We start from the raw sequence: 50,047 nt of genomic DNA, 5'->3' as shown, positions 1-50,047 counted from the left end.
CATGGCGACCAAGCAGGCCGGCTGCCCAGCGAGAAACGCAAGCACCTTGTCGCGTCGCAGTTGCTTGCGGAAAACAATGGCGCCCTCCGCATCGGCTCCATGCGCCTGAAACACATTCTTCGCTAGGTCTAACCCGATCGTGTTAACTTCCATTGTGGACGCTCCCTCTCTTACGGTGGCTGTCAAACACCACCATTCTGGCACATCGATGCCGTCGAGGGGGCGTCCACCCCATCACTATCGCGACAGTGCCCCCGAGATCCGCATCGAGGGTGTCCGCGATCAAGCCTGCGGCGGCACCTGCGCCGCAGTGGTAGAAACACGAAACTATATGGTCAGGTTTCGAATATACAGGAGGTAAAATAGAAAAACTGTTAGCAATATCGAAATAACCGTCCAAATAGTAAACCAAATTATTCTCGCAATACAACTCTTTCGACGCTGTATCCATCGAGCGAACTTTACCATCAAGTAATCTAGGATGACGTCCAAATGTCGCCTCCAACGGCCATTCGCTTCGGATTTTGGCCTTCGCCCCACTAATTCTAATAAGTCAGTTGGGGCCAAGCCCATTCACTCAACAATATTCCTATCTCTATATCGTGGCGGGACAGCACCCCCTCTGGCGGAGCAACGGAGCAGTCTCACTGCCTTGCAACGGTCAACGCTATTCTCCCCCTCCCGCATCGACCACGAATCCGCCTATAGTGCCCCATGCCGATCCGCCAGCTTTCCGAAACGATGATCAACCAGATCGCCGCCGGCGAAGTCATCGAACGTCCGGCAAGCGTGGTCAAGGAACTGGTCGAGAACGCGCTGGATGCAGGCGCTACCAGAGTCGAGATCGTCACCGCCGGCGGCGGGCTGAACCTGATCCGCGTCAGTGACGACGGCTCGGGCATTCCGGAAAAGGAACTGGCGCTGGCGATTGCGCGCCATTGCACCTCCAAGCTCGCCGACAACATTCACGACATCCGCTCGCTCGGCTTTCGCGGCGAGGCCTTGCCCTCGATCGGCTCGGTGGCACGGCTGTCGATCCGCTCGCGCACCGCGTCCAGTGAAAACGCCGCCGAGATCGGCATCGAGGGCGGCCGCGTCTCCGCGGTCAGGCCGGCGGCGGCCAATCGCGGAACCACGGTCGAGGTGCGCGACCTGTTCTTCGCCACGCCCGCAAGGCTCAAATTCATGAAGGGCGAGCGCGCCGAAAGCTCGGCCATCGGCGACGTGGTCAAGCGCATCGCCATCGCCTTTCCCGCCGTGCGCTTCACCCTGGCCGGCCCGGACCGCTCGACGCTGGAACTGCCGGCGACCGACGACAGCCCGGAAGGCCGGCTGCGCCGGGTGGCGCAGGTGATGGGCGCCGACTTTCCGGACAATGCGATCGCCATCGACGCGACGCGGGACGGCGTGCATCTCGCCGGCCATGTCTCGGTCCCCTCCTTCACCCGCGCCAACGCGCTGCAGCAATACGCTTATGTCAACGGCCGCCCGGTGCGTGACAAACTGATCGCCGGCGCCATTCGCGGCGCCTTCGCCGACGTGCTGCCGCGCGACCGCCATGCCGTCACCGTGCTGTTCCTGGCGCTCGATCCGGCGATCGTCGACGTCAACGTCCATCCGGCCAAGGCAGACGTGCGCTTCCGCGACCCGGGGCTGGTGCGCGGGCTGATCGTCGGCGCCATTCGCGAAGCGCTGGCCAATGCCGGCATCCGCCCCGCCACCACAGGGGCCGCCGGCATGATGGCGGCGTTCCGGCCAGGCGCCGCATCCTATGCGCATGGTGGCCCGGCCAACGGTCACCGCAGCTACGAGGCCGCCTATCGGGCATCGGGCTTTGCCGGGTTCGATCCTGCCCGTTCGCCGCAGCGGCCGCTCAATATGGGCGACGGGTTCGGCGAGGACGAGCAGGCGGCCTTCGACGCCGGGCCGCTGCACAGCGCCGATGCGCGCGCCGGGCAAAACGAAGCGGCGGAAACGCTGCTCGGCACGGCGCTGGGCGCGGCGCGCGCGCAAGTGCACGAGAATTATATCGTCGCCCAGACCAGGGATTCGCTGGTCATCGTCGACCAGCACGCGGCACATGAGCGGCTGGTCTACGAGGCCTTGAAGAACGCCCTCCACTCACGCTCGGTGCCGTCGCAGATGCTGCTGTTGCCCGAGATTGTCGATCTGTCGGAAGAGGATGCCGAGCGGCTTGCCAGGCATTCCGAGACGCTGGCCCGCTTCGGCCTCGGCATCGAGCGCTTCGGCCCCGGTGCCGTCGCGGTGCGCGAGACGCCGTCGATGCTCGGCGAGACCAACGTCCAGCAGCTGGTGCGCGATCTCGCCGACGAGATCGCCGACAACGACACGGTCGACACGCTGAAGGAGCGGCTGGACAGAATAGCCGCGACCATGGCCTGCCACGGCTCGGTACGTTCCGGCCGCCTGCTCAAACCGGAAGAGATGAACGCGCTGCTGCGGCAGATGGAGGCGACGCCGGGCTCCGGCACCTGCAACCATGGCCGCCCGACCTACATCGAGCTCAAGCTGGCGGATATCGAGAGGCTGTTTGGGAGGCGGTGAGAAGGTCGCTCGCGCTGGCGCTGTCTATAACTCGCTAGCAAGGCTGGTTCCACAGGCGGCTTTAATCATCATCTGGGGGTTCGAACTTCTGACGGACAAACTTCCCCTCGATTCTCAAAAACGCACTTCCACAAGGCGCCTCTAAACAAGAGGTAATGAGCGGGTCGTAATTCGCAATTGTATTGACATCGTACAACCCGGAATTGTTGGGGTCGTTGATGTATTCGTCAGATTCATCGCCTGCAAAAAAGCACCATCCGCTATCAACCGGATGATCTGGCGTTTCGCGGTAAAGATAGCCTACTTGCGCGCCATCCACGGTGATGCGGTCGGTCGCAATACAGCTGCCGTAACCAACTGCTATTGGGCGAAACGTCGAACCATCCCTGAAAAACGTCTTAGGCATTCAAAGCTCACTGGTGGCAACCGTACTTCTAGTTAAATCAGCCGCGTACGCCACCAGCAGTCAAGCACTAAAGCTCTCATCTCTTCAAATTCACCACAATGACGCCGCCCAGCGCCAGCGCCCCGCCGATTATGCCGAGCAGCGTCGGCACCTCGCCCAGCCAGAAGAAGCCGATCAGCGTCGCCATCGGCGACACCAGATAGAGGAAGGTCGAGGCACGCGCCGCGGGCAGTCGGGAAAGTGCTGTCGCCCACGCGGCATAGGCGATCAGGCTGGGCACGATGCCGAGAAAGATGACGGCGCCGAGCCCGGCGGTGTCGGCGACCGCCGCCTGTGCCAGACCGCTCGACAGGAACGGCGACAGGCAGAGCGCGCCAAGCACCATATTCGAGGCCGAGATCGTCAGCGGGTGGTGGCTACCAAACAGCGGCTTCTGGACGATGGTGTTGACCGCCGAGCACAGCGCCGAGCCGAGGACAAGCAGCGCACCGCTGTTGAAATGCAGCCCTTGCCCCTCGCCCATGGCGATGATCCCGATACCGGCGAAGGACAGGAATGTGCCGGCCCAGGCCAGGCCCGAGAAGCGTTCGCCGAGCAGCGCCATGGCCATGATGGCGGTGAAGATCGGGCTGACATTGATGATGAAGCCGGCCGCACCGGCCGAAACGGTCAGCTCGCCGAAATTGAGCATCACCGTGTAGAGCGCGACGAAGACGGCACCACCGAAGACAAAGCGCCAGAGTTCATCGAGCCTGGGCAGCGCCGGCCGCTTGACCGCGAGGAAGATCGCCGCCGGAACCGCGGCGATGGCAAAGCGCAGCGCGCCAAGTTCCAGCGGCCCGAAAGCGGCAAGGCCGGCGCGGATCGCCGGAAAGGCGGAGGCCCAGCCGACCACCGTCAGCGCCACCGCGATGGCAGCCGTGGCATCCATGCGCTGTGTCGTATTCAACGTGCCGGTGTAAGCGCTCATCTGGGTGTCCTCGCGATCCAATGCCATGAAGTAGAGAAACGCTATTGCGGGTCGGTTGACAAACGAACAAATCGAGGATCACCTGTGACTATGGATCACAGCTTAGACCCGATGCTGCCGCTCGAAACGCTGCGCGCCTTCGACGCCGCGGCTCGGACCGGCAGCTTTTCGGCGGCGGCCGAGAAGCTCAACATCACTCACGGCGCCGTCAGCCGGCAGATCGCCAAGCTCGAGGGTTGGCTCGGGCTGAAAGTCTTCGATCGCGGCGCCCGCGGCGTCTCGCTGACGGTCGAGGGCAATCGCCTGCATCTGCGCACCACCGAAGCCTTTGCCCTGATCGCCAGCAATTCGGATCGCTGGGTCGAGCCGCGCGGCACGGCGGTGGTGCGGCTGACCTCGATCCCCTCGGTCAGCGGGCTGTGGCTGATGCCGCGCATGGCGGCGCTGGAGAACCACCCGTCCAAGCTGCGTATCGTGCTCGACGTCGACATCCGCCAAGGCGATCTTGCCGACGAGGGCATCGACCTGTCGATCCGCTGCGGGCGCGGTCGCATTCCGGGCCGGATCTCGGTGCAGCTTTTCGAAGAATATGTGTTCCCGGTCGCCTCGCCGGGACTGGCCAGGGAGATCGGTCGCGGAGATCCCGCCCGACTGCTCGAATTTCCGGTGATCAATGATTCCGACGCTTCAGCCTGGCGCGCCTGGTTTGCGGCGCAGGAGATGGACTATCGGCCGCGGCCGCACGACCGCCGTTTCGAGGACTACAACCTCGTGCTCGACGCCGCCGCGCACGGGCTCGGTATTGCGCTGGCACGTCCGCCGTTGACGGTGGACCAATTGAAATCGGGCCGCATCGTCGCCGTAGACGAGCGCAGTGCGCTAAGCCCGATATCTTACTGGCTCGACCGGCCGCTGGGGCGCCCGCGCGCCGCCGCCGCCGAACTCGCCCGGCGCATCGCGGTCCAGGCCGGGCTGCCAGCGGAGAAGATCGAAGAGTTCCTTGAGGTAGAGAGCTAGGAGCGACGGACAAGCGCTGATCTCCCCCCTTGTGGGCCCTTGTGGGGGAGATGCCCGGCAGGGCAGAGAGGGGCGCGAAGGATCGCTAGCTCGCTAACTTTGAGACCAGCCGAGAACAAGCTGAGGACGCAATCGCAATCGATTGAGAGGTCCGCGGGACAGCGCCCCCCTCTGTCCTGCCGGACATCTCCCCCACAAGGGGGGAGATCGGCCGTCATCAACGTCAAGCTTGACCTCGCCGCAATTTGTGGCGATGACATCGTCATGAATTTCGGCACCACCCCATGATGAACCGTTTCGAAGGACCCGGCGGCAAGGAAGCCCGCATCCGCTATCTCGACGGCGACTTCCAGGTGACCAGCCCCGGCGCCTTCGTACGCTGCGCGGTGACCGGCGAGAGCATCCCGCTCGACGAGCTTAAATACTGGAGTGTCGCCAGGCAGGAACCCTATGTGAACGCCGCTGCCTCGCTGCGCCGCGAGATCGAAGCGCATCCGGAACTGCGCCGCCGACGCTAGTCCAGCGCAAATGGAAGCAGCCCCGTTGCGATCCTGCGCCCTCTGCCGCGGCGTCAGGCCGGCAACACCGAAACCTTAGAGGCCATGAAATAAAAAACCCGCCTCACGTTCGAGGGCGGGTCACCGGCGAATCATCACCATAGTTAAATTACTAGCATAGCTGCCGGCACAAAGCAAGAACAAAATACGTTCGACCGGCGGAAAGCTGCAAATTCCAGTCCCGCATTGCCTCGGTGCTCAAGCTTCTGGTCAGCCTTTAAGCCGGCGCTGCCGCCAGGCATCCAGCGTCTCGTCGATGATCCGTTGCGGCACATGGTCGAGCTCGAAGACGGTGTCGATCTCAAGCACATCGAGCCCGTCGAGGAATTCCGGCGGTGCCGCGCCGTGACGCAGGCGGGCAGCGTCCTTGGCGGTGGTAATGAGGCCAAGCCCGGCTTTACGCGCCGTCGCCGCCAATTCGGCAAGTTCGTCCTCCCCATAGAAATGATGGTCAGGAAACGATTTGGTCAGCGCAAGCTCGCCGCCGGCCTCGCTTACCGTGTCGAAAAACCTGTCGGGATGGCCAATGCCGGCGAACGCCAGGAAACGCCTGTCGGCCAGCGTCACCTTGCTGCTCGGGGCAGTGTGCGCCTCGAAGATCGGCCTGCCGGCGCGCGCTGCCTGGCGCACGACCGTGTCGGCCGCGGTGCCCTCGCCCATCTTCAGCAAGGCGCTGGTGAAGACCAATTGGTCGACGATCTTTGCCCGCAGCGGCCCGCCGGGGATGACGCGGCCATTGCCGATGCCATGTCGCGCGTCGACGACGACGAGCGCATAGTCGATGTGGATGCGCGCGCTCTGAAAACCGTCATCCATGATCAGGAAATCGCAGCCGAGCTTCTCCAGCAGAAGCCTGGCGCCGGCGGCCCGGTTCGGCGTCACCGCGACCGGGGCGTGTTCGGCCAGAAGCAGCGGCTCGTCGCCGACATGCTTGGCGGCATCGTGGTGCGGATCGACGATATGCGGCTGCGCGAAGGAGCCGCCATGGCCGCGCGACAGGAAACCCGGATTGAGCTGCATGCGCCTGGCCTGCTCGGCCAGCGCGATCGCCACCGGCGTCTTGCCGGTGCCGCCGACGGTGAAGTTGCCGACGCAGAGCACCGGCGCCTCGACCTTTTCGCGCGGCGCGTGCCGCATGCGGCGACCGGCGACAAGCGCATAGACGGCGGAGAGCGGCGACAGCGCCGTGACCCGCCAGTCCGGCTCTTCCCACCAGAAGGGCGGCGCTTCCGAGGTCACGTCAGCGCCCGTTCGCGCCCTTCAGGCGCGACTTGACGACCAGCGGCTGAATATAGGGCTCGAGCGACCTGAGCGTATGCGCCAGCGCACCGCGCATCTCGTCGACCGTCGCCGCACCCGCCGCCATCATCTCATGGCGGGCCGCCTCGTTGGTCAAAAGGAAATTAACGGCGCCGGCCAGCATATCGCGGTCGCGCACCAGCTTGGCGCCGCCGCTATCGAGCAGGCGCTGATAGGCCTCGCGAAAATTCTGGACGTTGCGGCCGGCAAGCACCGCGGTCTCCAGCATGGCTGGTTCCAGCGGGTTCTGGCCGCCCTCGGAAGTCAGCGAACGGCCGACAAAGGCAATTTCCGTCAGCCTCAGATAAAGCCCCATCTCGCCGATCGTGTCGCCGAGCAGAATATCGGTGTCGGCGGTGATCCTGTCGCCCTTGCTGCGCTGCGCCAGCTTCAGGCCCATGCCGGAAATCTGGGCGGCCAGCTGCCCGGCGCGATCGGGATGGCGCGGCACGATGATCGTTAAAAGCCCGTGGTGGCGCTTGTGCAGCATGGCGTGAACTTCGGCGGCGACCGCCTCTTCGCCGTCATGGGTCGAGATCGCCGCCCAGGTCGGGCGGCCGCCGATCTGGCGTTTCAGCGCCGCCAACGCCCGCTCGTCGGCCGGCGGCGGCGCGGTGTCGACCTTGAGATTGCCGGATACAGTGACCGGCCGGGCGCCGAGCGAAAGGAAGCGCTCGCCATCGAGATCCGACTGGGCGACGACATGGGCGAGATTTTCGAACAATGCTTCGGCAATGTTGGCGCGCTTCTTCCAGGACTTGAAAGAGCGGTCGGACAGCCTGCCGTTGACCAGAACCTGCGGCACGCGGCGGGCGCCGAGTTCCAGGATGGTCATCGGCCAGATCTCCGATTCGGCGATGATCGCTAGGTCCGGCTGCCAATGGTCGAGGAAGCGACTGACCGCCGGCTTGAGGTCGAGCGGCACATATTGGTGGATGATGCGGTCGCCCAGCCGTTCTTTGGCGACCTGCGCCGAGGTGACCGTGCCCGTCGTCAGCACGATGTTGACGCCGTAATCGAGAATGCTCTCGACCAGCGGCACGACGGCGATGGTCTCGCCGACGCTGGCTGCATGGATCCAGATCACCGGGCCTTCGGGGCGCTCGCGTCCAGCGACGCCGTAGCGTTCGCGCCGGCGAATGCGATCCTCCTTGCCTCTGGAAGTGCGCCAGGCGACATAAGGCCCGGCCAACGGGTAGGCGGCGGCCCCCGCGAAACGGTATGCGGTCAGGAAGGCGCGCGCCCAGCGCACACTCATTTCGAACCGTCCACAAGGCGATAGGCCTCGGCGGTCGCGGCATTAAGCGAGGCCGTGACCTCCTGGCGCTTGCGTTCCATTTCGGCGGCGTCGGCGTTGGCCGGCACGAAGACAGGCGTGCCGACGACGATCGAGGAGCGGCCGAAGGGCAGGTTGATCGTCGTCTTGTCCCAGCTGCCCTCGATCACCTTGCGGCGGCTGGTGGCTATCGCGGCAGGCAGGATCGGCCGGCCGGACAGCCGCGCCAGAAGGACGACGCCGAGCCCCGCATCGCGCGGCGTGCCGTGGGGAATATCAGCAATCATGGCGACATTCTTGCCGGTGGCGAGCGACTTTTTGAGGGCGATGAGCGCCTTGGCCCCGCCCTTGTCGAGATGCCTTGCGCTTTCGCGCCCGCCAGAGCCGCGCACCGCCTCGATGCCGAATTTCTCGACCATCAGCGCGTTGAGCTCGGCATCGGCGCTGCGCGATACCATGGCAACCAGCGGCCGTCCCTTGGGATAGTAGGCCGGGGTCAGCAGGTGCTGGCCGTGCCAGAGCGCGATGATGCCAGGCTCGAGCTGCGCATAGGCGCCGCCGGAAAACTTGGCCGATCCGTCGACCATGCGGTTGGTCAAGCGGACAAGGCGGACGAAATACGCAAACAGCGCGGCAAGCGCATTCTTGACGAACCGCGACTGCGCCAGCGGTTCGCGGATCTTGCGCCAGAACGTCTTCGGCTTGCGACGTCTGACCGCCGACCGCGGGGCTGATCGCTTGACCGCTTCATGGTTCATCGATGTCAACCGACAGCCTTGTTTTCGGGGTCGAGGAGGCGGTGCAGGTGAACGACGAAATAGCGCATATGGGCGTTGTCGACGCTAGCTTGCGCCTTGGCCTTCCAGACGGCGTGCGCCGATTGGTAGTCCGGATAGATGCCGACAATATCGAGCGCGTCGAGATCGCGGAATTCGGTGCCGCCCAGCTTCTTGAGTTCGCCGCCGAACACCAGGTGCAAAAGCTGCTTCTTTCCGTCTTCAGCGGCCATGTCGATCCTTCACATATCGTGAGTTTGGGACAGGTCTAGACCAAAGCCGCCGACTTTGGAACTATTGATAGTGGTCAATTGTCAGCCCGGCGATGACGCCGGCGAGCACGGCGAGGAGTTCGCCGCTGCCGGCGGCGAGCGGTCCGTGACGGATCACTTCGCCGGCATAGAGCGGCGCGCGGCCATGCCGATCGAGCAAGGCGCCGCCTGCCTCGCGCAGGATGAGATCGGCCGCGGCGATGTCCCAGTCATGTGCGTTGGCCTTGACGAAGGTGGCATCGAGCTGGCCGCCGGCGATCATCGCCAGCCGGTAGGCGAGCGAAGGAATATAGGGCACGCGCTTCAGCCGTTTGTGCCATTTCGCCGGCATCAGGTCGATCATCGCCTTCGGTCCGGCGATTTCGGCCGTTTCCGCCGGCGGACGCACGCTGATGCGCCTGCCGTTCAGGAATGCGCCCTCGCCCGGCAGCGCCCAATAGATTTCGCCCTTCGCCGGGCAGTCGAGTACGCCGGCAAGCGTTCGGCCGTTCTCGACCACAGCGACGCTGACGCACCATGTGGGCAGGCCCTCGAGGAAGCCGCGCGTGCCGTCGATCGGATCGACGACGAAGGTGCGGCGCGCGACAAGCCTTACCGGGTCGTCGACGGTTTCCTCCGACAGCCAGCCATAATCCGGCCGGGCCGCCAGCAAGGTCTCGCGCAGATATTTGTCGGCGGCGTGATCGGCTTCGCTGACCGGCGAGGTGCCGCCCTTCATCCACACTTGCGGATTGTTGTTGAAGTATTGCATGGCGATGAGCCCCGCCTCGCGGGCGGCATCGCGCAACAGCTGCAGGTCTTCAGTAGCGCCGGCTGAGACGGCCGGGTCAAGCTCCGGCAAGGGTCATTCCTTCGATCAAAAGCGTGGGCGCGGCGGTGCCGAAATTGCGGTCGAGATCGCTCGCCGGAACCATGTTGAGGAACATCGTCTTCAGATTGGAGGCGATGGTCACCTCGGCGACGGGATAGGCCAGCTCGCCATTTTCGATCCAGAAGCCGGAAGCGCCGCGGCTATATTCGCCGGTCACCATGTCGACGCCCTGGCCGAACACTTCGGTGACGTAGAAGCCGGTCTTGAGCGACTTGATCAGCTCTTCCGGCGTATTTTCCCCGGGCTCGATGGCGAGATTGGTCGACGACGGCGAGACCGACGAGCCGCTGCGCGAGCCGCGCCCATTGGTGACGAGGCCGAGTTCCCGAGCCGCCGAAGTCGACAGGAACCAGTGGTTGAGCACGCCCTTGTCAACCATGAACAGTTTTTCGCCCTCGACGCCTTCGCCGTCGAACGGGCGCGAGGCCTGTCCACGGCGCCGGAGCGGCTCGTCGGTGACGGTGATTGCGGCCGAAGCCACCTTCTTGCCCATCATGTCGCGGAGAAAGCTGGTCTTGCGCGCCACCGCGGCGCCATTGATGGCACCGGCAAGGTGGCCGGCAATGCCGCGCGCCACACGCGGATCGAACACCACGTCGACAGGCCCGGTCGCCGCCTTGCGCGCGCCAATGCGGCGTACAGCGCGCTCACCGGCCTTGCGGCCGATGTCTTCCGGCGCGTCGAGATCGGAAAAATGCTGGCGCGAGGAGAATTCGTAGTCGCGCTCCATGCCGGTGCCCTCGCCGGCGATCACGCTGGTCGAGCGAGAAAAACGCGAGGCGACGTAGTGGCCGACGAAGCCGTGCGAGGTGGCGAGCACCAGGCCGCCAAGCCCGGCATTGGCGCCACTGCCGGCCGAATTGGTGACGCCCTTGACGGCAAGCGCCGCCGCTTCGGCGGCAAGCGCTGCTTCCTTCAACTGGTCCGCCGACACCTCGGTGGCGTCGAACAGATCGAGGTCGCGCGGTTTCTTGACCAGCAAGGCCGGGTCGGCGAGGCCCTGATAGGGATCCTCGGGGGACACCTTGGCCATGGCGACCGCGCGCTCGGCCAGCATATTGGGGTCGGATGCCGCTGTTGCCGAAACGCTGGCTACCCGCTTGCCGACGAAGACGCGCAGCGAGACGTCCTCGCTCTCGGACGCCTCTGTGCCTTCGACCTTGCCAAGCCGCACCGACACGCCGGTCGAGCGGCCGCGTACCGCAACGGCATCGGCGGCATCGGCGCCGGCCCGTTTGGCAGCCTCGACCAGGGCCGCGACGCGATCGGTCAGTTTCGCTGCGTCGAGCGTATCGGTCATGCGCATGATCCTGTTATTTCCGGCCGGCTGAAGGGCAGCCGCTGCTGCACCATCTATTGTCCCGATGCCGCTTCTGCAATGGGAGAAGCGGACAATCAGGAGGCATCTAGCCCCAGGTCAGCGCGACCGATCCAGAGATGGTGCGTCCTTCCAGACGCACAAAGGACGGCTTAGATCCGAGGTGGCCGTGACCGAAAGCCGCGACGGCGGCACCGCTGCCGGCGACGAGTCGAAGATGCGGCGTGTGCGAACGTCAGCCTGTAGAGTTGGGATCGGCTGGATCCACCCACGGGCGGCCCAACCGTGTCACCATCGCCGCGTACCCGACGGCACCTGCCGCCCAAAGGAAGATGCCAAGCTCTTTGACAGCGTCTTCGGCGATGTCGACCGCCGAACCCGGGCTAGGAAACAGCTCTCCCAGCTGGTCGATCGCTGCTGACATCGCGAGTAGGAAGCCTGCGGCCACAAATACGATCGAGCCGTCGAATGTCTTCCGTCGCAGCCGAAAGAACCAGAACAATCCGGCGACGGCGTAGGCAATCATCGTAACAATCTCTGGTATCGCGACAAACGGCAGCACGTCCTCATGGATCAACAACAGGTCATCGAGGCCCATGACCAAGGTAAGGCCGCCGAGAAACGTGCAATCCCATCGGTGCGTGAGCAGACCGGCAAACAGGGTCGCCGCGCCGGTGCCGATCCACAGTGAAGCACCTAGGGACGAAATCCACCCCGTATAGAAGCCGACATCCGCGGCTGCAGATGGATCTCGATAGAAGATTGTAGCGTCCAGACCAAGAGTTTGCGCGACGAACAGCGCGGCCAAGAGCATCACAACATTAATCGCCACGGCCGCAAGTATGACCAGGCGCCAGGACATTGTCCATTCGCTGCTATGTTTTGCGTTCAGCGCGTTTTTGTCTGGCATTGTGCCGAAGGCCATTCTGAGTACGACGGCCGATAGCTCCGCGGCGCCGAGAACCCCGCCAGCACTATGCCGGCCCACCATGATCGTGGCAACACACGGAACGGTTGCAGCGTCTCGCACATGACGAGGTCGTCGCGGTGCAGTTCCTGGCCAGCGCCAACCAACGCACCATGCCGCTCGAAATGTTCATCGGCTTGCGCGAAAAGCTCTCCCCGGCAATAGCGCCGCCGCCACGCTGATGATGGGGCTGTCGATAATCCTCCTGGTCGTCGCCAATCTTCTGGCTCGACGGAGCCGGCGGCGGCCTGGACCGACCATCTAATGCTGGCTTTCAAGCCCGGCGAGATCGGCTTGTCCAACCTTCCTCAGGGACCAGCCACCGGCGTCCAGATCACGTCGTCGATCCTGAGCGCGCCGGTGGCGAGCATCACCAGCCGGTCGAAGCCTAGCGCCGCGCCGCTCGCCTGCGGCATGATGGCGAGCGCGGCGAGGAAATCCTCGTCGATCGGGTAGCGTTCGCCATAGACGCGCTGCTTCTCATCCATTTCGGCGGCAAAGCGCCGGCGCTGCTCGGCCGGATCGGTCAATTCGCCAAAGGCGTTGGCGAGCTCGACGCCGCAGCAATAGAGCTCGAAGCGCTCGGCGGTGCGTGGATCGTCGGCGCTCGGCCGGGCCAATGCCGCCTCCGAGATCGGATATCCGAAAAGAATGGTAGCGCGCCCCTGCCCCAGCGCTGGCTCGATTTTTTCGACCATCACCCGGCTAAACAGGTCGGCCCAATTGTCGTCGGGCGCGGTCCGCAATCCGGCCTGGACCAGGGCGGCATGCAACCCCGCGCGGTCGGTGCTGCCATCGGCTGCAACCGTCGCCAGCAGATCGATGCCGGCATGGCGCATGAAGGCTTCGGCGACGCTCAACCGTTCCGGCCCGGCGAACGGATCGGCCTCGCGGCCGCGGAAGCTAAAACGCTTCGCTCCGGCCCGTTCGGCCGCCAGCGCTACGAGCTCGGCGCAATCGCGCATCAGGCTCTCATAGGTCTCGCCGACACGGTACCATTCGAGCATGGTGAACTCAGGATGGTGCAAGGGGCCGCGCTCGCGGTTGCGCCAGACAGCCCCGAGGCTGAAGATGCGCTCCTCGCCGGCGGCAAGCAGCTTCTTGCAGGCGAATTCCGGCGACGTGTGGAGGTAGAGCGGCTGGCGCTGCCCGTCCGGCCCGATCGCCTCGGTGGCAAAGGCCGACAGGTGCGCTTCATTGCCGGGCGAGACCTGCAGGGCCGATGTATCCACCTCGACGAAGTCGCGGCGGGCGAACCAGTCGCGCATCCCGGCGGCAATGGCATTGCGCAGGATTAGCCGCGGCCGGCGGTCGGCGTGGACATGCGGCGTCCACCACGGCGAGGCGGCGGTCATCGGCTTCAGGGGAATTGCACAGAGGGCTGGCGATTGCGGCCAAGATGCGCTAGGCCGCACGCAACGGCCTCTCCAGCCGATTTGCGCCAACAAATTTTATCAGGATGGAAACCCGTGAAGGTCATCGCCAGCTCCTTACGCAAAGGCAACGTCGTCGAAAAGGACGGCAAGCTTTATGTGATCCTCTTTGCCGAAAACATTCATCCTGGCAAGGGTACGCCGGTCACCCAGCTCGACATGCGGCGTATCTCCGACGGGGTAAAGGTTTCCGAGCGTTACCGCACCACCGAGCAGGTCGAGCGCGCCTATGTCGAGGAGCGCGAGCACACGTTCCTCTACCGTGACGGCGAAGGCTTTCACTTCATGAATCCGGAGACTTACGACCAGGTCGCGGTGCCGGAAAGCGTGGTCGGCGACATGGCGCCCTATCTGGTGGAAGGCATGCCGGTGCAGATCTCGCAATACAACAACATCGCCATCTCGCTGGTACTGCCGCAGCGCGCCACTTTCGAGGTGGTCGAGACCGAGCCGGTGACCAAGGGCCAGACGGCGTCCTCGTCCTACAAGCCGGCAACGCTGTCCAACGGCGTGCGTACCCTGGTGCCGCCACACATCAGCGCCGGCACCCGCGTGGTGGTGATGACCGCCGATGGCGCCTATGTCGAGCGCGCGAAAGATTAAGGCGCGAAGTCTGACACGCCTCGCCGAAGGCGTCGCGGCGGCCGGTCATCGTCTACCCGCTTTGTGCCAGGGGCTTTCGAGCATTGGGACGCTGCACGCGGACCGAAGCGTCAACGCCCCTGCCAGTTCCTTCCTATTGCACGACGCCAGCGGGCAATCTCTGAGCCTCGAGCAACGCCGACCGTCCCTTTCGCCAGGTGCCAGGTGGAATGCCGACGAACTTTTTGAAGGCGCGATTGAAGGCGGCTTCCGACTCGTAGCCGACCTCGGCACCCGCTTGCGCGATGCTCATTTCGGGGCGTTCGAGCAAGCGTCCTGCCAGTTGTAGACGCCAGCGAGCAAGATAGTGCATGGGCGAGACCTCGACATAGTGGGTAAAGCGGCTCGCAAACGCCGTGCGCGAGAGCCCTACTTCGCGGGCGAGCCGGTCCAATGTCCATTCCTCCCTGGGGCGAGCGTGGATGAGCCGGAGCGCCTCGCCGACATGTGGATCCCGTAGGCCTGACAGCCAGCCGCGCGAATCGTCGGGGAGGGTCTCGAGATGGCGGCGGATGATCTCGACAAACATCAGCTCGCTCAGCTTGGCGAGGATCGTTTCACAGCCCGCTCGCCCACTGCCACCTTCTGCCAGCGCCAGCCGAAAAAGGTCGATAACCCAGCTGCTTCCATCGGCGGGCTTGCGGGCGCACAGGATGGCCGGCAATGCGGCCAGGAGAGGATTGAAGGGACGTGCATCGCAGCCAAGATACCCGCAAATGAACCGGGTCCGCTCGACTCCGCCGCCACCATGGATCACCGCGAACGGCAGGCTCTCGTCAATCGGCCGATAATACATCGCCATATTGGGCTCGCCCCGTGCCCCGGGCGAGGAGCTCAAGACGTTCGGAACACCACCGGGGAAGACAACGACATCACCGGCGTTCACGAGCACCGGGGGCACCGAATCGTCTCCCAGCGCGGCCCAGCACGAGCCCGACATCACGGCATGAAAAGAAATGATGTGCTCTGCCTCCGGCATGATGGCGGCGGCAATGTCGGCCGTGCCCGGCGACTCGCCGACCCAGGGAGAGCTGGCGTCAACGTCGAAATAGATCGCACCGGTGAGGCGAACGGCTCGGAGCACATCGGAAAGGACATCCATCGCTACACCTCCGGAAACGATCGGCTACTCCCTTTGACAACGAGTTTTTCCGCCAGGCATCTCGAACTATCCGGCAATATGGCCGCCCGAGCAACTATCCATCCGGTCTAATCCTACTCTGAACGATCGGGCAACAGAAATGGACGATGTGACATTTGCGGGAACAGCGGACGGGATTAGCGTTTCATCGGCCGGCCGACAGGTCCAATAACAGGGAGGAATGTCATGAACGATGAAGACATCACCAAATTCGCAGCAAGCCTGCGAGGCGAAGTCATCCGCGCCGGCGACGCCCGCTATGACGAGGCCCGCAAGCTCTACAACGGCATGATCGACAAGCGGCCGCTGATCATCGCCCGCTGTGTCGACGTCGCCGACGTAATCACAGCGGTGAATTTCGGCCGCGACAACAATTTGCTGGTTGCGGTACGTGGCGGCGGCCATAATGGACCAGGATTGGGGAGCTGCGACGACGGTCTGGTGATCGACCTGTCGGCGATGAACGGCGTGCGCGTCGATCCGGATGCCCGCACGGCGCGGGTAGGCCCGGGCTGCACTCAGGGCGACCTCGACCATGCCACCCATGCCTTTGGCCTGGCCGTACCGGCGGGCATCATCTCGACCACCGGGGTCGCCGGACTGACGCTGAGCGGCGGCCATGGCTATCTGACGCGCAAATATGGCCTGACGATCGATAATCTGGTCGAGGCCGATGTCGTGCTTGCCGACGGAAGCTTCGTCACCGCCAGCAAGGAGCGGAACCCCAACCTGTTCTGGGCGCTTCGCGGCGGCGGCGGCAATTTCGGCATCGTCACCAGCTTTGTGTTCAGGCTCCACCGGGTCAGCATGGTCTTTGCGGGGCCGATCGCATGGGATCAGCGCCACGCCCGCACCATCATGCAGCATTATCGCGAGTTCCTGCCGAACGCGCCCGAAGAACTCGGGATCTTTCTCGGGCTCAAGACCGTCCTCTCGAGCGCACCCTTCCCGGAAGAGTTTTGGGGAAAGCGGATGTGTCTGCTGATGTGCTGCTACAACGGCCCGGAGGAAAAGGGCAGAGAGGCGCTGGCCCCGCTGCTCGATGCGCTGCCCGCGCCCTGGTTCAACTGGATGGGAACGATGCCCTATCCCGCGGTGCAGAGCATGTTCGATGGGCTCTACCCGAAGGGAATGCAGTGGTACTGGCGGGGCGATTTCGTCAAGACGCTGTCCGACGAGGCGATCGACGCCCATCTCGAGCAGGCGGCGAAGACGCCGAGCGAGCTATCGCTCATGCATCTCTACCCGATCGATGGTGCGGTCCATCGCGTCGGCAAAGACGAGACACCCTGGAATTACCGTGATGCGACCTGGTCGATGGTCATCGCCGGGATCGATCCGGACCCACAGAAAGCGGGGCCGGTGACGCGCTGGACCAAGGCCTACTGGGAGGCCGTGCATCCGTTCGATCTGGGTGGCGCCTACCTGAACTTCATGATGGATGACGAGGGCGATGCAAGGCTCAAGGCGGCTTATGGTGACAACTATGAGCGCCTGGCTACGCTGAAGAAGAAATACGACCCGAACAACCTCTTCCGGGTGAACCAAAACATTCGACCGGCTGCTTGACGGCGGCCCTCGTCAGACCGGCAAGCGTTCCGGCCGGCCCAGCTAAGGCTCGGCCGGTACGATAGCTTGCCGGTCAGGACGCTCTGATCCAGACCAGCATCTCGCCGGAATCGTGGTGTCCCGGGCGAAATACGGCACGGGTGACTTTTGCTGCCTCGACCGCCGGTGATTTTTCAAACGCCTCTTTCCTGTCAACAGCCGACAGCGTGACGACGCCGCGGGGCACGTTCGAGAGCTGACTACATTTTAAACCAGGCCAGACGACCGCCGAATGGCGTCCAATGAGCCATGCCGGGCTGCCTTTCAGGCTACCCCGCGTTTCTGATCGTGGTGGGCCGCGTACTGTCCATGCACAAGTCCGGACCTGTTTGGCGACACCCCATCATTGACTGGATCGTTCGCACATGATCGACAAAATGACCCGGAAATGACCGAGATACAAAGCTTTCCTTCAGTTGTGCATCAATAAGCCGCGACAATTTTTTAGCAATCTTTAGGCAAATTCTCAGGTTTATCGACAAACAGCAGACAATTCGGCAGCAGACAATTCGGCACAACGGTCTTTACTGGATTTATGTGGATGGCAATGCATCCCTACTTGACACCGGGACAAGCTGAAGAGCTATGCTGAACATCGGTCGCAAGTTTGCGCGGAGGGAATCTGTTCATGGATTTCATCGAGAGTTGGTTTGGTATTTCCCCTGACGGCGGCGACGGATCGACCGAAGCTCTCTACATACTTGCCGTTGTCGCAATATTGGCGCTCGCATTCCACAAGCACATCGTGCAGTTCGCGCGCGGTTTCTTCGCGCGGAAATAGCCCGCGTACCGTTCGAGCCCAGCTTTATTCGTCTGACCAGAGTACAAACGGCACCAGTCGTCTGACACGCCAATTCACTGTTGCCGCGCGAATCCCGTTGTTATCAGAGCGTTGCCCTGCGTTAGCTTCAGAGGGGAAGTCGATGCGAGGAATAGCGGCAATCCTGCGAGCACTGTTCTCCGCCTGGATTCCGGCACTGATCGAGATGGCTCGCCGTTTCTGTCGCCGGTGGCGGCTAGGGGGTGACCGCCGGGTCGACCAGAAAGGGTCCCGGGCGCATTGCGTACCGATCGATCACCCTGCTTTCTGCCGGCCTGACCCGCTGATCTACGATCAGTATTACCTGATCGGCTTTGGTCTCGCGGTCACCTGGGATAATCCCGATATCGAGCTACGCCAGGGGGGTGTGCCCGTTCCCGCCGGCAGGTTGCAGGCGGACACCGACTACGAGGTGCGGGTTCGCGTCTGGAACGCCTCCCCGGATGCCGTCGTCGTCAAGATGCCGGTCCATCTGTCCTATCTGTCGTTTGGCATCGGAACCGTGTCGAATCCGATAGCCACCAGGCCGGTCTCGGTCGGGGTGATCGGATCCGCCAGCCAGCCTGGGTTCGTCTCCTTCGACTGGCATACGCCGCGGCAAGCAGGTCACTATTGCCTGCAAGCTTTGCTCGACCCCGCCGATGACGCCAACTTCGCCAACAATCTCGGGCAAGAAAATACCGATGTCGGACTGGCGCAGTCGCCAGCAACATTTCAATTCGAGTTGCGCAACGCTACCCGTCGGCCGCATCGGTACCGGTTCACCGTCGATGCCTACACCATTCCGCCGCTCGGCCCCTGTCGCGACGACCGGCAGCCAACGGAAGAGACCGCCAAGGCGGAGCAAAAGCGCCGGCTGGCGGCACACTTGCCGTCGGCTCATCCCCTGCCGCCGGGCTGGAAGGTCGAGATTTCGCCTGACCTGCCGTCGCTGGCGCCGGGCGAACAGGTGACGATCACGGCGGTCGCTACGCCGCCGGACGGCTTGACCGGCCGGCAGGCCCTCAATCTGAATGCGTTTGACGAGGGTGACCGCGCCAGCGGCGGCGTCACCTTGACCGTCCTCAGCAGCTTGGAGCCGTGATGGCCACCGACGACAAATCCTGGACCAAGTGCACGACCGCCGACGAGGTGATTTCGGTCAACCAGTACATCAGCGCGGCGATTACCAGCGGCATATTCGCAGCCGTGATGGTCGTGGTGGTGGTCGCGATGGGCGAGCCGTGGTGCATACCGATCGCGCTGGTGGTGACTGAGATTGTGTGGATTCTCGCTTATTGCGACTGGTGGCTCAACAAACGGCTGGTTTGCCTGGGCGAGCCGGTGAGTATCGTCGGCATGGTCATCAGCATCGAGCCGCCGTCGGAAAAGACCTGGCCAGGAAGCCTGGACTCCGACTACAGCCTCAATTTGCTGCTGCCGAACAACCCGGTGGGCGTCTCCCAGGCCGTTGCCGCCGCCAGTGCCCCGTTCGGCTATCTGATGGCCGAAAACGCAATCACCTCCTCGCACGGCTTTCTGTTCACGGGGAACCCGGCGGAGGACAAGGTGACCGGAGTAAAGTCAGAGGCGCTGCATGTGGAGTTCGAAGGGGCATCGATCCATGACCTGCAGACCGTCAACATCCTCGCCCTAGCCGCGGCATTGATTGCGCTGGCGGTATGCATGTCGGGCGTCGGCGCGGTCGTCGCCTACGTATTGGCGCTTCTCGCCTTGCTCGCTTCGCTGCTCGGCGCGGCCTTCAGCAGTTCGGACACCGCCAGTCCGAGCGATGCCGGCCTGCCGAGCATCGAGACCAACAAGGGCGACGGAACCGGAGCGACAATCCTGGGGGTGACCGGCCGGTGGGTCTATGATGCCGGACACATCCACGACAGCTTTCATGAAGGCCACAACGAACTGCATCCGGTCCAGCAGGCCCAGATTCTGGGACGGCCATGGGACGGCGACTGGCCCGACGATATCGACGAAATCGTTCGGGGCTACCAGGACGGCTACGCGCAGTCTCAGGATCCGCTCACCAAGGCGCAACAGGCCCGGCCCGGCTCCCGGTGGTCGGTCCATCCCTATGTTGACGGCTGCAACGACACCGTCCGGCCAGATCAGCCTCCGCACTAAGCCAGTCAGGCTGTTGGACACGATAGTTCGAATCCCGATACCGCGCTGGTGTACTCGGCCCTTGAGAATCCTTCAGCCTTCGGCAACATGGCGGCAAGGCTGAGAGCATGAGGATGAGCAAGGTCATTTCCGCCGCATCACGGCGTTCGCCGCGCAAGACATCGATGGCGCTGACCGAGGCGCTGGTCGCCCGCACCTTGCGTGCGGTCGAGGATGCCGGGCCGACGCCGGGCATGGTCTACATGACCGATGCCGATTACGCGCGCATTCGCGACGAGGTGCTAGCCGGCGCGCCGGGCGGGCCGGTGAAGCTGTTCGCCTATGGCTCGCTTCTGTGGAAGCCGGCCGGCGAGGTCAGGGGTGGCGAACGGGCCGTGGCGACGGGCTGGCACCGTTCGTTCTGTTTTACAGTGCAGCGCTTCAGGGGCACGATCGAGCAGCCCGGCCTGATGATGGCGCTCGACCGCGGCGGCCAATGCCAGGGCATGGTGTTCGAGATCGCCGAGCCGGTGGCGGCCAATCTCGAAACGCTGCTGCGCCGCGAGATGACCATCCTGCCGGCCGTCAACGTGCCGCGCTGGCTGCAGGTCAGGACAGGCGACGGCATGTGCCAAGCGCTTGGTTTCGTTGTCGATCCCGCCAATCCACGCTACGCGGGCAAGCTCGAAAAGCGAGCGATAGCGGCGACCCTGGCCACGGCCGTCGGCCATTGGGGTTCGGGCGCCGAATATCTGTTCGAGACCATTCGCCATCTCGACACCTGCGGCATCCGCGACCGCAATCTCTGGCAGTTGCAGGAACTTGTGGCCGAGGAGATCGGTCGGGCGCTGCGGTCGGGCTTCATTCGTCCCTGAGCCAGACCAGCATCTCGCCGGAATCGCGGTGTCCCAGGCGAAATCGATGTTGTGCAGGTCGACGAGATGTCCCGCGCGCTCGCCGATGGCAGTATCGGGCATCGTGTGTCCTTCCTTCGGTTCTATGCCAGTGTGTTCGCCCATGCGCCGACAAAGGGCGGCAGCATGATGCACGTCTGCTGCTCGACAGCCTCGTTGCGCAGCCGCTCGGCGAGGGTATCGACTTCCACCTCGGCGGCGGTTGCGGTACCGACTGCCTCGGCCATCGGCAACAGGCTGCGCAACGTGCCGGCAATGTAGTCGTAGATCGGCGAGTCGGGTCCGCTGCCGGCGAGGCCGGCGGAGTTCATCCGCGGCGCCGGCAGCCCTGCGCCGGCGAACACCATGGGCAGCCTGCCACCCATGTCGACCTCGAAACCCGCGCGCTCGATCGTGTCGATGATCCAGCCGCGGCATTTGCCGAACAGCGGCGCCTCTGGAAAACTGCGGGTGAGCGGCATCGCCATTTCCTGGACGGCGACGATGCCGCCAGGCCGCAGGAAACCGGCAAGCCTGCGCAGGGTTGCGGCCGGGTCGGGCAGATACATCAGGACAAGCCTGCCGATCACCGCATCGAAGCTCCCGTCGGGCGAGAATGTATCAAGCTCGGCCGTCGTGAAACGTGTCCAGTAACACTGGCCGGATTCAGTGGCGCGCCGCTCGGCAATGTCCACAGCCTCTGCCAAGCGATCGACACCAAGCACGCTTCCCGCCGGTCCGACCAGCCTTCCGGCCAGCAAGGAGACATCGCCTACGCCGCAGCCAATGTCGAGCACGCGCATGCCGGGTCCTATGCCCGCACTGCGCAGGACATGCTCGGTAAGGTCGTGAATGAGCGCTCCCTGCAGCTCCAGGCGCTTGAATTCGCTTTGCGTGTAACCCAACGCATAGGGACGCGGATCCATGGGGCTCTGATCACGGCCGGTCTTCGGCGCATGTTCGGCAAGCAGATTGTACATGTTTGACTCCATGATCGATTTATCCGGGATTTGTGACCGCTGGGCAGCCTGATGACCGCCCGGGGCCCGACCGTCACCATCGGAGATCGGTGCTACAACGTGATTTCCGGAATCGGGAATTGCGTTACGAATGAAACAGGCGCCCGTGCCTGGCGTACCACGCAAGCGGAGAACCACCCTGCGCCCGGCGTTCGGACGCCACTATGATTTCGGCGCCCGCGGAACGAACACGATATGCGGCGTCTTCGGCGGACGACCGGGCGGCACATAGTCCGGAACCGGCGTATCGTCTGCCGGGAGCGAAAGCACATATCGGTGGATGGCGCGCAGGTCGGGCTCGCTCATGGCGCGCAGGTTGAACCATGGCATGGGCGGGCGCGTCTCGATCGTGCGCGCGAACTGTACCCAGTCGTCCTCGTCCATGGTCCGCAAAAATTGGCGAAGATTGGTCGGGTAAGTCGTACCCCAGGGCCCGTTGAAGCCGAGCGAATCGCCGATCAGCCATCGATCCTGCGGAACGTTGCCGGCCTTCTCCAGGTACCCTGGCGTGTGGCAGTCATTGCAGCCGCCGATTTTCACCAGGTATCGACCGTGCTCGATCGAAGCGGTCGCGGACGCCGCGCCGACCTCACCCTGGTTGAGCGTTGCGGCGGTGAATGCTGCGGCCAGGCCAAGGGCGGCAATTGCGATTAGAGCTCTTCGTGTCATCAGCTTCTCCGCTGCTATTTGACGCCGACGATCATCGAGTGAGGCCCGGCGAGATGCTCGCAGCGGACCTCCGCAAAGCCCGCCTCCCGCATCCAGCCCATGCCGTCGGCGCGCGTGTAGTCGAACCCGCCATTGGTGTTGACCAGCATGTTGAGGCTCATCAGCAGACCCGCAGCGTTCTCCCGTCGCTCGTCATCGATGATCTGGTCGTAGACGATGAGCACGCCTTGCTTCGGCAGCGCGGAATGGGCCTTTGCCAGCAGCGCGCGCTTCACCTCCAGGTTCCAGTCGTGCAGGATATGACCCATCACCAGCACGTCGGCGGAAGGCAGCGGCTCGGCAAGGAAGTCGCCGGGATAAAACCGAAGCCGGTCTGCAAGTGCGTGCCGCTCCACATAGGCCTCGAACACCGGCCGCATCGGCGGCAGGTCGAAACCGCCGCCGGTGAGATGCGGATGGGCGCGGCCGATCTCGACCGGAAGCCTGCCTTCGGCTGTGCCGATATCGATGAAGGTACAATAGTCCGCCCAGGGAAAATGCCGGGCGAGCGCCTCCGCCACCTGGAGGCTGCCGCCGGTCATCGCCTGCGCGAACATCTTTACCTTGTCCGGGTCCGAAAACAGCATGTCGAACAGATCTTCGCCGTCCTGGGTGCCGTTTTGCGGTTTGCCCGTCCTGAGCGCGTCGGTGAGCGAGCCCCAGTTCGCGTAAAGCAGCTGACCGGCCCTGGCGAGCATCCCGCCGACATAGGTCGACTTGTTGCGGTCAAGGTAGCGGTCAGTCACGGGCGTGTTGCAGTAGACGTTGCCCTCGCGCTCAAGCATGCGCAGCGCAACCAGCGCGTCGAAGAAATCCTGCGCTGCCCGCTCATGCAGTCCGAGCCGGTTTCTCAGTGTTTCCCCTTCGAGGGGTCCGGCCGCCAACTCCGTGAAAAGGTCAAGTTCGACGGCGCTCAGCAACGTCTTCGATGCCCAGAAGCCGAGGCCGAGTTGCATAAGGCTTTCGGGCGACAGTTCTGCGACGTCATTCGCCTGTTTCGTTACCTCGGTGATGGTTGCGTCCATAAGATTTCTCCTTCCTCAAGAGACCATGACCTTTCCAAAAAGCCGGTTCCCGGTTTTTCGGGATCATGGTCTGGGCGCGGGAGGACCATCGACTGGCCCGGCTACGGGTCGATTTCAGCCAGGTGGGATTTTGGTTACGGTTGTAACGAAGAAATCCGGCCGGCCGTGATCAGCCTGAATGCAGATGGCGGGCAAGACATTGTGCGACGGCGGCCGACAGCAGCGGCTTCTTGATGACTTCGCTTATGCCGGCCGCCGTCAGTTGGCGCGACCGCAGCTGACGGCCGTAACCGGTCATCAGCACGACCGGAAGGTCGGGCCGGATCTTGTGCAACCGGCCGGAGAATTCGATCCCTGTGATGTCGGGCATGACCTCGTCCGTCAGCACCAGGTCGAAGCGTTCCGGATCGGTGCGAAATGCGCTGAGAGCCGCGGGGCTGCGGTCGAACCCGACCGGCTCGTAGCCGAGCGCGGCGAGCATTTCCTCCGCAAGTTGCATCAGCGGCGTGTCGTCGTCGACGACGAGGATCGTCTCGCCGTTGCCATGCTTGACCGGCACCTCGGCGGCGTCGCTCTCGTCCTCGTTCTGGGTTGCTTCGGCGGCCTCGATCTGCGGAAAATAGATCTCGAAGGTCGTGCCTTCGCCGGGCTTGCTGTTCACGTCGACCGCGCCTCTGTGCGCTATGACGATGCCGTGCACCGTCGACAGGCCGAGCCCGGTGCCTTGCCCTGCCGGCTTGGTCGTGAAGAACGGCTCGAAGATACGCTCGAGCGTCGCCTGATCCATGCCGCTGCCGGTGTCCCTGACGGCAAGGCGGAGGTAGCGCCCGGCAGGCAGGTTGCCGTGCGACAGCATCCGCGCCTCGACGAATTCCGTCGTGTCGAGACCGATTTCCAATGCGCCGCGGTTGTTCATCGCCTGCGCCGCGTTGGTGCCGAGGTTCATCACCACCTGCTGAAGCTCGGTCGGATCGCCCATCATCGCCGCATCCGCGGCTGCAAGACGCGTCTGCACTGAAAGCGTGGCGGGGAACGAGGCGCGCAGCAGGTCGATCGCTTCGGCAACCACGGCTTCCGCCCGCAGCGCGTGATGCTGCCGCTCGTGACGACGGCCGAAGGCGAGGATCTGCTCGGTGACGTCCTGCGCCCGCCTGCCGGCCTGCATGATCTGCTGGACGTAGCGCCGCGCGCGCGACTCCTTCAGCAGCACCGCCAGCGCCATCTCGCTGTAACCAAGGACGGCACCGAGGATGTTGTTGAACTCGTGCGCTATGCCGCCGGCGAGCGTCCCGATCGCTTCCAGCCGTTGCGACTGATTGAGCCGCGCCTGCAGTGCCTCACGCTCGCGTTCGTTGTGCTCGCGCACGATGGCATTGGCGAAAATCTCGGCCGCGGTGCGCAGCAGTGCAATGTCGTCGTCGGCCCAATGCTTTTCGTGCGTGACGGTATCGAGAGCCAGAAAACCCAACCGCTCGCCGGCATGCCACATCGGTATGCACAGCCACGATCGAAACTGGTGCGCCTGCAGGGATGCCTTCTCCCGCCCCTCGGGAAGCTCGCCGACGCGGGGAACGTCGATGCAGCCCTGCCGCTCGTGGTCGGCCAGCGTCCAGCGTGAAGCCAGCTCGATCATGTCCTTCGACAGGCGGGCCGGCCTGCTCCCGCCCGGACGGCGATAGAAGTAGCCGCCGGAAGGATCGGCGATGTGGCTGACGAAAATCTGGGCGCCGTCGAGCCCGGCATGTTCGACCAGGCGCGCGAGGCCCTTGCTGATGCCGGCGCGGATGCGGTCACGCGGCAGATTGATGAACTGCGTGGAGATCGAGGCGATCAGGTCCTCGAATTCCAGCCGCTCGCGCAGGATCCGCGCGTTGCGGCGCAGGCGGGCGAACAGGTAGGCGACATAGCCGACGAGGCCCAACGCGGCGACATAAAGCAGCGTCTGGAACAGTTCGGCCCGCGCCGCGGCCCGCCCATGCGCACCGAGATAGACGTCCTGCAGCGCGCGAGCCCGCTCGCTCGTCGGCGCGGTCTGCAGGCGGGCGACGAGATCGTCGACCGCCGGAAGCCTGGTGACGATAAGCCGGCCGTGGGAGACGAGCGAGAGCACATCGCTTGCAGGCACGGCATCGACGGAGGGCCTTGCCAGCCGGTCGAGTGCGGCGGTTACTGCTTTTGCCGCATCCGGCTGGGGATCGCTGATAAACCGCGACATTGCGACCATCAGGGCTCCTATCTCGACCGCTCGAAGGCCGTCACCCTCGCCCGTGAGACGACCGCTCATATAGTTGAAAAAGTTCAGCGAGTTCTGCAGCAGCGCGTTATCGGACTTGAACCTCTCGACGAGCGCTTCCTCGTCGCGGATCGCGGCGATGACTTGGGCGATCAGCTTGTCGATATCCGCCCGTGTTTCGCCGCTTGCTACGTCGCGGGCAGCCGGCAGCGTCTGCGTCGCCTCATCCAGGTTCTCGATCGACCGCACAAGCGGATCGTAGCTGCGCAGCAGTCCCGCGCGTGCCCTTAAAACATCGCGTTGGAGTGCGGCGTTATAGAGGATGACGGTCCTGAGCGCATCGAGCGTGTGTTCGTGACGCGCCGCATCGGGAGCCGTGCCCTGCACCAGGAGGTAGGTCAGGGCGATGAGCAGGCAGGCAACGATCGGCGCCAGGATGCGTAGCGACTTCATTGCTGCAGACGATCGGCTGCGCTGGTCAACGGCCGGCCGCGATACTCGCCCGTCAGTGTCCCGAGGAATTCGACGATGAGATCGGCATCGCGCTGGTCAAGCTCCCGGCCGAGTTGGTTGCGCGCCATGATCTTCACCGCGTCTGCGAGCGATGCCGTGCGGCCATCGTGAAAATACGGCGCCGTCACCGCGACGTTGCGCAGGCTGGGAACGCGGAACACATGGCGGTCGCTCTCGGCGCCGGTAACGGCGAAGCGGCCGAGATCCGCCTTGGTCAGGGTCTTCTGGCGAGCGAAGGGATCCTGGAAGATGCCGAATTTCTGAAACAGATTGCCGCCTACGTTGGCGCCCTGGTGGCAGGCGACGCAGCCATAGGCTTTGAACAGTTGATAGCCGTGCTCTTCGTCGGTCGTGATGGCGTCGCGTTCGCCCTTGAGATAGCGGTCGAAACGGGCATCGGGCGTGATCAGCGACCGTTGAAAGACAACAAGCGCGTCGAGCACGTTTGTCCGGTCGGGAATGGCGCCGTAGACCCTCGCGAACCGCTGCGAATACTCAGCATTCGAGCGAAGCTTGGTCAGCAATTCCTCCCAACTCGTATTCATCAGCCTGTCATCGAGCAGGGCTGCCTCGTTCTGCTCCTCGAACGTGCGGAAATTGCCGCGCCAGTTCAGCCGGAAATCGAGCGCCGCGTTGAAGACGGTCGGCGTGTTGAAATCGAGCGGCTTGCCATCCGCCGCCACGGAACGGGCCAGACCGTCGTCGCCGCTGAGATCGAGCCTGTGACAGGAACTGCAGGCGACGACATCGCCATGCGACAGGCGGGCATCGTTGAACAGGCTCTCGCCAAGCGCGATCTTCGCCCGGTCGGAGGGGCCGCTGGCCGTGATCGGTGCAATCGGCTCGCCCATCGGCGGGGCCGGCTGATTGCTCTGGGCCAACGCAAAAGGTGCCGCTATTGCCAGGCAAAGCGGAACAAAAAGCCCCGCCCGAACCTTACCAATCTGCTGATGTGCCATCGAGCGAGCCTGTGGCAGGGTGTGCGATCACGTAGATCATCGGCGTTCACCAATAAATCGCCGAAAATCGACGTTTAAATAAAGCAACGGCTCGGTCATGAGTTCCATGCTTGCGGACGGTGCGAGATGTCAGCCGAACAAAACATTCGCCACGAACAGCAGTCGAGAGGCAGTATCGAGCAGCCAGCGGCGCCGAAGCATATCCTTGTCGTCGACGACGACCCCGAAATTCGTGATATGCTCACCAATTACCTGGAGAGCCAAAACTTCAGGGTTAGCGCGGTCGCCGACAGCCGGGCCATGTCGCGCGTCCTCAATGAAAAGCCCGTAGACCTGATGATCCTCGACATGCGGCTTGCCGATGAGGACGGGTTCGACATCATGCGGCAACTCGGCAGTCCGCCGGAAGCGCCCATCATCATCATCACCGGCCACAGGTGCGACGAGGTGGATCGCGTCGTCGGCCTGGAACTGGGCGCCGACGACTACATCACCAAGCCCTTCGGCCTCAGGGAGCTGCTGGCGCGCATTCGCGCCGTGCTGCGGCGATCGCGGTCGACGCAGCCGCAGCCGCGCGGCAAGAAACCCATACGCTATCGTTTTGCCGGCTGGGAGCTCGACATGCGGATGCGGCGCCTAAGGTCGGCAGCGGGCGAGGCGACGCCGCTGACCGCCGGCGAGTTCAACCTGCTGGCAGCCTTCCTGAAATCGCCGCAGCAGATCCTGAGCCGCGAGCAGCTTCTCGCTGCCAGCCGCGTGCACGACGAAGAGGTGTTCGACCGCAGCATCGACGTGCAGATATTGCGGCTGCGCCGCAAGCTCGAGGTCAATCCGAGCGAGCCGAAGCTCATTGTTACGGAGCGTGGCGCCGGCTACATATTCGCGACTGCGGTCGAGGTACTTTGAGCCGCTGCCGCGCCCAGCCTACTCCGCGCTTCTCAGCCAGACCAGCATCTCGCCGGGATCGCGGTTGTCCCAGGCAAAGTACGGCACGGCGGTGATTTTCGCGCCCTCGAGCGCCGGCGGTTCGGTGCGGTAGAGCCCCTCTTCCCAGTTTTCGAAAGCCTCCTTTTTGGCAATCGCCGAAAGTGTCACGACGCCGCCCAGAAGGTTCGGCTGCTGATGCGCCTTGATGTCTGCCGTTCGCGGCAAGGCGATGCGGTGCAACTGGCTGGAATTGTCGGTCTCCTCGACGCAATAGATCAGCGGTCCGCGCGCCAGCGCGACGCGGCCGATATCCTGTCGCACCTGCGGGTTGGCGTAGAGGCGGTCGACGGCCATTTCGAGGTCGAGCTCGACGCGGTCGCCCTTGCGCCATTCGCGGCGGATCGCGGCATAGCCGTCGCTGCTGATGGCAGCCAGATCGACATCGGCGCCGTTGACCTTGAGCGCTGCCTTGCGGCACCAGGCCGGCAAGCGCAGGTGCAAAGTGAACTCGGTCGGAGCTTCCGGTTCGACAGAGATCGAGACCGCGCCGTCCCATGGATAATTGCTCGTTTGGGTGAGCTCTATTTGCCGGCCCGCGATATCGAAACGAGCCGTGCCGTTTCCATAGAGATGGACGGCGAGTGCGTCGTCCGAGAGGCCGTAGAAATAGCTGCCGATCGAGGCGACCATGCGCCCGACATTGGGCGGGCAGCACGGGCAGCGGTGCCATTTCCAGCGGTGGTGGGCGCCGCGGCTTTCGAGCGGATTCTCGTAGAAGAACAGCGAGCCGTCGAGCGACAGGCCGGAGATCGAGCCGTTGTAGAGCGCCCGCTCCATGATGTCGGCGTAGCGCGCATTGGGACCCATGCCGAGCATGCGGCTTGCCCAGAACACCAGGCCGACCGAAGCACAGGTTTCGGCATAGGCGGTGTCGTTGGGCAGGTCGTAATCGGCGGTGAAACCCTCATTGTGCGACGACGGCCCGAGGCCGCCGGTGACGTAGAGGTTCTTGGTCATGAGGTCGTCCCACAGCCGGTCGAGCGCCACCCGCAGCGTGTCGTCGCCATATTCGGTGGCGATGTCGGCCATGCCCGAATAGAGGTACATCGCCCGCACCGCATGGCCGACGACTTTGTCCTGTTCGCGCACCGGCTTGTGCGACTGGTTGTATTCGTAAGTCTTGAAATGATAGGCCTTGGGGTCGGCGCCGCGGGCGCGCGCCTCCTCGTCGAAATAATGCGGCTCAAGCCCGCGCTGGTCGATGAAGTATCTGGCTAGCTCCATGTATTTGCGCTCGCCCGTCACCCGCGCCAGCTTGACCAGCGCCAGCTCGATCTCCTCATGGCCGCAATAGCCCTTCTTCTTGCCGGGCTCGGGACCGAACGTCTCGGCAATGTGATCGACATAGCGGCACATGATGTCGAGCAGCTTGCGTTTTCCCGTGGCCTGGTAATAGGCGACCGCGCCTTCGATCAGGTGGCCGGCGCAATAGAGCTCGTGGCAGTCGCGCAGATTGGTCCAGCGCAAGCCCGGCTGGATCCGCTGGTACCAGCTCGACAGATAGCCGTCGGGCTGCTGCAGCTTTCCATACATGTCGATGACGGCATCGATCTTCTTCTCGAGCTCGTCGTTGCGGCGGCGATAGAGCGAATAGGCGGCGGTCTCGATGGTCTTGCCCCAATCGGAGTCCCAGAACATCTGCGTCGTCACCGTCGATCCGGTGAACTCGTTGCCGGCGGTGGCCGCCTCGTCCGGTGAAGGTGAGTGGAACGGAATGACGACGCCGGGCGACGGCCGGTCGGGGTCGATCTGCTCGAGCATGCGCGCCTCGACGCAGCGGTCATAGAGGATGCCGGCGGTCTTTGAGGCGACGGCATCGACGCGGTCGCCCCAGAAGCCGCGCACGTCGACCTGCGGCACCGGCAGCGGGCGGAAGGCGAGTTTCGGCTTGGCGCCCTGACTGGCGGATTGCGATGCGGTCATCAATTTACTCCGGTTCGGTTCGGTTGGTCACTTCACGGCCCCTGCCATCAGGCCGCGGATGTAGAAGCGCTGCAGCAGCAGGAAGAGCACCAGGCACGGCACCATCATGACGGTGACGCCGGCCTGCACGGCGCCCCAGTCGATGGCGCCGAAGCGGCCGGACTGCAGCGCGGTCATCATGATCGGCAGCGTGAATTTCGACTGGTCTGTCATCAGCACCAGCGCCGCCAGAAACTCGTTCCAGGCGCCAAGGAAGGCGAACAGCGCGATGGTGACGATGCCCGGCCAGACCAGCGGCAGCATCACTCTGAGCAGCATGGTGACGTTGTTGGCGCCGTCCATGCGGGCGGCCTCCTCGATCTCGCGCGGCACCGCGTCGAAGGCGTTGCGCATCATGAAGATCGAGAACGGCAGCTGCAGCGTGACGTAGACGCAGACCAGCCCGGTCAGCGTGTTGTGCAGGCCGATTTTTGTCAGCACCAGGAAGATCGGCGTCAGGATCGACTGGAACGGGATCATGATTGTCGACAGGATGACGACGAACAGCAAGTTCTTCAGCGGAAAGCGGAAGCGCGAGAAACCGTAGCCGGCGAGCACGCTGACGATCACCGACAGCACCACGGTCATCACCGAGACGTAGATGCTGTTTTGTGCCGGCAGCCAGAGGCCGTCGCCGAAGGTGTTGAGCGTGGCGTAGTTCTCGAGCGAGATGCCGCTGGTCGGCCACGGCGGCAGCGGCGGCTGGCGCGCTTCCTGCGCCGGCTTGAAGGCCGAAAGCACCGTCCAGACGATCGGTGCCAGGAACAGAATGGACGCGATGATGCCGGTCGAGTGCTCGGCAATCTGCATGGCGATGCGGCGTTTGCGGGTGCGAGCCTGCGCCATCAGTCGACCCCTTCCGGATTGCGCAGCAGCCGCAGCTGGATAAGGCTGAGCGCCACCAGGATGACCAGCAGGACCATCGAAAGTGCTGCGCCATAGCCGAGCTTGAACGACACGAAGGACTGGTTGAAGATCCAGTAGACGGCGGTCAGCGTCTGGTTGCGCGGGCCGCCGCGCAGGATGATGTAGAACTGGTCGAAGGCGAGGATCGAGCCGGCGACCGACAGGATCAGCGCCAGCGCCAGCGTGCGGCGCATCAAGGGCAAGGTAATCGCCCGGAACCGCGCGAATGGCCCTGCCCCGTCGATCATCGCCGCTTCCTGCAGATCCGGCGGGATCGACTGCAGGCCGGTCATCAGGATGATCATGGTGAAGCCCGCCACCTTCCACACGACCATGGCGATGATCGACCAGAAGGCCGGCTGGAAGGTCGCCAGCAGGTTGAATTTCTTCTCGGTCAGGCCAAGCTCGAAGGCGGCCGGGCTGAACAGGCCGGAATCGACATTGAGCAGCCACGACCACAAAAGGCTCGCCGAGGCGAAGCCGATGACCGCCGGCATGAAGAAGGACGTGCGGTAGAAGCCGGTCAGCTGCCGCGGCCTTTCGATAAACAGCGCCAGCGGAAAGGCGACAGCGAAGATCGCGATCGTCACCACCACCGTGTAGTAGCCGGTGAACTTCAGCGCGTTCCAGAAACGGGTGTCGCGCAGGATCGCCCAGTAATTGTCGAGCCCGATGAAGCTATGCGCGCCCATCAGCGGCCAGTTGTGCAGCGACATCCAGGCGGTCATGCAAAGCGGCACGATGAAGAAGACGACGACAAGGGCAACGGCCGGCGCGACATAAAGCAGGCCGATCCACTGCCGGCGGCCGGCGCCGACCAGTTTGTATGCGCGCGCTGGCGCGGCGGTGGTTGCTGTGATGGTGGTCATCGCTGGCCTTCTCCTTCTCCCCTTGTGGGAGAAGGTGGATCGGCGCGAAGCGCCGAGACGGATGAGGGGTGTTGGAAGGAATGCCGTCCGAGCCAAGCTGGAGCACCCCTCATCCGTCGCCTTCGGCGACACCTTCTCCCACAAGGGGAGAAGGGGGAGCCAACGTTGCGACGGCGTACTGTGATGGTGCTCATGCCTGTTGTTCCATTGGCGGGACGTCCCCCTCCCCCTTGAGGGGAGGGTCCGGTCGAAGGCCGGGGGTGGGGTCCTCCGCGAAGCGCGCCGACATCAAAAGAGCGTCGAGCACTGCCGCGATGACCCCACCCGGACCTGCGGTCCGACCTCCCCTCAAGGGGGAGGTTAAGGGGCTGCGGGGTGGGGTCGCCTGCGAAGTGCGCCGACGCTTCTTTCCGTCGAGCACTGCCGCGATGACCCCACCCGGACCTGCGGTCCGACCTCCCCTCGAGGGGGAGGTGGGCGCCGGCGCTACTTCTGCGGCGCCGAATCGATGATCGACTGCATGGTCTCTTGTGCGTTTGATATGGCGCCGTCGACGTCTTCGCCGAAGAAGACCTCGTTCATCATCTGGTTCCACGGACCGTTGGCCGAGTTGATCAGGTCGTTGAACACCACCGAATAGGGCGTGCGGCCCTTGGCCATGGCCTCTGCGGCGACCTTGTAGCGCGGGTCGAGATCCTTCAGCGCCTCATTGGCGATGTCGCCGCGCACCGGCAGGCTGCCGTATTTCGCCAAAATGGTCTGGCCCTCGAGCGAATAGGCGAAGTCGAGGAACTCCTTCACCACCGCGACCTTGGTGGTGCCCTTGGTGACGACGAAATTGTCGCCGCCGGCAAACGACGACCAGCCGCCGTCCTTGCCGGGCAGGAAGGTGATGCCGTAGTCGATGTCGGGATATTGCGTGTTCAGCGCGCCGATGGCGAAGGCGCCGGACGGCGAGATGCCGATATTGCCGGTGGCGAAGGCGGCAAAGAAGTTGGAGCCGGTGTCGGTCTGCGCGCCTGAAGGCACCAGGTCCTTCTTGACCATCGAACGGTAGAGGTCGATGGCGCCGCGCATCTGCGGGGTGTCCAGCGTCGCCTTGGAGCCGTCCTCCGTCAGGATATCGCCGCCCGAGGCCCAGATCAGCGGCGTGAAGGTGAAGATGTTGCAGCCGCCGCAATTGCCGGAGAAATAGAAGCCCTTGATATCGCCGCCGAGCGCGTTGACCTTTTCCGCGTCGGCTTCGATCTCGGCCCAGTTGGTCGGGCCCTTTTCCGGGTCGAGGCCGGCCTGCTTGAACAGCTTCTTGTTCCAGATCAGCACCGAGGAATCCGCCGAGAACGGCAGCCCGTAGATGCGGCCCTTATAGGTGCCGGTCTTGACATGCGCCGGCGACAGGCTGGCGAAATAAGGCAGCGATTTCGCCCAGTCGGTGATGTCCTCCAGCTGGCCGGCGGCGGCGAAGGACGGCGTGTAGATCAGGTCGAGCGACAGCGCATCGGGTGCCGTGCCGCCGGCAGCGGCCGCGCCGTATTTCGGGATGATTTCGGCATTGGGGATGATGTCGAGCTTGATCTGGTTCTGATGCCCCTTGTTGAAGGCATCGACGATGCGCGGCATGAAGTTCGAGCCGTCGGCGCGCACCCAGATGTTGGCGGTGTCGGCGGCGGCCGAGCCGACTGTTGCCAGCGTGCCCAAAATGCTCGCGGCGATGGCGAGCCCGGTAATGGTGGTTCTCATGCTTCTCCTCCACATGGTTTTAATTTAGCGTTTTAATTTAGCCGCGCCCCCAAGCGGGTGACTATCGACACGGCCCGTTTCGTTCAGCCGTCCGGCGGACGGCCGCATGACTGACGCACCACCAGCCGGCACGGCAGTTTTCTGATGCCCGGCAAAGCGGGTTCCCCGCCGACGAGCGAAAGCAAGGCAAGGCCGGCCTCGCGGCCAAGTGCTGCGAGATTCATGTCGACTGAGGTCAGCGGCGGGCGGGTCGCCTCGGCGACGATCTGCCAATTGTCGAAACCGATGACGCCGACCGCGTCCGGCACGCCGATACCGCGCTCGCGCAAAGCGTCGATGACGCCGCGCGCGATCTGGTCGTTGCCGCAAAACACCGCATCGGGTTTTTCGCGCGTGCCGTCGAAACCCTCACCGTCGAACAGCTTCTTGACCGCCTCATGCCCCCAGGCCTCCGACCACGGGCCGAGCAGCGGCTCCATGACCGGCAGGCCGTTCTCGGCCAGCACCGCGCGATAGGCCTGCGCCCGCGCATGCACCACGGCAAAGCTCGCCGGACCGCTGACATGGGCGATGCGCCGCCGCCCGAGCCGGCAAAAGTGCTCGACCGCCAGCCGCGCCCCGCCGGCATCGTCGGACACGAAAGCGATGGCGCCGGGATCGGGCTCGGTAAAAGCGTAGATCGCCGGAATGCCGAGATTGGCAAGGTCGACCGGCAGATGGCGGTCGATGCGCTTGCCGGTGGCGATGATGCCGTCGACGCGCTTGTCGAGCATGGCATCGACATGCAGCTGGGCCAGGCGCGGGTCGTCCTCGACATTACACAAAAACACCGAGACGCCGGCATCGACCAGCGCGTCGGAAACGCCGGCCATCAGCGGCAGCGAAAACCGGCCATAGGTGTCGTTGGTCAACAGCCCGACGGTAAAGGAGCGGCGCCGCAACAGGCTCTGCGCCAGGCTGTTCGGGCGAAAGCCAAGCCGCTGCGCCGTCTCGCGAATACGGGTCCGCGTCTCGGCCGTCATCCGCCCCTGCCCGTTCAGCGCCTTTGACGCCGTGGCAACGCTGACGCCGGCGAGTGCCGCCACCTCGCGGAGGGTGACGGGCTGCTTGACAGGCGTTGGCTGCGCATCGGACGCCATGATTTGAATATCGATCCTCCCATTTGAGAAAAGCTTTTCTCTTATCGTCCTGCGAAGCGCTGAATGGTGAAGTCAGCGGATGCCGGCAGAGTTGGGAAAAGGTTTTCTCAAAAGGAAGATTAGGGGAAGGATGCAAGGATGGCAAGAGGGAATGGCCTGGTTACAGGCATGTTCGGCAGTCAAGTACGACTCGCTGCCCTGGGTCCAGGATCTGCCATGGCGGCCCGAAGGAAAGAGGGCGAGCAGCTTTGGCGTGCATTGCCGTTCAGCTGGCACCGCGATGGAATGATCGCGGTGCCCGTAGTCTCCCCGCACGGCTAGCAGTTCTCAGTCTGTGGATCGCACGCCTTGTTTTTCTGTTTCTGTGGCTTGGGCTTGACCGCCTGCTCGGGCTCGGCCTGCTGTTGCTCGGCCGCTGGCTGCTCCTTGGCCTTCCGCTTCTCAGGCTTGGCAGCCTGCTCCGGCTCAGCCTGCTGCTGCTCGGCAGCGGGCTGCTTCTTGGCCTTCCGCTTCTCAGGCTTGGCCGTCTGTTCGGGCTCGGCCTGCTGCTGCTCGGCGGCGGGCTGCTTCTTGATCTTCGGTTTCTTAGGCTTGGCCGCCTGTTCCGGCTCGGCCTGCTGCTGCTCGGCGGCGGGCTGCTTCTTGGTCTTCGGCTTCTCAGGCTTGGCCGTCTGTTCCGGCTCGGCCTGCTGCTGCTTGGCGGCGGGCTGCTCCCCGGCCTTCGGCTTCACAGGCTTGGCCGCCTTGCCGGGCTCGGCCTGCTGCTGCTCGGTGGCCGGCTGCTCCTTGGCCTTCGGCTTCTCAGGCTTGGCGCTTTCTTCGGGCTTGGCCTGCTCGGTCGTTGCAGCGCCTTCGGTCGGCTTCGATTTCCGGCCAGCCTGAACCTGCTTCACCTCCTCGATGTCTTTGAGCTTAGCTGGTTTGGCCTTAGGGTCGGCTTTCACCTCGCCCTCGAAGACAGCGACCCTATCGTTTTCCAGTTTGCCGGACTTCTCGGGCGCGTCGGTCTTGCTGACCTTGACAGCAGTCACCTTCTGGTTCGTCTCCTTTTCGATCACATCGACATCAATGACTTTGTTGATCACCAAATTGTTCTGGATCGTCACGTCGCCGGCCGGTTCGGCCGCCTCGACAATGCGCACAAACTCCGGCTCATCACGAATAACGACCACAGAAATGTCCGCGGCAAGGAATTCGCGGGTGGGGACCACAACCCAGTAATAATCCGGCGTCGTGTCGAAGATCACCTCGATTGAAATCAAATCCGGATCGCGGCGGGGCGGCAGCGGCGCCCAAATGATGTGCTCTCTGTCACGACGCCAACTCACCCATGCTGGCGCCCAGCGAGTGCCCGGAACCCAGTACCAGCCGATATCGTCGGCATAGCCCCACCGGCCGTAATGGTACGTCGCCCAGCCGAACGGCTCGTCGGACACCCAGAGCCAGCCATACTGCTCGGTATAGACCCAGTGTCCAAGCGTATACGGACGCCAATCGTCAGGCACATCAACCGGCACGAAAACGGTCGCTCCGTGATACGAGACCCAATCACCATAGGAAGACAGGTCTTCGTAGAACGTGCTGATCGAAACGGTGGTGGCAGCCCTTGCCTCGGACAAAAGCGACAATGGCACAATCGGGTTGGGAATCTCGACGACCGTGAGCAGGCAGGCGGTTACGCCGCCGAGCATCAGTCGCACCGCATGTTGGGCAAGGACGCGTTTCATCGTAATCTTCCTCCGAAACAGATCGCCCTTCATCGTACAAACCCGTCGGCTGCCGGATTGTTCCACTTTGCTGACGCTACCCGCATCCCCTCCGGCAACGGCTTGGCATCGCACGATGATATTTGGGATCAGAGTTGCTTCATGAGGGCGGTGACCGTCACAAATGCGCGCCGAAGGCGCGGCGATAGATCGTTGGTCAGCGGGCCCGACGGTAACGGAGCCGCCGCAACAGGCTCTGCGCCAGGCTGTTCGGGCGAAAGCCAAGCCGCTGCGCCGTCTCGCGAATGCGGGTCCGCGTCTCGGCAGTCATCCGCCCCTGCCCGTTCAGCGCTTTCGAGGCCGTGGCAACGCTGACGCAGGCAAGGGCCGCCACCTCACGCGGGGTGACGGGCTGCTTGGCGGGCGTTGGCTGGACGTCGGACGGCATGATTCGGATATTGATCCTCCTAGGTGGGAAAAGCTTTTCTCTTGTGGGTCTGCGGAGTTGGCAAGGGGGTATGGTGGGCAGCAAGCGAGGCAATCGGCCCACCGCGCTTGGGCGTTTCCCATGGCAGTCGGGATGACCGTTGCTGCAAACTGCAACAATCCGGCTATGCAGCTTCCTCTTCGTCGTCCCTGCCCGTTCCCCAAATTATGTCAAACAGTGATTTAGCTTTCCGCTTGCCGTGTAGGAGCTCGCCAATCTGCCTACTCCAATCCCGGTCGGAACCTGAATTAGAGAAAACGCCCCATGCACCTTTAACCTTTTCTCTGGTGCTTTCCTCCGAGTGCCTTATGAAGTCGGCTACCTTCGTCCGTCCAAGGCCGGCAAATCCTCTTAATATCTTGCGATTGTCTGCCTCCAACGCTGCGCACAAGATATATCGAATCAGATTGTCCTTCGCCTGGCGCGAAATCCTTTCTCCCACGTTCAGCAGCTGATCAATAATTCGTGGGAAAGCGGCTGTCGCGACAGTGAGCGTTGTCGTAGTCACGTCTTTCAAATCCTCCCGCAGCTTCCGAAAAATGTCGGAATGGAAGTCTTTGTCGATAGCATCGAGCAACAGGTCGTAGTCCAACGCTGCGTCTACAATGACAACACGTCCCGCAAGTACACCGAGTACAAATTCCGAGAAAGCTACGCGAAAAGCAGGGTCGAGAGACACATAACCTGATGTCGAGATCTTTTCCAGCAACGTGCGCGCCACATGGTCTCCTCCTGCCAGATGCGTGCTCCACTCGTTCGCCGGCACCCCCGTAAGCAAGTCTGCTATCCTTTGATGAAAGAGCCGCCACCGAACTCCGTCGCTCTGAAACGAAGCACGCACCACTTCAACAGGACATTCATCAAGTTTGACTTTGGAAATTTCTTCGTCGCGAATTTGCGAGTCAAAGCGGTTCAATACGGACTGGATCTCGTCGCCAACAGAGAGGGACACAACGCCATAATATTTCAGAAGGTTCGCGAGATTTATGGACGGAAGATTGCCGGAAACAAACGCAACTCTAATTATGCTGCGAAGTAGCTGATCATCCGGCGCGGAAGAAGCAATCCCCAACCAATCAGAAATCACCCGCGCATTTTTTGCAAGGGTTGCAACCCGTATGTACTGATCATCGGTTAATTCAGCGCCTCCGTCGAATATGCCCTTAAACCAAGCGTATCCCTCCGAATTCTCCTGGATCCGTTGACCATTTGCTGCCCGGCGTGTTGGCACCGGGAGGCCTGCTGATCTGTAACTTAGGAAAGCAAGGAATACTGTGCTCGCCAGAGCAACATCGCCTTTGTTCTCACTTATGCCCTGCCCAATATTTTTGTAGAATTCAGCACTCCCGAACAAGGACGCAATGTCTACGTCATCGCGACGGGCGCTTGGCAAATATGTAACTATTTCAGCCAGCAGGTCCATCTGAGACTTATAGTCATCGAATTCTGTTACGTCGACCGCAAGTAGCGGCCCTCGCAGTGCGTTTGCGATCGATACCCAGGCTTCATCTTTTAAGAGCGAGGTCGACTTGAACTCTGAAAATGCTTTTCTTGCCGCATCAGGATAGTCGACAGCGAGGGTCTCCAACAATGGTTCACCTGCAGGTAAATCTAGTTTACCTGGTTTGAAAAGAGCGAGTGAAAGTTTTACGTCCGCTACATTTGCGGCGACGCCGAAAAGGAAGTTCGGCTCGGACGGAGGTGGCAGAGCCGACATCGACTCTCCCAAAACTTTTTCCCGCTCCTTGCTTTCAAGCGCGCGACGGATTCCACCAATGAAAGTGGCCCAGTTGCGGCCCATTTCGATACCGAGATCCTTATCGTCCAACGACGCCAACCCGCACTTTAGGATACGCGAAGTCAACACAGGCAGTTCGTCAACAGTGCACATATCGAAAACGCGAAATAGCGGTGTGTACCGTCGTTCCGAAAGATCAACCAACCTCAAATCCCGGAACGCCGAAACTATCGACCTCGAAAAATGTCTCGTTGCGTCTCCGGAGTAGACTGCTGCCAAGTCCGCGAAATTACTCACGACAGCGCCGAATTCACCACTGGTCTGCCATTCCTTGACGTTGTTCTCGACCACGTCGCTCACGCGAAGATCGAAACCCGGTGACTTCGAAACTTCGATCAGCTCACTTGAGCCCTGGACTGCCGCAGACTTGATCCTTTCGTCAAGAAGAAGCTGGAACGCTAGATCTGGCTCAACGTTAAAAATCATCGCTGCGAGATTTCTATCAAGATCTAAGTCCGCCGCTAACGCACGCAGCCGATCATCAACAAAAGACGGCTGATTTAGGGCATCTGGGGCTTCTTCCAGGGCATCTTGATATGCAATGTAAACGGCTACTGTTGGAAGGCCAAAACGCCCTTCGTGAAGGACATACATTCCAGTCAACTCATTTATGAACGCTATGACTTGACGCGGGGTGGCGTTGCCATTTTCATTTTTTAGGATTCTGTTGAATATTAGATAAACTCGAAAAAGATCGTCGGTTTCCGTAATATCCGGCAGAGCCTTATTTATCTTCTCATGAAAGAATTCCCGAGAATTTGACATTACAGGTGGCGCAACCACAAGAATTTCGTCGAATGTCTTTGAAAATATTTCTCTACTGCTTAGGGACGAGATTTCAGACTGAGGTTTTCTCTTATCGTGCTTCTCCTCCCTTATCCTGTAGCCTCCCTCAATTAGGCGTCGGTCGTATGGCACTATGGCGGTCACTGGATTTTTCGCTCCCGAGTTTCTCGATAGCGGGCCGCGGGAAAAAACGGCGCGGACGAGCGCCCAGTATTCGTTGATTTCCTTCTTTGGGAGTCGGTCGATGTTGTCGAGAACGATGATTACGCGTGACTTGTCAGATTGAATTACGGAGAGGATTTCACGAAGAGTACTCTGAAACTCGAAATCATTCGGATCTGTCTCGCGGATATGCTGAGTTATCTTTTGATCCTCGTATTGTTTTGCACTAATCAGAAGCGTTTGTGATAATGCGTCACGAAAACTAATTCTGTCATGAGAATGACCGAATCTCCACCATGCTCTGCAAAACGCAACAGCAAGAAACGCAAGCATAAAAACGAATGGCCACGAGCGTAAAAAAGCGCCAGCGTCAAAAGCTGATTTTGCCCAAAAATAATATACGGGAAGAAGCGGTATCAAGAGGACTACACATATTCCATACCAGTCGAGCATGGATCGGTTCGTTGATTGGATCTCGCGAACCTTTCCTTTTACCTTCCGCTCTATTTCCTCAAGCAAGCTATCCTCTTTGGGAAAGGTCGCCCTTGCCCAATCGAGAAAATGCTCGAGAAATGAACGACGAAAAGATGAACCTTGGGATTGCCATATATCAAAGGTAAAGAAGCTGTGGTGAACGCCGCCACGAGTACCTTTCTCGGTCAGCTTTCGCCGTGCGATCTCCACCACGGTGGACTTTCCGCTTCCCCAGGGACCATCCAGCCCGATCGCACGATCGTCACCTCGGAAATTCGTTATCGCAGATGCGAGAGCTTCAGCCGTCCGTTCATGACCCTTGCCATGGAACTGATCTTCCCTGGAGGGTTCATCGATGAGGATTTCACGTTTTATTTGATTAATAGCCATTCTCAAAAACCAACTAACGAGTGATCAAACATTAACCTATGGCATAATCACAAAAGATTTCATTAGTTTTCTACCCCCTGGCCTCAGGTTCAGACTCGCATCTGATATTCTCAAAAACAACAAAGCGCCGCGCTATTTTCACGGAGCGGTTCGCCAGCGCCATCCGTCCTCCGACCATCAGGAACCCGCCATGCGAAAACGCATCGTCACCGAATTCATCAGCGTCGATGGCATCGCCGAGGTCGAGAAGCTGCCGGGCGTGACCTGGAATGATTGAGATGCAAAAATTCAAGGAGGACGAGCTGGCCGACAGCGGCGCCAAGCTGTTGGGGCGCACGACCTATGAGATCTTTGCCGGCTCATGGCCCAAGGAAACCGGAGATTTTGCCGACCGGTTCAACGCGCTGCCGAAATATATCGCCTCGACGAGCTTGACGCCGCGCGGATCCCTCCCGCGATTGATGCGATCGAGTTCGCAACCACCTGGCGGAAGGCGGAGGGTTCTGATCCGCCCTTTCTTGCTGCGGCGTGGAAGACGTCCTGATTCAGCCACAAGCCCAAATTGCTGGATTTGGCGGCCCAGGAAGGATAAACTTGGTTTTTGGTTCAGCGATGGAACAGAGACTAGCCGCAATTCTGGCTGCCGATATGGCGGGCTACAGCCGGCTAATGGAGGCCGACGAATCCGGCACGCTCGCACGCCTTCGGACCCATCGCATAGAACTGGTCGATCCCGCCATCGCGAAGAACAAGGGCCGGATCATCAAGACCACCGGAGACGGCATGCTCGTTGAGTTCCAGAGCGTGACCGATGCCGTGAAATGCGCCGTGGAAATCCAACAGCGCATGAAACGGCGCAATTCGGATGTGCCGCAAGAACGGCGCATCGAATTCAGGATCGGCATAAATCTCGGCGACATCATTTTCGACGATGAGGATATTTTCGGCGACGGCGTCAATATTGCCTCGCGCATCGAGCAACTCGCCGACGTCGGCGGTATCTGCGTGACCGCAGCGGTGGCGACCCAAATTGCCGACCGTCTCGAAATTGCCATGGAGGACCTGGGCGAGAAGACGCTGAAGAACATCAGCCGCCCGGTTCGCCTCTATCGCATCGGGTTTGATAGTTCTGTCCTGCCGGAAGTCGAGGCGAAGCGATCCATCTCGAAACCTTCGATAGTGGTGCTGCCGTTCACCAACATGAGCGGCGACCCCGAGCAGGAATTTTTCGCGGACGGACTGACCGAGGACATCATCACCGAACTGTCCCGCCATCATGAGCTGTTCGTGATCTCGCGCAATTCCAGCTTCGTCTACAAGAACCGCGCCGTGAATGTGCGCGAGGTGGCCGAGAAACTCACCGTCCAATACTTGGTGGAGGGAAGCGTCCGCAAGATCGGCGACAGGGTGCGCGTGACGGTTCAGCTCATCGACACGGCGAATGACGCTCATATTTGGGCAGACAAATATGACCGGAAGCTGGACGACATATTCGCGATTCAGGATGAGGTGACCGCGGCGATCGCAGCCACGCTGCCCGGTCGTGTCGAGGCGGCTCAGCGGGACCAGCTCGCGCGGGCGAAACCTGCAAACATGGCCGCGTATGAATGTGTGCTTGCTGCCAAGGTGCTGCATCACCGAAGCACCATTGCGGATAATGAACGCGCGCAAACCTTGATAGAAAGGGCCGTCGCGCTCGACCCCGATTATGCCCATGCCCATGCCTGGCGGGCCTGCATTCTTGGCCAGGCCTGGGTCCATAACTGGTGCGAAGACAGGGATGCCGTCTGGAACAACATCATGGCGGCGCTGGACAGGGCGCTGGCGCTGGACAACAACGATGCCGATGTCCACCGCATCCTCGCGGCAGTGAACGTGAACAACAATGAGCTGACCACTGCGCGCTACCATCAAGAGCGGGCGCTGGCCCTCAATCCCAATTACGACCTCGTGGTGGTGCAGCAAGGCGAGTTATTGACGTGGCTGGGGAGGCCAGAAGAGGGAATTGAATGGATCCGCAAGGCAATGCAGTTGAACCCGCACCACCCGGAGAGGTTCTGGAGCCATCTGGGAAAGGCGCATTTCGCCGCGCGCCAGTATGGCGAGGCGATCGAAGCTTTCATGCATCTGTCAACCATGGACTCGGCTCAGCACGCTTTCGCCGCTGCCTGCTATGGCTGGCTCGGCGACGAAATCGCGGCCGCGGCGCATCTAGGCAAGATCAGAACGCTCGATCCCCAATTCGACCTCGATTCATTCATTGCCACCCTGCACTATGCCCAGGAGTCTGATGTGCAGCACGTCCGCGAAGGACTGCTGAAAGCCGGAATTGCCAACCTGTAGGCAGCCGGTAGCTACGAACCAGATCCAATCGGCCCCCGATGCGGACCTTGTGGCATGACCGAACGACGGGCAGGTCGGACAAGCTTTTCCCACGGTATCGGTCTTTGGAAGCGACCAGGGAAAACCCTCCCCCTGAAAAAGCGCCGCGCTAGTTGACGGCGCATGTCGCATAAGGCCCGCGCCATTCGGCCCTGCCAGAAAGGAACCCGCCATGAGAAAACTCATCATCACCGAATTCATCAGCGTCGATGGCATTGCCGAGGTCGAGAAGCTGCCGAGCGTGGCCTGGAACGATGAGATGCAGAAATTCAAGGACGACGAGCTTGCCGACAGCGGCGCCATGCTGTTGGGGCGCACGACCTATGAGATCTTTGCCGGCTCGTGGCCCAAGGAGACCGGAGACTTCGCCGACCGCTTCAACGCGCTGCCGAAATATGTCGCCTCGACCAGCTTGCAGGCGCTGGACTGGCAGCCGGCCGAGCTGCTGCAGGGCGCGTTGCCGGACGCGGTCAGAGGGCTGAAGCAAGGCAGCGGCGGCAACATCTATGTGCATGGCAGCCTCAGCGTCGCGCAGGAATTGCTGCGCCATCGCCTGGTCGACCGCATCCGCCTGCTCAGCTATCCCGGTGCCGTCGGCCAGGGCAAGCTGCTGTTCCCGCCCGGCGCGCAATTGCCGCTCGAGCTGATCTCCGCCACGCAATTCAGCAACGGCGTGGTGGCGCTGGAGTATGCGGCTGGGATGGCGTGATGAGCCAATCTCCCCCCTTGAGGGGGAGATGCCCGGCAGGGCAGAGGGGGCGGTTCGACCGGGCTCGGCTCCTCTCTTGCGGCAGTGGGGGGTTGGCGCAGTACGCGAGACGACCCCCTCTGTCGCCTTCGGCGACATCTCCCCCTCAAGGGGGGAGATTGGCAGCGCCCCTACACCGTCCGCTGCCTGCCCTCGACCGCAGCGTCTTCCCGCGCCCTCAGCGCCTTCTCGATCTCGCGCTTCAGCTCGTCCTTGATCGCCACCGTCTCGGCCATCAGCGCCTCGACCTTCATGAAATCAAGCACCCGGTATTTCGACACGGCCGGCCTGATCAGAATGTCGGGCCGGCTCTGGTTCAGCTTGCTGGCGATGATCGACTGCATCATCAGCTGCGTGGCGCCGAACATCAGGTCGACGGAGGTCGGGAATTTGCGGCCGGCCTCGGTCGGCGCGCCGACCACGTCGACGGCGATGATGATGTCGGCGTCGAGCTCGATCAGGTCGAACGGCACGGGATTGTAGATGCCGCCGTCGATCAGCAGCCTGCCGTCGCGCATCACCGGGCGGAACACCGCCGGGATCGCCGCCGAGGCGGCCAGCGCCGAATGCAGCTCGCCTTCGTCGAACACGGCGAGCTTGTGGCCATAAAAGTCCGTTGCCGTCACCTTCAGCGGTATCTTCAATTCGGCGAAGGTCTCAGGAATGGCGTCGGGCAGGAACGCCTTGAGGATGCGCTCGACATTGAACTGGCTGACCCGCAGGCCGCCCTGCATCGCCTCGGCAAAAGTACCGGGCCGCGCCCGCCACATGCGCGTCGCCACTTCGGCGCGACGGCCGAGGATCGAGCGCGTATAGTCGTGGATGTCCTTGCCGGTCATGCCCGAGGCCATGCCGGCGCCCATGATGGCGCCGATCGACGAGCCGGCGATTGCTGCCGGCCTTATGCCAAGCTCGTCCAGCGCCTCGATGACATGGATATGCGCCAGCCCACGCGCCCCGCCGCCGCCAAAGGCGATGCCGAAGCTAGGGCTCATCCCTTGTTGGCCGCGCCGAGCTTCGGCCCGACCACCATGACGGCCGGCTCGGCGGAGAGCAGCTTTTTCGCCACCGCTTTCACCTGGTCCAGCGTCACCGCGTTTATCAGGGCGGCGCGGCGCTGCATGTAGTCGATGCCGAGCTTGCCGAGCTGGATCTCGACCAGCGTTGAGGCGATCGCGCCGGAGGAATTCAGATTGTTTATGGCATAGGCGCCGATCATGTATTTCTTGGTCGCCGCCAGCTCGGCTTCGGTCGGCCCCTCCTCGGCCATGCGCCTGACCACGTCGCGCACCACGGCCAGCGTCTCGGCCGCCCTGTCCGCGCGGGTCGAGGTGGTGATGGACAGCGCCTCGGAATGCTGGTGATCGACGAGGTCGGAGCTGACGCTGTAGGCCAGACCGCGCTTCTCGCGCACCTCGTCGAACAGCCGCGAGGTGAAGGTGCCGCCGCCGAGGATCTCGTTCATCAGCACCGCGGCGAAGAAATCCGGCGCGTTCCGCTTCACGCCGGGATAGGCGAGTTGCAGCGAAGCCTGCGGCTGGTCGTAGACGACCTCGAGCTGCTGGCCGAGCTTCAGGTCGATATCGGGAACGGGCGTAAGCGCCTGCTTTTCCGGCAGGCTGCCGAACACCAGGTCGAGCCTCTGCTTCAGCGTCTCGGCGTCGATGGCGCCGACCACCGCGACATGCAGGCCGTCGCGGGCGAAATTCGCCTTGTGGAAGGCGGCGAGATCGGCCGGCGTGATCGTCGCGATGCTTTGCCTGGTGCCCTGGTCGGGCCGCGAATAGGGATGCCTGCCATAGATCGCTTCCAGCCATTTGCGTTGGGCGAGCGTATCGGGATCGCGCTCGTTGGCGATGATGCCGGACAGGATCTGCGCGCGGATACGGTCGATCGGCACCTGGTCGAAGCGCGGCTGGTTGACTGCCACGCGCAGCAGGTCGAAGGCGCCGTCGCGCTGGTCGGCCAGCATGCGCATCGAGCCGTAGATGCCGTCGCGCTGCGCCTCGAAGCTCATCTCTGCACCGACGTCGTCGAGCTTGATCTGGAAGGCCTCGCTGTCGAGGTTGCCGGCACCTTCGTCGAACAGGCCGCTCATCAGATTGGCAAGCCCTTCCTTGCCGGGCGGATCCTGCGTCGCGCCGCCATCGAAGACGAAGCGGATGGCGACGATCGGCACCGAATAATCCTCCACCAGCCAGGCGGTGATGCCCTTCGACGAGGTCACCTCCTGGATGTTCATGGCCGCACGAGCCGAAAGCGCCGGCAGGAGGAGAAAGACGAGGGAGAGAATGAGGGTGGCCAGAAGAGGGCCGGCGCGCCAATTGCCAAGGTCGGCGCCGCCCCTCATCGCCCTGCCGGGCACTTCTCCCCGTATAGTGACGGGGAGAAGGGGCTGGCCGCTGTCCCGGCGCTCGCTCTGCAAACGCTGAAGATTAGCGAAACCGTCGATGACGGCGCCCCTCTCCCCGTCCGTATACGGGGAGAGGATGCCGGCAGGCAGGTGAGGGGCGGCGCCGACGCTCAAACTCATCATCAAATCAATTCCCAGCCTGGGTTTGCGGCAGAAGATAGCCGGTCGTTGCGTGGTCGAGATTGAGATAGCGGGCAGCGACTTCCTTGACCTGGTCGGCGGTGACCTTGCGGATGCGGTCCGGCCATTGCTGGACGTCCTGGACGTTACCGCCTGTGGCGAGCGTCGAGCCGTAGATGTTGGCCATGTCCTCCTGCTTGTCGCGGGCAAAGATCATCGAGCGTACGAAACGGTCCTTGGATTTTTCCAGCTCGTCGCTGGTGACGCCGTCTTTCGCGATGCGGGCGATCTCGGCGTCGACCGCGGCCTCGATGTCGGCAAGCTTGGCATCGCCGCGCGGCGCGCCGTAGACGGTGAAATTGGTGTCGTCGAGCATGGTGCCCTGGAAGAAGGCGCCGGCCTCGGCGGCGATGCCTTGCCTGACGACAAGCTCCTGGTAGAGCCGGCTGCGGTTGCCGCCGCCGAGGATTTCGGACAGCACGTCGAGCGCTTCGGCTTCGCCGGGCTTTGCCGTGTGATAGGACGGGACCACCCATTGCGTGGTAAAGCTCGGCACGCTGACGCGCCCGTCGGTCAGCGTCACCGTGCGCCTGGTGTTCTGCTCGGGCTCAACCGGGCGGATGCGCGGCGGCAGATCCGGGCCGCGCGCGATCTTGCCATAGGTCTTTTCGGCCAGCGCCTTGACCGTTTCCGGTTCGACATCGCCGGCCACCACCAGCACGGCATTGTTGGGTGTATAATATTTGTTGTAGAAGGCCATCGCGTCGGTGCGGTTCAGCTTCTCCATCTCCTGCATCCAGCCGATGACCGGAATGCGGTACGGCTGGTTCTGCCACAGCGTGGCGTCGATTTCCTCGTCGAGCACTGCCTGCGGATTGCTATCGATGCGCGAGCGGCGCTCCTCGAGGATGACGTCCCGCTCGGTCTTGATGACATCGTCGTTGAGGATGAGATTGCGCATGCGGTCGGCCTCGAAGCCCATCATCTCACCGAGCGCCTGCGGCACCACCGTCTCGTGAAAGGCGGTGTAGTCGTAGGAGGTGAAGGCGTTGTCCGAGCCGCCGATGGCGGCGACGGCACGGTCGAGCTCGCCCGCCGCATGGTTGCTGGTCGCCTTGAACATCAGATGCTCGAAGAAATGGGCAATGCCGGACTTGCCCGGCGGCTCGTCGGCGCTGCCGATCTTGTACCAGACCATATGGGTGACGATGGGGGCGCGGTGATCGGGGACGACGACGACCTCCATGCCGTTGTCGAGCAGGAAATCGGTCACGACGCCATCGTCAGGATTGTTATCCGCCAGAGCCGGCGCGGCCATCACCAGAGCCAGTCCCAAGAGCGTTCCGCGCAGCCATTCAGCCTGAAATGTCATAGATGGCTCCGGTTTGTGGTGGGACGATAGGCGGGGTTGCTGGTCGAGGCAAAGCGAATTGTTCGTCATTTTGAAGGCGCCACCGTGGAAGCCGAACTCAGGCGGCCTCGATGAACCGGATGACCGTCTCGCCATAGTTGCGCTCGTCGACAACCGAAAAGCCCGGCCCTGCCTCGAACGGCGCCGCCGCCGCTTCCTCGACGACGCAGAGCGCGCCAGGGGCGAGCCAACCACCGGCCTTGGCCGAGCGCAACGCACGTTCGCCAAGGCCTTTGCCATAGGGCGGATCGGCGAAGACCAGGCCGAATGCGGCGATGGTGCCCGCCTCGCCCAAGCCCGTCGCGTCGCGGCGGAATATCTTGGTGCGGCCGGTGAGGCCGAAGGCCTCGACATTGCTGCGGATCAGGCCGCGCCCTTCGGCGGATTCTTCGATGAAGACAGCGTAGGAGGCGCCGCGCGACAGCGCTTCGAGGCCGAGCGCGCCGGTGCCGGCGAACAGGTCGAGCACGCGCGCGCCGTCCAGTTTTTCAGGAAAGCGATGCGCCAGCACGTTGAAGACCGCCTCACGCGTGCGGTCGGTGGTCGGGCGGATGGCAAAGGTGCGGGGCGTCGCCAGCGGACGCCCGCGAAACTCACCGCCGACGATCCGCATTGCTTCCCTTCGGGCCGCCGCGCGGCCGGTCGCCACCGCCATCCGGGCGCTCGCCGCGCGGTTTGCCGAACGGCTTTGCACCGCCGCCTTGCGGCTTGCCGCCGGGCTTGCCGTAAGACGGCTTGAACGATGCCTTGCGCGCCTTGTTTTCTGCCGCCTTGGCGGCGTCTGCCTCCGCCCTGCCCTTGCCGATCGGCCGTGCGCCCGGCGCCATCCAGACATTGGCCTTGCGCTGGCCCGGCGGCTCGATCGGCCGCTGCTCGCGTTCGGATTTTTTCCCACCGAAGCCGCCACGAGGCTTGTCGCCACGGGGTTTGTCCCCGAAGTCGCTGCGTTCAGGTCTGGGGCCACGCTCGCCAAAGCTCTTTTTTGGCCCAAAGCTCCTGTCAGGGCTTGTCGACAGCTTGCCGAGCGCTTCGTCGCGGCTGCCTTCGCGCCGCTTGCGGTTCTTGATCAGGCCGCCCTCGCCGATCGGCCGGCGTTCGCCGTCGCGGGTGAATTTCGGCCGCTCGGGCTCCTCCTCGCGCTCACGCCTGACCGGCTTGTTGGAAAACGGCTTGGCGATATCGGCATCGAAATTGGCGCCGGACTCTTCGACCAGGCGCTCGCCGAGCTGGTCGCGCAGCACGCGGCCCTTGATCTCCAGCACATGGCCTTCCGGCAAATCGTCGAGCTGGAACGGCCCGTAGGAAATGCGGATCAGCCGCGTCACGTCGAGACCGAGCGCGCCCAGGATGTTCCTGACCTCGCGGTTCTTGCCTTCGCGCAGGCCGAGTGTCAGCCAGGCGTTCGAACCCTGCTCGCGGTCGAGGGTCGCTTCGATGGCGCCGTAAAAGACGCCGTCGACGGCAATGCCTTCGCGCAGGCCAGCAAGCGCGCTTTCCTCGACCTTGCCGTGGACGCGCACGCGGTAGCGTCGCAACCAGCCGGTCGCCGGCAGTTCGAGCACGCGCGACAGGCCGCCATCATTGGTGAGCAGCAGCAGGCCTTCGGTGTTGATGTCGAGCCGGCCGATGGTCATCAGCCGCGGCAGCCCGGGCGGCAGCACGTCGAAGACGGTCTTGCGGCCTTCGGGATCGCGGTTGGTGGTGACCACGCCGGCCGGCTTGTGGAACAGGAACAGCCTGGTGCGCTCGATCGGCGGGATCTCCATGCCGTCGAGATGGATGATGTCGCCGGGCATGACATTGAAGGCCGGCGAGGACAACACCTTGCCATTGACCTTGACGCGGCCGGCCGCAATCAGTTCCTCGGCGTCGCGGCGCGAGGCCAGACCGGCACGCGCCAGCCGCTTGGCAATGCGTTCGCCGGCTTCTTCCGTTGCCTCGACGCGACGCGGGCGCGGCTTGAAGCCGCCTTCCGATGCGGCCTGTGCCGTTTGTGCCCCATGGGGTCGATCGCCGCCAAAATCACGCTTGGGACGGTCGAAGCGCCTCTCGCCGCGCTCGCCTTCGACAGCTGCCGGCCGGTCGCCGCGCGGAGTGTAAGGCTTGCGTGGACCCTCGCGCTGTTCATAAGGCTTGCCTTCCGGACGCGGCCCTTTGCTGAATGGCCGGTCGCCGCCTTTGA

At 62.8% G+C, this 50,047-nt stretch carries 42 protein-coding genes and 2 pseudogenes; 13 read left to right on the top strand and 31 right to left on the bottom strand.

Annotation, left to right across the window (positions count from 1 at the left end; genetic code table 11):
* Positions 1–153: pseudogene (locus NKH33_RS29165) on the bottom strand (IS110 family transposase); the annotation flags it as partial.
* 561 nt (positions 154–714) lie between these two features.
* On the opposite strand from NKH33_RS29165, the gene mutL reads away from it, so the two are divergent.
* On the top strand, positions 715–2,565 hold the full coding sequence (mutL, locus tag NKH33_RS29160) for a DNA mismatch repair endonuclease MutL (protein WP_352541553.1): 1,851 nt from the start codon (positions 715–717) through the stop codon (positions 2,563–2,565).
* A 61-nt stretch (positions 2,566–2,626) separates the two neighbouring features.
* Here mutL and NKH33_RS29155 read toward each other — a convergent pair whose 3' ends face one another.
* Together NKH33_RS29155 and NKH33_RS29150 are read right to left on the bottom strand one after the other, a co-directional pair.
* Complete coding sequence (locus NKH33_RS29155; RefSeq protein ID WP_352541554.1) at positions 2,627–2,971, bottom strand: DUF2185 domain-containing protein; 345 nt, start codon at positions 2,969–2,971, stop codon at positions 2,627–2,629.
* Between the two features lie 76 nt (positions 2,972–3,047).
* Positions 3,048–3,941 carry a DMT family transporter gene (locus NKH33_RS29150; protein WP_352685488.1) on the bottom strand — a complete coding sequence of 298 codons (894 nt, stop codon included), beginning with the start codon at positions 3,939–3,941 and terminating at the stop codon, positions 3,048–3,050.
* 90 nt (positions 3,942–4,031) lie between these two features.
* On the opposite strand from NKH33_RS29150, the gene NKH33_RS29145 reads away from it, so the two are divergent.
* Both NKH33_RS29145 and NKH33_RS29140 read left to right on the top strand, forming a co-directional pair.
* On the top strand, positions 4,032–4,958 hold the full coding sequence (locus NKH33_RS29145) for a LysR family transcriptional regulator (RefSeq protein WP_352685489.1): 927 nt from the start codon (positions 4,032–4,034) through the stop codon (positions 4,956–4,958).
* A gap of 284 nt (positions 4,959–5,242) precedes the next feature.
* On the top strand, positions 5,243–5,476 hold the full coding sequence (locus NKH33_RS29140; RefSeq protein ID WP_031211156.1) for a DUF2093 domain-containing protein: 234 nt from the start codon (positions 5,243–5,245) through the stop codon (positions 5,474–5,476).
* Positions 5,477–5,725: 249 nt separating this feature from the next.
* On the opposite strand, the gene lpxK is transcribed toward NKH33_RS29140, so the two are convergent.
* From lpxK to NKH33_RS29105, 7 genes are all read right to left on the bottom strand, one after another.
* Entirely contained in the window at positions 5,726–6,754 is a 1,029-nt protein-coding gene (gene lpxK / locus NKH33_RS29135) for a tetraacyldisaccharide 4'-kinase (protein ID WP_352922780.1), read from the bottom strand.
* A 1-nt stretch (position 6,755) separates the two neighbouring features.
* Positions 6,756–8,072: a lipid IV(A) 3-deoxy-D-manno-octulosonic acid transferase gene (gene waaA, locus NKH33_RS29130; protein WP_352922777.1), complete on the bottom strand. Its 1,317-nt coding sequence runs from the start codon at positions 8,070–8,072 to the stop codon at positions 6,756–6,758.
* Positions 8,069–8,848 (bottom strand): lysophospholipid acyltransferase family protein, encoded by a 780-nt coding sequence (locus NKH33_RS29125; protein ID WP_023717166.1) that lies wholly within the window; start codon positions 8,846–8,848, stop codon positions 8,069–8,071. Before NKH33_RS29125 ends, waaA begins: the two co-directional genes overlap by 4 nt.
* Positions 8,849–8,853: 5 nt before the next feature.
* Positions 8,854–9,099 (bottom strand): DUF4170 domain-containing protein, encoded by a 246-nt coding sequence (locus NKH33_RS29120; RefSeq protein WP_023674378.1) that lies wholly within the window; start codon positions 9,097–9,099, stop codon positions 8,854–8,856.
* Positions 9,100–9,160: 61 nt separating this feature from the next.
* Complete coding sequence (locus tag NKH33_RS29115) at positions 9,161–9,979, bottom strand: 3'(2'),5'-bisphosphate nucleotidase CysQ (RefSeq protein WP_352873244.1); 819 nt, start codon at positions 9,977–9,979, stop codon at positions 9,161–9,163.
* Entirely contained in the window at positions 9,966–11,309 is a 1,344-nt protein-coding gene (locus tag NKH33_RS29110) for a TldD/PmbA family protein (RefSeq protein WP_352922774.1), read from the bottom strand. Before NKH33_RS29110 ends, NKH33_RS29115 begins: the two co-directional genes overlap by 14 nt.
* Before the next feature lie 253 nt (positions 11,310–11,562).
* Positions 11,563–12,252, bottom strand: coding sequence for a DUF8692 domain-containing protein (locus tag NKH33_RS29105; RefSeq protein ID WP_352685493.1), 690 nt, complete (start codon positions 12,250–12,252; stop codon positions 11,563–11,565).
* Positions 12,253–12,341: 89 nt separating this feature from the next.
* Between NKH33_RS29105 and NKH33_RS29100 the strand changes: the two genes are divergently transcribed.
* Entirely contained in the window at positions 12,342–12,476 is a 135-nt protein-coding gene (locus tag NKH33_RS29100) for a hypothetical protein (RefSeq protein WP_352474393.1), read from the top strand.
* Positions 12,477–12,602: 126 nt separating this feature from the next.
* Here NKH33_RS29100 and epmA read toward each other — a convergent pair whose 3' ends face one another.
* Entirely contained in the window at positions 12,603–13,649 is a 1,047-nt protein-coding gene (epmA, locus tag NKH33_RS29095) for an EF-P lysine aminoacylase EpmA (RefSeq protein WP_352770886.1), read from the bottom strand.
* A gap of 114 nt (positions 13,650–13,763) precedes the next feature.
* On the opposite strand from epmA, the gene efp reads away from it, so the two are divergent.
* Entirely contained in the window at positions 13,764–14,330 is a 567-nt protein-coding gene (gene efp / locus NKH33_RS29090; RefSeq protein WP_023674374.1) for an elongation factor P, read from the top strand.
* Between the two features lie 133 nt (positions 14,331–14,463).
* On the opposite strand, the gene NKH33_RS29085 is transcribed toward efp, so the two are convergent.
* Positions 14,464–15,471: an AraC family transcriptional regulator gene (locus NKH33_RS29085; RefSeq protein WP_352922771.1), complete on the bottom strand. Its 1,008-nt coding sequence runs from the start codon at positions 15,469–15,471 to the stop codon at positions 14,464–14,466.
* A 225-nt stretch (positions 15,472–15,696) separates the two neighbouring features.
* On the opposite strand from NKH33_RS29085, the gene NKH33_RS29080 reads away from it, so the two are divergent.
* The 5 genes from NKH33_RS29080 (at position 15,697) to NKH33_RS29060 (ending at position 20,910) form a co-directional block, all read left to right on the top strand.
* The gene (locus NKH33_RS29080; RefSeq protein WP_352541563.1) at positions 15,697–17,079 is read left to right on the top strand and encodes an FAD-binding oxidoreductase; all 1,383 of its coding nucleotides are present in this window, start codon (positions 15,697–15,699) and stop codon (positions 17,077–17,079) included.
* A gap of 667 nt (positions 17,080–17,746) precedes the next feature.
* Positions 17,747–17,899, top strand: coding sequence for a hypothetical protein (locus NKH33_RS29075; RefSeq protein WP_352474399.1), 153 nt, complete (start codon positions 17,747–17,749; stop codon positions 17,897–17,899).
* A 142-nt stretch (positions 17,900–18,041) separates the two neighbouring features.
* A complete protein-coding gene (locus NKH33_RS29070) occupies positions 18,042–19,022 on the top strand; it encodes a hypothetical protein (RefSeq protein ID WP_352922769.1) in 981 nt (326 codons plus the stop codon).
* Entirely contained in the window at positions 19,022–20,056 is a 1,035-nt protein-coding gene (locus NKH33_RS29065; protein WP_352922766.1) for a hypothetical protein, read from the top strand. Before NKH33_RS29070 ends, NKH33_RS29065 begins: the two co-directional genes overlap by 1 nt.
* 113 nt (positions 20,057–20,169) lie before the next feature.
* On the top strand, positions 20,170–20,910 hold the full coding sequence (locus tag NKH33_RS29060) for a gamma-glutamylcyclotransferase (RefSeq protein ID WP_352922764.1): 741 nt from the start codon (positions 20,170–20,172) through the stop codon (positions 20,908–20,910).
* 122 nt (positions 20,911–21,032) lie between these two features.
* Here the strand turns inward: NKH33_RS29060 and NKH33_RS29055 are convergent, their stop codons facing one another.
* The 5 genes from NKH33_RS29055 to NKH33_RS29035 form a co-directional block, all read right to left on the bottom strand.
* Complete coding sequence (locus NKH33_RS29055; RefSeq protein WP_352922761.1) at positions 21,033–21,920, bottom strand: class I SAM-dependent methyltransferase; 888 nt, start codon at positions 21,918–21,920, stop codon at positions 21,033–21,035.
* 189 nt (positions 21,921–22,109) lie between these two features.
* Positions 22,110–22,616: a hypothetical protein gene (locus NKH33_RS29050; RefSeq protein WP_352474406.1), complete on the bottom strand. Its 507-nt coding sequence runs from the start codon at positions 22,614–22,616 to the stop codon at positions 22,110–22,112.
* Between the two features lie 14 nt (positions 22,617–22,630).
* Positions 22,631–23,680: a methyltransferase gene (locus NKH33_RS29045; RefSeq protein WP_352922759.1), complete on the bottom strand. Its 1,050-nt coding sequence runs from the start codon at positions 23,678–23,680 to the stop codon at positions 22,631–22,633.
* Between the two features lie 169 nt (positions 23,681–23,849).
* On the bottom strand, positions 23,850–26,366 hold the full coding sequence (locus tag NKH33_RS29040) for a two-component system VirA-like sensor kinase (RefSeq protein ID WP_352922757.1): 2,517 nt from the start codon (positions 26,364–26,366) through the stop codon (positions 23,850–23,852).
* Positions 26,363–27,277, bottom strand: coding sequence for a cytochrome-c peroxidase (locus NKH33_RS29035; protein WP_352617418.1), 915 nt, complete (start codon positions 27,275–27,277; stop codon positions 26,363–26,365). Before NKH33_RS29035 ends, NKH33_RS29040 begins: the two co-directional genes overlap by 4 nt.
* A gap of 234 nt (positions 27,278–27,511) precedes the next feature.
* Here NKH33_RS29035 and NKH33_RS29030 point away from each other — a divergent pair, with 234 nt between their 5' ends.
* Positions 27,512–28,291 (top strand): response regulator, encoded by a 780-nt coding sequence (locus NKH33_RS29030; RefSeq protein WP_352617421.1) that lies wholly within the window; start codon positions 27,512–27,514, stop codon positions 28,289–28,291.
* A gap of 18 nt (positions 28,292–28,309) precedes the next feature.
* On the opposite strand, the gene NKH33_RS29025 is transcribed toward NKH33_RS29030, so the two are convergent.
* From NKH33_RS29025 to NKH33_RS28985, 9 genes and pseudogenes are all read right to left on the bottom strand, one after another.
* The gene (locus tag NKH33_RS29025) at positions 28,310–30,295 is read right to left on the bottom strand and encodes a glycoside hydrolase family 127 protein (RefSeq protein ID WP_352922753.1); all 1,986 of its coding nucleotides are present in this window, start codon (positions 30,293–30,295) and stop codon (positions 28,310–28,312) included.
* 27 nt (positions 30,296–30,322) lie between these two features.
* Positions 30,323–31,180, bottom strand: coding sequence for a carbohydrate ABC transporter permease (locus NKH33_RS29020; protein ID WP_352509445.1), 858 nt, complete (start codon positions 31,178–31,180; stop codon positions 30,323–30,325).
* Positions 31,180–32,109 (bottom strand): carbohydrate ABC transporter permease, encoded by a 930-nt coding sequence (locus tag NKH33_RS29015; RefSeq protein WP_352452309.1) that lies wholly within the window; start codon positions 32,107–32,109, stop codon positions 31,180–31,182. Before NKH33_RS29015 ends, NKH33_RS29020 begins: the two co-directional genes overlap by 1 nt.
* Positions 32,110–32,595: 486 nt before the next feature.
* The gene (locus NKH33_RS29010; RefSeq protein ID WP_352922749.1) at positions 32,596–33,849 is read right to left on the bottom strand and encodes an ABC transporter substrate-binding protein; all 1,254 of its coding nucleotides are present in this window, start codon (positions 33,847–33,849) and stop codon (positions 32,596–32,598) included.
* Between the two features lie 83 nt (positions 33,850–33,932).
* Positions 33,933–34,988, bottom strand: coding sequence for a LacI family DNA-binding transcriptional regulator (locus NKH33_RS29005; protein ID WP_352922746.1), 1,056 nt, complete (start codon positions 34,986–34,988; stop codon positions 33,933–33,935).
* Positions 34,989–35,305: 317 nt separating this feature from the next.
* Complete coding sequence (locus tag NKH33_RS29000) at positions 35,306–36,715, bottom strand: DUF6600 domain-containing protein (RefSeq protein ID WP_352922743.1); 1,410 nt, start codon at positions 36,713–36,715, stop codon at positions 35,306–35,308.
* A gap of 220 nt (positions 36,716–36,935) precedes the next feature.
* Positions 36,936–37,142, bottom strand: a pseudogene (locus NKH33_RS28995) (LacI family DNA-binding transcriptional regulator); the annotation flags it as partial.
* 163 nt (positions 37,143–37,305) lie between these two features.
* The gene (locus NKH33_RS28990; RefSeq protein ID WP_352922741.1) at positions 37,306–40,791 is read right to left on the bottom strand and encodes a P-loop NTPase fold protein; all 3,486 of its coding nucleotides are present in this window, start codon (positions 40,789–40,791) and stop codon (positions 37,306–37,308) included.
* A 70-nt stretch (positions 40,792–40,861) separates the two neighbouring features.
* Positions 40,862–41,128 carry a hypothetical protein gene (locus tag NKH33_RS28985; RefSeq protein WP_352922738.1) on the bottom strand — a complete coding sequence of 89 codons (267 nt, stop codon included), beginning with the start codon at positions 41,126–41,128 and terminating at the stop codon, positions 40,862–40,864.
* A gap of 275 nt (positions 41,129–41,403) precedes the next feature.
* On the opposite strand from NKH33_RS28985, the gene NKH33_RS28980 reads away from it, so the two are divergent.
* Both NKH33_RS28980 and NKH33_RS28975 read left to right on the top strand, forming a co-directional pair.
* On the top strand, positions 41,404–43,134 hold the full coding sequence (locus tag NKH33_RS28980; protein ID WP_352922788.1) for an adenylate/guanylate cyclase domain-containing protein: 1,731 nt from the start codon (positions 41,404–41,406) through the stop codon (positions 43,132–43,134).
* Between the two features lie 211 nt (positions 43,135–43,345).
* Positions 43,346–43,882, top strand: coding sequence for a dihydrofolate reductase family protein (locus tag NKH33_RS28975; RefSeq protein ID WP_352873990.1), 537 nt, complete (start codon positions 43,346–43,348; stop codon positions 43,880–43,882).
* A gap of 170 nt (positions 43,883–44,052) precedes the next feature.
* On the opposite strand, the gene NKH33_RS28970 is transcribed toward NKH33_RS28975, so the two are convergent.
* The 5 genes from NKH33_RS28970 to NKH33_RS28950 all read right to left on the bottom strand — a co-directional run.
* Positions 44,053–44,916, bottom strand: coding sequence for a patatin-like phospholipase family protein (locus tag NKH33_RS28970; protein ID WP_352820473.1), 864 nt, complete (start codon positions 44,914–44,916; stop codon positions 44,053–44,055).
* Positions 44,913–46,271 (bottom strand): M16 family metallopeptidase, encoded by a 1,359-nt coding sequence (locus NKH33_RS28965; protein ID WP_352922785.1) that lies wholly within the window; start codon positions 46,269–46,271, stop codon positions 44,913–44,915. Before NKH33_RS28965 ends, NKH33_RS28970 begins: the two co-directional genes overlap by 4 nt.
* 190 nt (positions 46,272–46,461) lie before the next feature.
* Positions 46,462–47,826 carry a M16 family metallopeptidase gene (locus NKH33_RS28960; RefSeq protein ID WP_352817440.1) on the bottom strand — a complete coding sequence of 455 codons (1,365 nt, stop codon included), beginning with the start codon at positions 47,824–47,826 and terminating at the stop codon, positions 46,462–46,464.
* A gap of 97 nt (positions 47,827–47,923) precedes the next feature.
* Complete coding sequence (gene rsmD, locus NKH33_RS28955; protein WP_352820471.1) at positions 47,924–48,478, bottom strand: 16S rRNA (guanine(966)-N(2))-methyltransferase RsmD; 555 nt, start codon at positions 48,476–48,478, stop codon at positions 47,924–47,926.
* Positions 48,459–50,047 (bottom strand): pseudouridine synthase (locus NKH33_RS28950; RefSeq protein WP_352922734.1); only part of this gene is annotated, 1,589 nt, incomplete at its 5' end. The genes NKH33_RS28950 and rsmD, both read right to left, overlap by 20 nt.

Origin of the sequence: Mesorhizobium sp. M1182 (assembly GCF_040318335.1) — a bacterium.
GTDB lineage: Bacteria > Pseudomonadota > Alphaproteobacteria > Rhizobiales > Rhizobiaceae > Mesorhizobium.
The sequence above is the reverse complement of the archived record's forward strand: the minus strand, read 5'-3'. Positions and strand labels throughout refer to the sequence as shown.

Bases quoted from the DNA above. Each gene is read 5' to 3' on its own strand.
- NKH33_RS29080 (WP_352541563.1), top strand. From the start codon at position 15,697: ATGAACGATGAAGACATCACCAAATTCGCAGCAAGCCTGCGAGGCGAA.
- rsmD (WP_352820471.1), bottom strand. From the start codon at position 48,478: ATGCGGATCGTCGGCGGTGAGTTTCGCGGGCGTCCGCTGGCGACGCCC.
- NKH33_RS29040 (WP_352922757.1), bottom strand. From the start codon at position 26,366: ATGAAGTCGCTACGCATCCTGGCGCCGATCGTTGCCTGCCTGCTCATC.
- NKH33_RS29155 (WP_352541554.1), bottom strand. From the start codon at position 2,971: ATGCCTAAGACGTTTTTCAGGGATGGTTCGACGTTTCGCCCAATAGCA.
- NKH33_RS29145 (WP_352685489.1), top strand. From the start codon at position 4,032: ATGGATCACAGCTTAGACCCGATGCTGCCGCTCGAAACGCTGCGCGCC.
- NKH33_RS29150 (WP_352685488.1), bottom strand. From the start codon at position 3,941: ATGAGCGCTTACACCGGCACGTTGAATACGACACAGCGCATGGATGCC.
- NKH33_RS29030 (WP_352617421.1), top strand. From the start codon at position 27,512: ATGTCAGCCGAACAAAACATTCGCCACGAACAGCAGTCGAGAGGCAGT.
- NKH33_RS28990 (WP_352922741.1), bottom strand. From the start codon at position 40,791: ATGGCTATTAATCAAATAAAACGTGAAATCCTCATCGATGAACCCTCC.
- NKH33_RS29010 (WP_352922749.1), bottom strand. From the start codon at position 33,849: ATGAGAACCACCATTACCGGGCTCGCCATCGCCGCGAGCATTTTGGGC.
- NKH33_RS29120 (WP_023674378.1), bottom strand. From the start codon at position 9,099: ATGGCCGCTGAAGACGGAAAGAAGCAGCTTTTGCACCTGGTGTTCGGC.
- NKH33_RS29020 (WP_352509445.1), bottom strand. From the start codon at position 31,180: ATGGCGCAGGCTCGCACCCGCAAACGCCGCATCGCCATGCAGATTGCC.
- NKH33_RS29035 (WP_352617418.1), bottom strand. From the start codon at position 27,277: ATGGGCGAGCCGATTGCACCGATCACGGCCAGCGGCCCCTCCGACCGG.
- NKH33_RS29140 (WP_031211156.1), top strand. From the start codon at position 5,243: ATGATGAACCGTTTCGAAGGACCCGGCGGCAAGGAAGCCCGCATCCGC.
- NKH33_RS29000 (WP_352922743.1), bottom strand. From the start codon at position 36,715: ATGAAACGCGTCCTTGCCCAACATGCGGTGCGACTGATGCTCGGCGGC.
- NKH33_RS28980 (WP_352922788.1), top strand. From the start codon at position 41,404: ATGGAACAGAGACTAGCCGCAATTCTGGCTGCCGATATGGCGGGCTAC.
- NKH33_RS29105 (WP_352685493.1), bottom strand. From the start codon at position 12,252: ATGGCCTTCGGCACAATGCCAGACAAAAACGCGCTGAACGCAAAACAT.
- NKH33_RS28960 (WP_352817440.1), bottom strand. From the start codon at position 47,826: ATGACATTTCAGGCTGAATGGCTGCGCGGAACGCTCTTGGGACTGGCT.
- NKH33_RS29060 (WP_352922764.1), top strand. From the start codon at position 20,170: ATGAGCAAGGTCATTTCCGCCGCATCACGGCGTTCGCCGCGCAAGACA.
- NKH33_RS29005 (WP_352922746.1), bottom strand. From the start codon at position 34,988: ATGGCGTCCGATGCGCAGCCAACGCCTGTCAAGCAGCCCGTCACCCTC.
- NKH33_RS28970 (WP_352820473.1), bottom strand. From the start codon at position 44,916: ATGAGCCCTAGCTTCGGCATCGCCTTTGGCGGCGGCGGGGCGCGTGGG.
- NKH33_RS29055 (WP_352922761.1), bottom strand. From the start codon at position 21,920: ATGGAGTCAAACATGTACAATCTGCTTGCCGAACATGCGCCGAAGACC.
- NKH33_RS29050 (WP_352474406.1), bottom strand. From the start codon at position 22,616: ATGACACGAAGAGCTCTAATCGCAATTGCCGCCCTTGGCCTGGCCGCA.
- NKH33_RS29070 (WP_352922769.1), top strand. From the start codon at position 18,042: ATGCGAGGAATAGCGGCAATCCTGCGAGCACTGTTCTCCGCCTGGATT.
- NKH33_RS29075 (WP_352474399.1), top strand. From the start codon at position 17,747: ATGGATTTCATCGAGAGTTGGTTTGGTATTTCCCCTGACGGCGGCGAC.
- NKH33_RS28975 (WP_352873990.1), top strand. From the start codon at position 43,346: ATGAGAAAACTCATCATCACCGAATTCATCAGCGTCGATGGCATTGCC.
- NKH33_RS29110 (WP_352922774.1), bottom strand. From the start codon at position 11,309: ATGACCGATACGCTCGACGCAGCGAAACTGACCGATCGCGTCGCGGCC.
- NKH33_RS29065 (WP_352922766.1), top strand. From the start codon at position 19,022: ATGGCCACCGACGACAAATCCTGGACCAAGTGCACGACCGCCGACGAG.
- epmA (WP_352770886.1), bottom strand. From the start codon at position 13,649: ATGACCGCCGCCTCGCCGTGGTGGACGCCGCATGTCCACGCCGACCGC.
- NKH33_RS29025 (WP_352922753.1), bottom strand. From the start codon at position 30,295: ATGACCGCATCGCAATCCGCCAGTCAGGGCGCCAAGCCGAAACTCGCC.
- NKH33_RS29125 (WP_023717166.1), bottom strand. From the start codon at position 8,848: ATGAACCATGAAGCGGTCAAGCGATCAGCCCCGCGGTCGGCGGTCAGA.
- waaA (WP_352922777.1), bottom strand. From the start codon at position 8,072: ATGAGTGTGCGCTGGGCGCGCGCCTTCCTGACCGCATACCGTTTCGCG.
- mutL (WP_352541553.1), top strand. From the start codon at position 715: ATGCCGATCCGCCAGCTTTCCGAAACGATGATCAACCAGATCGCCGCC.
- NKH33_RS29085 (WP_352922771.1), bottom strand. From the start codon at position 15,471: ATGGATGTCCTTTCCGATGTGCTCCGAGCCGTTCGCCTCACCGGTGCG.
- NKH33_RS29015 (WP_352452309.1), bottom strand. From the start codon at position 32,109: ATGACCACCATCACAGCAACCACCGCCGCGCCAGCGCGCGCATACAAA.
- NKH33_RS29045 (WP_352922759.1), bottom strand. From the start codon at position 23,680: ATGGACGCAACCATCACCGAGGTAACGAAACAGGCGAATGACGTCGCA.
- NKH33_RS28965 (WP_352922785.1), bottom strand. From the start codon at position 46,271: ATGAGGGGCGGCGCCGACCTTGGCAATTGGCGCGCCGGCCCTCTTCTG.